The sequence below is a fragment of the Psychrobacillus sp. BL-248-WT-3 genome (assembly GCF_012843435.1).
Classification (GTDB): domain Bacteria; phylum Bacillota; class Bacilli; order Bacillales_A; family Planococcaceae; genus Psychrobacillus.
In genome coordinates this window covers 1-41,415 of sequence record NZ_JABAFC010000033.1, presented here as the reverse complement: position 1 = coordinate 41,415, position 41,415 = coordinate 1, and the positions used below count along the sequence as shown (strand labels likewise).

General features: G+C 36.7%; 50 protein-coding genes. 12 read left to right on the top strand and 38 right to left on the bottom strand.

What is annotated here, in order from left to right; translation table 11 throughout:
- Positions 1–469: 469 nt before the first annotated feature.
- The 7 genes from HF876_RS14835 to HF876_RS14805 all read right to left on the bottom strand — a co-directional run bounded on the left by HF876_RS14835 (position 470) and on the right by HF876_RS14805 (position 6,305).
- Positions 470–847 carry a VOC family protein gene (locus tag HF876_RS14835; RefSeq protein ID WP_346764087.1) on the bottom strand — a complete coding sequence of 126 codons (378 nt, stop codon included), beginning with the start codon at positions 845–847 and terminating at the stop codon, positions 470–472.
- A gap of 327 nt (positions 848–1,174) precedes the next feature.
- Positions 1,175–2,479, bottom strand: a complete 1,305-nt coding sequence (locus tag HF876_RS14830) for a pyrimidine-nucleoside phosphorylase (protein ID WP_169360829.1) — start codon at positions 2,477–2,479, stop codon at positions 1,175–1,177.
- Between the two features lie 15 nt (positions 2,480–2,494).
- Positions 2,495–3,673: a phosphopentomutase gene (gene deoB / locus HF876_RS14825; protein ID WP_169360828.1), complete on the bottom strand. Its 1,179-nt coding sequence runs from the start codon at positions 3,671–3,673 to the stop codon at positions 2,495–2,497.
- Positions 3,674–3,745: 72 nt separating this feature from the next.
- Complete coding sequence (gene xerD / locus HF876_RS14820) at positions 3,746–4,645, bottom strand: site-specific tyrosine recombinase XerD (protein ID WP_169360827.1); 900 nt, start codon at positions 4,643–4,645, stop codon at positions 3,746–3,748.
- A gap of 68 nt (positions 4,646–4,713) precedes the next feature.
- On the bottom strand, positions 4,714–5,154 hold the full coding sequence (gene fur / locus HF876_RS14815) for a ferric iron uptake transcriptional regulator (RefSeq protein ID WP_169360826.1): 441 nt from the start codon (positions 5,152–5,154) through the stop codon (positions 4,714–4,716).
- 85 nt (positions 5,155–5,239) lie between these two features.
- Positions 5,240–5,707 (bottom strand): hypothetical protein, encoded by a 468-nt coding sequence (locus HF876_RS14810; protein WP_169360825.1) that lies wholly within the window; start codon positions 5,705–5,707, stop codon positions 5,240–5,242.
- 55 nt (positions 5,708–5,762) lie between these two features.
- Positions 5,763–6,305 (bottom strand): NUDIX hydrolase, encoded by a 543-nt coding sequence (locus tag HF876_RS14805; RefSeq protein WP_169360824.1) that lies wholly within the window; start codon positions 6,303–6,305, stop codon positions 5,763–5,765.
- A gap of 68 nt (positions 6,306–6,373) precedes the next feature.
- Here HF876_RS14805 and HF876_RS14800 point away from each other — a divergent pair, with 68 nt between their 5' ends.
- Positions 6,374–7,270, top strand: coding sequence for an aldo/keto reductase (locus HF876_RS14800; protein ID WP_169360823.1), 897 nt, complete (start codon positions 6,374–6,376; stop codon positions 7,268–7,270).
- A 157-nt stretch (positions 7,271–7,427) separates the two neighbouring features.
- Here the strand turns inward: HF876_RS14800 and HF876_RS14795 are convergent, their stop codons facing one another.
- The 15 genes from HF876_RS14795 to HF876_RS14725 form a co-directional block, all read right to left on the bottom strand.
- Positions 7,428–7,958 carry an ATP-binding protein gene (locus HF876_RS14795; RefSeq protein ID WP_481900292.1) on the bottom strand — a complete coding sequence of 177 codons (531 nt, stop codon included), beginning with the start codon at positions 7,956–7,958 and terminating at the stop codon, positions 7,428–7,430.
- A 74-nt stretch (positions 7,959–8,032) separates the two neighbouring features.
- Positions 8,033–8,590: a hypothetical protein gene (locus HF876_RS14790; RefSeq protein ID WP_169360821.1), complete on the bottom strand. Its 558-nt coding sequence runs from the start codon at positions 8,588–8,590 to the stop codon at positions 8,033–8,035.
- 577 nt (positions 8,591–9,167) lie between these two features.
- The gene (locus tag HF876_RS14785) at positions 9,168–10,793 is read right to left on the bottom strand and encodes an extracellular solute-binding protein (RefSeq protein WP_251555969.1); all 1,626 of its coding nucleotides are present in this window, start codon (positions 10,791–10,793) and stop codon (positions 9,168–9,170) included.
- Between the two features lie 65 nt (positions 10,794–10,858).
- Positions 10,859–11,731: a carbohydrate ABC transporter permease gene (locus HF876_RS14780; protein WP_169360820.1), complete on the bottom strand. Its 873-nt coding sequence runs from the start codon at positions 11,729–11,731 to the stop codon at positions 10,859–10,861.
- A 72-nt stretch (positions 11,732–11,803) separates the two neighbouring features.
- A complete protein-coding gene (locus HF876_RS14775) occupies positions 11,804–12,700 on the bottom strand; it encodes an ABC transporter permease (RefSeq protein ID WP_169360831.1) in 897 nt (298 codons plus the stop codon).
- A 205-nt stretch (positions 12,701–12,905) separates the two neighbouring features.
- Positions 12,906–13,547, bottom strand: coding sequence for a YesL family protein (locus tag HF876_RS14770; protein WP_169360819.1), 642 nt, complete (start codon positions 13,545–13,547; stop codon positions 12,906–12,908).
- A 214-nt stretch (positions 13,548–13,761) separates the two neighbouring features.
- Positions 13,762–15,168 (bottom strand): extracellular solute-binding protein, encoded by a 1,407-nt coding sequence (locus HF876_RS14765; RefSeq protein ID WP_169360818.1) that lies wholly within the window; start codon positions 15,166–15,168, stop codon positions 13,762–13,764.
- A gap of 75 nt (positions 15,169–15,243) precedes the next feature.
- Positions 15,244–16,305, bottom strand: a complete 1,062-nt coding sequence (locus tag HF876_RS14760) for an alpha/beta hydrolase (protein WP_169360817.1) — start codon at positions 16,303–16,305, stop codon at positions 15,244–15,246.
- 12 nt (positions 16,306–16,317) lie between these two features.
- Entirely contained in the window at positions 16,318–18,117 is a 1,800-nt protein-coding gene (locus HF876_RS14755) for a hypothetical protein (RefSeq protein ID WP_169360816.1), read from the bottom strand.
- A 12-nt stretch (positions 18,118–18,129) separates the two neighbouring features.
- The gene (locus HF876_RS14750; protein WP_169360815.1) at positions 18,130–19,365 is read right to left on the bottom strand and encodes a DegT/DnrJ/EryC1/StrS family aminotransferase; all 1,236 of its coding nucleotides are present in this window, start codon (positions 19,363–19,365) and stop codon (positions 18,130–18,132) included.
- A gap of 18 nt (positions 19,366–19,383) precedes the next feature.
- Complete coding sequence (locus HF876_RS14745) at positions 19,384–21,054, bottom strand: polysaccharide deacetylase family protein (RefSeq protein ID WP_169360814.1); 1,671 nt, start codon at positions 21,052–21,054, stop codon at positions 19,384–19,386.
- Between the two features lie 466 nt (positions 21,055–21,520).
- The gene (locus tag HF876_RS14740; RefSeq protein ID WP_169360813.1) at positions 21,521–22,003 is read right to left on the bottom strand and encodes a hypothetical protein; all 483 of its coding nucleotides are present in this window, start codon (positions 22,001–22,003) and stop codon (positions 21,521–21,523) included.
- Complete coding sequence (locus HF876_RS14735) at positions 22,000–22,206, bottom strand: helix-turn-helix transcriptional regulator (RefSeq protein WP_169360812.1); 207 nt, start codon at positions 22,204–22,206, stop codon at positions 22,000–22,002. The genes HF876_RS14740 and HF876_RS14735 overlap by 4 nt, the downstream gene beginning before the upstream one ends.
- Positions 22,207–22,455: 249 nt before the next feature.
- A complete protein-coding gene (locus HF876_RS14730) occupies positions 22,456–22,719 on the bottom strand; it encodes a YqkE family protein (protein WP_169360811.1) in 264 nt (87 codons plus the stop codon).
- A 15-nt stretch (positions 22,720–22,734) separates the two neighbouring features.
- Positions 22,735–23,937 carry an acetyl-CoA C-acetyltransferase gene (locus HF876_RS14725; RefSeq protein ID WP_169360810.1) on the bottom strand — a complete coding sequence of 401 codons (1,203 nt, stop codon included), beginning with the start codon at positions 23,935–23,937 and terminating at the stop codon, positions 22,735–22,737.
- Between the two features lie 92 nt (positions 23,938–24,029).
- Here HF876_RS14725 and HF876_RS14720 point away from each other — a divergent pair, with 92 nt between their 5' ends.
- From HF876_RS14720 to HF876_RS19390, 3 genes are all read left to right on the top strand, one after another.
- A complete protein-coding gene (locus HF876_RS14720; protein WP_169360809.1) occupies positions 24,030–24,926 on the top strand; it encodes a hydroxymethylglutaryl-CoA lyase in 897 nt (298 codons plus the stop codon).
- A 9-nt stretch (positions 24,927–24,935) separates the two neighbouring features.
- Positions 24,936–25,895, top strand: coding sequence for an alpha/beta hydrolase (locus tag HF876_RS14715; protein WP_169360808.1), 960 nt, complete (start codon positions 24,936–24,938; stop codon positions 25,893–25,895).
- A 226-nt stretch (positions 25,896–26,121) separates the two neighbouring features.
- Positions 26,122–26,241, top strand: coding sequence for an NUDIX hydrolase N-terminal domain-containing protein (locus tag HF876_RS19390; RefSeq protein ID WP_169360807.1), 120 nt, complete (start codon positions 26,122–26,124; stop codon positions 26,239–26,241).
- Positions 26,242–26,387: 146 nt separating this feature from the next.
- Here the strand turns inward: HF876_RS19390 and HF876_RS14705 are convergent, their stop codons facing one another.
- The 6 genes from HF876_RS14705 to yneA form a co-directional block, all read right to left on the bottom strand.
- The gene (locus tag HF876_RS14705) at positions 26,388–26,921 is read right to left on the bottom strand and encodes a hypothetical protein (protein ID WP_169360806.1); all 534 of its coding nucleotides are present in this window, start codon (positions 26,919–26,921) and stop codon (positions 26,388–26,390) included.
- 204 nt (positions 26,922–27,125) lie between these two features.
- Positions 27,126–27,347, bottom strand: coding sequence for a YneF family protein (locus tag HF876_RS14700; protein WP_144537029.1), 222 nt, complete (start codon positions 27,345–27,347; stop codon positions 27,126–27,128).
- Positions 27,348–27,496: 149 nt separating this feature from the next.
- Positions 27,497–29,497: a transketolase gene (gene tkt / locus HF876_RS14695; RefSeq protein WP_169360805.1), complete on the bottom strand. Its 2,001-nt coding sequence runs from the start codon at positions 29,495–29,497 to the stop codon at positions 27,497–27,499.
- Positions 29,498–29,583: 86 nt separating this feature from the next.
- Positions 29,584–29,817 carry a DUF896 domain-containing protein gene (locus HF876_RS14690; RefSeq protein ID WP_169360804.1) on the bottom strand — a complete coding sequence of 78 codons (234 nt, stop codon included), beginning with the start codon at positions 29,815–29,817 and terminating at the stop codon, positions 29,584–29,586.
- Positions 29,818–29,882: 65 nt separating this feature from the next.
- Positions 29,883–30,530, bottom strand: coding sequence for a YneB family resolvase-like protein (locus tag HF876_RS14685; RefSeq protein WP_169360803.1), 648 nt, complete (start codon positions 30,528–30,530; stop codon positions 29,883–29,885).
- Positions 30,527–30,838: a cell division suppressor protein YneA gene (gene yneA, locus HF876_RS14680; protein ID WP_169360802.1), complete on the bottom strand. Its 312-nt coding sequence runs from the start codon at positions 30,836–30,838 to the stop codon at positions 30,527–30,529. Before yneA ends, HF876_RS14685 begins: the two co-directional genes overlap by 4 nt.
- Positions 30,839–31,011: 173 nt before the next feature.
- Here yneA and lexA point away from each other — a divergent pair, with 173 nt between their 5' ends.
- From lexA to HF876_RS14660, 4 genes are all read left to right on the top strand, one after another.
- Positions 31,012–31,632, top strand: a complete 621-nt coding sequence (lexA, locus tag HF876_RS14675; protein WP_169360801.1) for a transcriptional repressor LexA — start codon at positions 31,012–31,014, stop codon at positions 31,630–31,632.
- 251 nt (positions 31,633–31,883) lie between these two features.
- Positions 31,884–32,333, top strand: a complete 450-nt coding sequence (locus HF876_RS14670; protein WP_169360800.1) for a DinB family protein — start codon at positions 31,884–31,886, stop codon at positions 32,331–32,333.
- A 171-nt stretch (positions 32,334–32,504) separates the two neighbouring features.
- Positions 32,505–33,092: a hypothetical protein gene (locus tag HF876_RS14665; RefSeq protein WP_169360799.1), complete on the top strand. Its 588-nt coding sequence runs from the start codon at positions 32,505–32,507 to the stop codon at positions 33,090–33,092.
- Positions 33,093–33,608: 516 nt separating this feature from the next.
- The gene (locus HF876_RS14660; protein WP_169360798.1) at positions 33,609–34,205 is read left to right on the top strand and encodes a hypothetical protein; all 597 of its coding nucleotides are present in this window, start codon (positions 33,609–33,611) and stop codon (positions 34,203–34,205) included.
- A gap of 63 nt (positions 34,206–34,268) precedes the next feature.
- Here HF876_RS14660 and HF876_RS14655 read toward each other — a convergent pair whose 3' ends face one another.
- Positions 34,269–34,523: a hypothetical protein gene (locus tag HF876_RS14655; protein WP_169360797.1), complete on the bottom strand. Its 255-nt coding sequence runs from the start codon at positions 34,521–34,523 to the stop codon at positions 34,269–34,271.
- 309 nt (positions 34,524–34,832) lie between these two features.
- Here HF876_RS14655 and HF876_RS14650 point away from each other — a divergent pair, with 309 nt between their 5' ends.
- Complete coding sequence (locus HF876_RS14650; RefSeq protein WP_169360796.1) at positions 34,833–35,516, top strand: Rv1352/Rv1906c domain-containing protein; 684 nt, start codon at positions 34,833–34,835, stop codon at positions 35,514–35,516.
- A gap of 57 nt (positions 35,517–35,573) precedes the next feature.
- Here the strand turns inward: HF876_RS14650 and HF876_RS14645 are convergent, their stop codons facing one another.
- From HF876_RS14645 to HF876_RS14620, 6 genes are all read right to left on the bottom strand, one after another.
- The gene (locus tag HF876_RS14645; RefSeq protein ID WP_169360795.1) at positions 35,574–36,263 is read right to left on the bottom strand and encodes an N-acetylmuramoyl-L-alanine amidase family protein; all 690 of its coding nucleotides are present in this window, start codon (positions 36,261–36,263) and stop codon (positions 35,574–35,576) included.
- Positions 36,264–36,377: 114 nt separating this feature from the next.
- Entirely contained in the window at positions 36,378–36,647 is a 270-nt protein-coding gene (locus HF876_RS14640; protein WP_169360794.1) for a phage holin, read from the bottom strand.
- Positions 36,644–36,937 (bottom strand): hypothetical protein, encoded by a 294-nt coding sequence (locus HF876_RS14635; RefSeq protein ID WP_169360793.1) that lies wholly within the window; start codon positions 36,935–36,937, stop codon positions 36,644–36,646. Before HF876_RS14635 ends, HF876_RS14640 begins: the two co-directional genes overlap by 4 nt.
- A 566-nt stretch (positions 36,938–37,503) precedes the next feature.
- A complete protein-coding gene (locus tag HF876_RS14630; RefSeq protein ID WP_169360792.1) occupies positions 37,504–37,980 on the bottom strand; it encodes an ArpU family phage packaging/lysis transcriptional regulator in 477 nt (158 codons plus the stop codon).
- Between the two features lie 133 nt (positions 37,981–38,113).
- Positions 38,114–38,278, bottom strand: coding sequence for a DUF3954 domain-containing protein (locus HF876_RS14625; RefSeq protein WP_169360791.1), 165 nt, complete (start codon positions 38,276–38,278; stop codon positions 38,114–38,116).
- Positions 38,279–38,344: 66 nt separating this feature from the next.
- On the bottom strand, positions 38,345–38,539 hold the full coding sequence (locus HF876_RS14620; RefSeq protein WP_169360790.1) for a hypothetical protein: 195 nt from the start codon (positions 38,537–38,539) through the stop codon (positions 38,345–38,347).
- 219 nt (positions 38,540–38,758) lie between these two features.
- Between HF876_RS14620 and HF876_RS14615 the strand changes: the two genes are divergently transcribed.
- From HF876_RS14615 to HF876_RS14605, 3 genes are read left to right on the top strand one after another with little or no spacing between them, the layout of a single operon-like run.
- Positions 38,759–39,085, top strand: coding sequence for a helix-turn-helix domain-containing protein (locus HF876_RS14615; RefSeq protein ID WP_169360789.1), 327 nt, complete (start codon positions 38,759–38,761; stop codon positions 39,083–39,085).
- Positions 39,086–39,112: 27 nt separating this feature from the next.
- On the top strand, positions 39,113–39,559 hold the full coding sequence (locus HF876_RS14610; RefSeq protein WP_169360788.1) for an ImmA/IrrE family metallo-endopeptidase: 447 nt from the start codon (positions 39,113–39,115) through the stop codon (positions 39,557–39,559).
- A gap of 46 nt (positions 39,560–39,605) precedes the next feature.
- Positions 39,606–39,995 carry a hypothetical protein gene (locus HF876_RS14605; protein ID WP_169360787.1) on the top strand — a complete coding sequence of 130 codons (390 nt, stop codon included), beginning with the start codon at positions 39,606–39,608 and terminating at the stop codon, positions 39,993–39,995.
- A gap of 38 nt (positions 39,996–40,033) precedes the next feature.
- Here HF876_RS14605 and HF876_RS14600 read toward each other — a convergent pair whose 3' ends face one another.
- The 3 genes from HF876_RS14600 to HF876_RS14590 all read right to left on the bottom strand — a co-directional run bounded on the left by HF876_RS14600 (position 40,034) and on the right by HF876_RS14590 (position 41,334).
- Positions 40,034–40,438: a nucleoside 2-deoxyribosyltransferase gene (locus HF876_RS14600; protein ID WP_169360786.1), complete on the bottom strand. Its 405-nt coding sequence runs from the start codon at positions 40,436–40,438 to the stop codon at positions 40,034–40,036.
- A gap of 20 nt (positions 40,439–40,458) precedes the next feature.
- On the bottom strand, positions 40,459–40,959 hold the full coding sequence (locus tag HF876_RS14595) for a nucleotidyltransferase family protein (RefSeq protein ID WP_169360785.1): 501 nt from the start codon (positions 40,957–40,959) through the stop codon (positions 40,459–40,461).
- Between the two features lie 90 nt (positions 40,960–41,049).
- The gene (locus HF876_RS14590) at positions 41,050–41,334 is read right to left on the bottom strand and encodes a hypothetical protein (protein ID WP_169360784.1); all 285 of its coding nucleotides are present in this window, start codon (positions 41,332–41,334) and stop codon (positions 41,050–41,052) included.
- Between the last annotated feature and the right edge of the window lie 81 nt (positions 41,335–41,415).

The following is a 41,415-nucleotide window of genomic DNA, read 5'->3' as shown; positions in this document are numbered from 1 at the left end:
GGGAGGGTACGTCATCATAAGTTCTGCAGAGAAACAGAGTGCATCCAAGAATAGTATATTTATGGAATTTTTAACCAAGATTTTTAGCGGAGCACAGCCTTCGTTTCCAATATTTTTAATAAGTGGTTTAATAAGGGCGCAAAAGATCAGTTAGACGAGTTAAAAAAATTTTTTTCACTTTAAAATACGTAATGAAACCATTGGTACGACTACATTTTAAGAGGGAGTCGCCGCCTGCCGCTTCAATCAACAGGAGAATATGTTGTATGGGAATGGTAAATCACTAATTTATGAAAGTGATTCTAAAAAATATAAATGAATGAATAAATTTCTCTTCTTCCTAAAATAAGCTCAGGGTTAAATGAGCTCAAGGTGAGTGACTTACAATTAACTTTTGACCATTCAAGGTAAACACATAAATTATCCTCTAGAAGAAAATGGCTATGTTAAAAAATTCATGTCGTAATTTTTAGTTCATAATCTTTTCAGTACATGTAATTTCTATTGTATTATTCATAGGGTCTAAAATAGGAAAACTCCAATATCCCTTCCATATGGGCTTATTGTAATATTTTGTTATATCATTTTTTAATACAGAATTTACAATTTTTTTATAATTATCTTTATCACATTCTAACGACCAACCTATCCTTGGTTCTGTTCCACCTTTCCATCCTGGTTGAATGGAAAACTTGCTTGATGGTGGGTTAAATTCTTCATTGTAATCAATACTTAATTGGTGTTCACCAATTTTAAAACCTATGGAACCTTTATCATCCCATATGAGTATTAACTGAAGTATGTCTGAGTAAAACCACTTCATTTTCTCCAAGTCGTTACAAAATATATATGTAAATCCCCATCGCTTTGCTATAATTACCCCCCCATTCTATTTTCGTTCCTTTTCCACTAAGCTGTCCATTTAGTAAATAGGTTCAACAAAAGGGGTATTAATCCCTTCTTGGAAGACCGCCTAAATGAAATAAGAAAAGTAAAAACATCGTGATGATGTTTTTTATTGAGTGTAGAAACTGAGCACATCAAAGTTTCAATTTCCTGTAGTTCAACCGATGAATCCATCACGAAGGATTGTAATATTAGACAAATAAGACCCTGAAAACCTTATGTTAGTAAAGTTATCAGGGTCTTATCAATTTCGAGAAAGATTTTACTGTTATTCTGTGATTACTTCATAAATTAAAGGCGGTGCATCTTTTTGTGCTGCTTCAATTTGGATGTTTTTGTGCAATTTATTGACAACATCTTGGATATCTTCAGAGTTAGCATGGATGGTAGCTAGTGATTCGCCTTTTTCTACACGATCTCCTACCTTTTTGTTAAGGATAATTCCTACTGCTAAATCGATTTCTGACTCTTTCGTTGCTCTGCCAGCTCCTAGTAACATAGCTGCAGTACCAATTTCATCCGCTTCCATATAAGTTACGTAGCCTGCTTCCTTAGCAGTTAATTCTGTAACAAAAGCAGCCTTAGGTAGCAAATCAGTGTTATCGACTACATTTTCATTTCCGCCTTGCCATTTGATGAATTGCTTAAAGATTTCTAAAGCAGATCCATCGTCGATTACCTTTTTCAGCATTGCTCGAGCTTCTTCTAACGTCTCTGCTTTTTCTCCAACGACAACCATTTGACTACCTAAAGTTAAGCACAGTTCCGTTAAATCCTCTGGGCCATTTCCTTTAAGCGTATCAATCGCTTCCTGTACCTCTAGAGCGTTTCCGATTGCTCGGCCTAGTGGTTGACTCATGTCAGAAATAATTGCCATTGTTTGACGTCCAACACTATTACCGATTTGCACCATAGCTTTTGCTAGGTTACGAGCATCTTCAGCCGTTTTCATGAATGCTCCATCACCAGTTTTAACGTCAAGCACAATTGCACCAGCACCTGCTGCAATTTTTTTACTCATTATAGAGCTTGCAATAAGCGGAATGCTATTAACTGTTGACGTTACATCTCTAAGTGCATACAGTTTTTTATCTGCTGGAGTCAAGTTACCGCTTTGACCGATTACAGCCACTTTTATTTCATTTACTTGTTTTACAAATTGCTCAGAAGATAATTCTACGTGGAAGCCTTCAATTGCTTCTAGCTTGTCTATTGTTCCACCAGTGTGACCTAAACCGCGTCCACTCATTTTTGCTACTGGAACGCCACAAGCAGCTACTAGAGGTCCTAAAACTAAAGTAGTTGTGTCGCCTACCCCACCAGTAGAATGCTTATCAACTTTTACACCCTCGATCGCTGATAGGTCAATTTGTTCTCCTGAGTTAACCATAGCCATCGTTAGGTTGGCACGTTCCTCATCATTCATATCTTTGAAGTAGATTGCCATTAGTAATGCACTAGCTTGATAATCAGGAATAGAACCGTTTGTATAGCCATCAATAAAGAAACTAATTTCCTCTTTTGTTAGAGCATGGCCATCTCTTTTCTTTTCAATAATGTCATTCATTCTCATTTTCATACACGTCCTTTATTTTAATAAAGATAGGAAGCTTTCACCAAATGCAGTTGGCTTTACATCAAAATTATCTGCAATTGTTGCTCCTATATCTGCAAATGTCATACGTAAAGGCAATTCTTTAATTTCTGTAAATCTAGGTGAATAAACAGTTAATGGAACAAATTCACGCGTATGGTCTGTTCCTGGCATTGTAGGGTCGTTTCCGTGATCAGCTGTAATGATTAATAAATCATCACTTGTTAGCTTAGGAAGCGCTTCCTTCAAGCGAGCATCGAACTCTTCTAGAGCCTTACCGTAGCCAATTGGATCTCTGCGGTGACCATATAAAGCATCGAAGTCTACTAGGTTTAAGAAACTAATACCTGTAAAGTCTTTATCCAACGTTACGATAAATTTGTCCATACCATCCATGTTATCTTTTGTTCTAACTGTGGAAGTAATACCTTCCCCATTAAAAATGTCATTAATTTTACCAATCGCCATTACTTCTAAACCAGCATCTTGCAATTCATTCATTGCTGTACGAGCGAACGGTTTTAGAGCATAGTCATGACGATTTGAAGTACGAACAAAGCTTCCTGGCTCTCCAATAAATGGACGTGCAATGATACGACCAACTAAAAATTCAGGAGACAACGTCAATTCTCTTGCGATTTCACAAATTCGGTATAATTCTTCTAATGGAACCACTTCTTCGTGTGCAGCAATTTGAAGAACTGGATCAGCGGAAGTATAAACGATTATTGCTCCCGTTTTCATATGCTCTTCCCCTAGCTCGTCTAAAATCTCTGTACCACTCGCTGGCTTGTTACCAATTACCTTACGCCCTGTTTTCTCCTCTAAAGCAGTGATAAGCTCTTCAGGAAATCCGTTTGGATATACTTTAAATGGTTTGTCGATATTTAACCCCATAATCTCCCAGTGGCCAGTCATCGTATCTTTACCGACAGAAGCTTCTTGCATCTTCCCGTAATAAGCTGTTGGTTGATCTGCTGGAGCAATACCTTTAATAGCTTCAATATTTCCTAGCCCTAGCTTTTGCATTTCTGGCATTTTCAATCCATTCATTTTTTCTGCAATGTGTCCAAGTGTATGTGAGCCAACGTCACCGAAGGCTGCAGCATCTGGTGCTTCACCAATTCCGACAGAGTCCATCACAATGACATGTATACGTTTAAATTTTCCCATAATTTCTACCTCCTACTTGTTCTTTATTAGTGTACCAAAAAATCTCCGAAAATAAATGTCAGACCTCTGACATTATGCACGAGGATGGTATTGTTTGTAAACTTCTTTTAATCGCTTTTTACTTACGTGGGTGTAAATCTGTGTCGTAGAGATGTCAGCATGTCCTAACATTTCCTGAACAGCTCTTAGATCTGCCCCATTCTCAATCAAGTGAGTGGCAAAAGAATGCCGTAAAATATGTGGTGTAATTTCTTTTTTAATGCCAGCAGCAAGGACATGCTTGTTTAGTAATTTCCATATTCCCTGTCTTGTTAAACGTTTCCCTCTTTGATTGATAAAAATAGCATCTGTACGTTCTTTTTTGAGTAGTGCAGGTCGTGCATGTTCGATATAATTGCTACAGGCACGCAATGCTGCTCCACCAAGTGGAATAATACGTTCCTTCCCTCCCTTACCAAACACACGGACAAATCCCATCGACAAATGTAAATCCTCTAAATTTAAATTTAGACACTCACTTATACGCATACCACTTGCATACATAAGTTCAAACATTGCGAGGTCTCTCACTCCCTGGGGCTTGGACACATCAATGCTCGCTAAAAGGGTGTTCAACTCCTCAACTGACAAAAAGTTCGGTAGCTTCTGCTCTAGTTGAGGAAGCTCTAAATGAATAGTAGGGTCGGTTGTTGTCACTTTATCCCGCAACAAAAACTGATGAAAGGAACGGATAGACGAAATATGTCGAGAAACTGTTCGAGCTGATTTGCCTTGTTCCTTTAAATCTCTTAAATGTAAAATGATATGATGCCGTTCAACGACTGATAAACTACTTAATTGCTGTATGGTAAATATAGACTTTAAATATTCCGTTAAATCATTTTTATAGGAAACTAATGTATTCTCTGCTAGCTGTCGTTCTATGCGGAGGAAATGCAAATAATCTTCTAAATGAAGCAGACCCTCTTTCATCAAAAAACCTCCTATTAAATAATTATGCAATTAAAAAAAGGATAGCATATTTTAGCTATCCTTTTTGGTTATTTATCTTGGCAACGATGGCAGATCCCATGGAACGTTAAACGATGATCTTTTATAATAAAATTCCATCTTTTTTCCACGATTGCCTCTACATCCTCTAGCAAGTCCTCTTGAATTTCATCCACAGCTCCGCATTCGATACATACAAGATGATGATGAAAATGTGCAGCGCCTTCTTGTCTTAAGTCATAGCGTGATACGCCATCTCCAAATTGAATTTTATCTACTACATTCAATTCATTTAATAACTCTAATGTTCGATAAACAGTCGCTAGTCCTATATCAGGTGATTTTTCTCTAACTAGTAGAAAAACATCCTCCGCACTCAAATGATCTTCTTCATTTTCAAGCAATACTCGAACTGTCGCTTCACGCTGTGGCGTCAGTTTATAGCCCGCACCAGATAATTGTTTTTTAATACGATCAATACGGCTCTCCATATGACGCCTCCTTAACTACCACTATTATAACAAGAAGTGTTTTCTCATTACAAGAGATTCACATAATAATAATTATTAATAAATACTAATTATTAAATACGATAAATGGTAAAAGAATAAACTCTATTATAATAGTAATTATATAGAAGCCAAGTGTAAAGAGATTTACTCTTCTTGCCAATGCAAGTAATAGGATACAGTAGACGAGTTGAAATGGGAACCACCAAAATACATACGGAAAAGTACTTTCTTGAGTTTGCAGCAAAAAACTGGAACAGAATCCATAAAAGGTAATTTTGAATGCGCAAATGACTAAGATGAATCTTTGTAAGTAGCGATGCTGATAAAACAAGAAAAAAACGACCGCAATCATCAAGTGAGGAAAAATCGTCTCTAGGAAACTAGGTGGCCCTTCCAATAAGACTCGTGCATCCAAAAGGTTGATAATCCACTGCTGCTGTTCTGGTGAGCTACGTTCAAAAAGTATTAATCCTCCTATAAAACTAACTACTAGTACACAAAAAGATACGAAAATAGTATAAGACTGGTTCAACTTGGAATCCCCCCTATCTATTTTCATCTTATGCTTGTACTAGGTTCAAACATGCTTATTTTAAATAATCTTTTAACCAAATATACGCGAAAGCTGTTTTTGCATCAAAGATCTGTTGAGAGATTACCATTTGTTCCATATCTTCAAGACTGACATGCAATAATTCAACGAACTCATCCTCGTCTAAATCAGCTGGATTCTCCATTTTCACAATATTTTCAGCCAAGTAAAGGTGTATAATCTCATCAGCAAATCCAGGTGAGGTTGCAAAAGATTGTATATACTTCAGATTACTACAAGTATAGCCTGTCTCCTCTTCAAGCTCTCGCATTGCTGTAAGCTCTGGGGCCTCATTTGGCTCAATTTTACCAGCCGGTATTTCAATAATAGAGCGTTCCAGTGCTTTTCTATACTGTTCTACTAAAATTATTTTTTTATCGTCAGTTACAGCTATTACTGCAACTGCTCCCGGGTGCTTCACAATCTCTCTTTTACCTTGCTTCCCATTCGGTAAAAGAACATCATCTACCTGTAATGTAATAATTCGACCAGTATATTTTAAATCAGTTGTAACTGTTTTTTCTTCAAATTTTTTCATTAATTTTCTTCCTCTCATTTGAATCTATCTAATTCTCATTGTACCATGTAGGAAAGGAAGTGATAATCTTGGAAAAAAGACAATTAGGAAAAAGTGAAATCTCTATTTCAGAAATCGGACTTGGTTGTATGTCACTACCCACAAACATTACAGAAGCCGAAAAGATTATTCAAACGGCTATGGAACATGGTATTACGTATTATGACACGGCAGATTTGTATGACCGTGGAGAAAACGAAAAGATTCTAGGTACTCTTCTTAAACCTCATCGTCAGGACATAGTTATTGCCTCTAAGGTCGGTAATCGACTAAACGAAAATGGTGATGGCTGGCATTGGGATGCCTCAAAAGAATGGATTCAAACGGCGATACATGAATCCCTAAAACGCCTTCAAACAGATTATATTGATGTGTACCAGCTACACGGCGGGACAATGGATGACAATGTGGATGAAGTGATCGATACGATGGAATCTTTAAAAAAGGAAGGCCTAATTAGAGAATACGGCATCTCTTCTATCAGACCGAATGTTATTAACCGCTTCCTACAAAAAAGCAATGCAGTATCGGTTATGATGCAATATAGCTTGCTAGATAGAAGACCAGAGGAGTGGTTACACTTACTGGAACAAAACAGGACTACCCTGCTTAGTAGAGGCTCGCTTGCAAAAGGTATGCTGACCGAAGATGAAGGGCTTATTCGTGCTAAAAAAGCGGGCGACTACCTCTCTTATACAAACAAGGAGCTACTAGACACGATAGGGGAACTAAAGTCTTTAGATGCATCACTAACTAGCATAGCTCTTCACTATGTCCTGCAAAGTGGTGCTGCAATCGTTGGAGCAAGCTCATCTGAACAATTAATGGAGACAATTGAAGCGTATCAAGCTAAGATACCTGATGAATTACTAGCAAAAGCTTCTGAAATAACTAAAATATCTACTTATACAGAGCATCGAATATAAAAATAGCAATAGACTCCTTGAATTTGTTCAAATCAAGGAGCTTTTCTTATGAAAAGGAGGATTATCGTAAATAGTTAGTTGATTGTCGTAAAATAGCTTCTGATTGTAGTAAACTACTTGGTCATTGTCGTAATCTAGTAGGTTATTTTAGTAATCCTTATTTTTTCTGCAAAAAGCTCTTTGTCATATCTACACGTTCTTGGACTGTATAATCTCCTTCTATCCGCAAAACCGGACAAGTCAATGTCGTCAACCATTCTTCATGTAAAGCTTTACTTCTCACTTCCATTCCTGCATGATCATATAGCCCAGCCCACTCCATAAACTCCTTGTATTGTTCGTGCTTGGGTCCACCTGCTAAAATATCATTTCCGTATCTTTGAAACTCTCTTTTTTCAAGTCTTTCTAATCTAATATTCGGTGGTATCCATAAAAAAATGACCACATCAAAATAAGTTTTTAAATCTTCTCCCCAACCACATACTGCTCCAGATAAGATTGAATTTCCATGTGAGTTTAAATCTCTTTCCAGGAGGTCTTTTCTTTCTTCCAGTTCTCTTATCTCTGTATATTTTGTTAACCAAAAATAATCATCTGTGTCCAAATGGGTCCAGCAAATTTCATCGGATAATGCTTTCGCTAAGGTAGTTGTTCCAGATCCAGAAGCACCAAATATATGTATTTTCACTAGTTTTGTCCCCCATAACATAGTATAACGGCTCTTTAATTAGTTCTATAAGTAATTGGATGAGAAAGTAGAATTTAATTAGTTATTTTCCCACTAAAATGCCCACCTTCATAAACACCCTCTTTCCATAAAACATTTCCATTACTATCAAATGCTTCGATTTTCAATGGGTCGGGTTCCCCAGCATCTGCTTCTTCTAAAGCATCAAAGGTAACAAACCAACATCTTAATCCTTCAGAAATCTCAACAATTGTAGCTCCCTTCTCTATTGTTTTTTGCTTCACAAGCACGGTTGTAATTTGATCATTTGTGATAATTCCTCCAAACAATGTTAAAGGTACTTTTGGATTATTAAACATTACCCAGTCCATACCGTCACCAGGATCTATCTCACCGTTTCCAGTATGTGTCCAATATTCATCAACCGACTTTTTATATCCAGTACGGAATCCTGTTTCATCTTCATAAAACACAACTTCATAATCTTCCTTTTGCAGTTTATCCAATATCTCAGTTGAATTTGGATGTGGAACGCTTTCTATAAAGTCCTCCGTACTATTTATGCTAAAAGTATATGAGCAGCCTGTCTGTAGCAGTAACACTATAAAAACCAAAAGTAATTTTTTCTTCATTAATCATTCCCCCTTTGCTATATGAAAGTATAATAACTTTCTCGTCATAAATTTACGTATATCTAAAATTTTAGTTTCAAAATATTCAATAAATAAATGAGAGTTCTGCATTAGAAAGTTAAATTTCTTAAACGAAGTCAATATTTGTTTATTTCTAAAGCTTTTTAAAGTTATTGGTTAATTTTGATTAAAACTTCTTTTTTTAAAGTGATTGTAAACATTACAGAAGTGACATTCAAATGACTATTAAGAACATAAATTTTGTTTATGCAAGTAAATTTATAAGCACTTTATCGATGAATTAAAGCCGTTCCCATTTATTGATTGGAGCACCAGACGGCGACATAAGCAGGGATGAGTGAGACACATAAGCCATCACAGCCACACACGTAAGCGATGGGTGATGGATTATCGCTCACTCCGCGAAAAAGCGTCCGGCTGGTGTGAAAAATCAATTCTACTTTCTGACTTAAAGATTCCTTGCAACATTAATCAACCATACCCTTTTACATAGCTATTTCAAAAAAAAGCAGCACCAAAGTCTTTAAATGACTTTTGGAGCTGCTCTCTTTTTATATTATTTCCATTCTCTTTCTGTGTAACCCTTTGCCTTAATTCCTTCGTTCGTTTCCTTAATAATTTGTTCTCCTCCACGTTTCATGTATTCCTCAACCAAGCTATCCCATTCAGAGATTGGTCTTTGGCCAGCAATCATTTTTGCTTGCTCGTTCATGATGAATTGTGTTAAATCAGTGCCTTTCTCCTGATTTGTTGGAGACATTACTCCGTATGAAGGATCTACATAAAGCTTGTTAGATTCAAACATTTCCTGAAGAGATTGAACCATTTCCTTCATTTCTGGCATTTTGTAATCATCTGCATATGTGATATTTGCATCTTCTGGTACTTGCTCACGATTGTCTAAGAAGTAAGTCGAAGGTGAAAGTCCATCAGATGAGAAGTTTGGCAATTGAACTGCCTGCCCATTTTCCATGTTATACCCTTTTCCTTCTCCACCTAAATAGAAATCAAAATCAGCGTTATCCGGATTTTTTGTATCCCTTGGGTAATATGTTTTACCAAAGTCAACCATTTCTAAAGCACGGAAAATCTTACCTTCGTCTCCAGCCATGTTAGCATTTAAAGCTAAAATACCTGAATAACCAGATCCAATAGTGAAGCCCTTGGATTTATCTGGAGCCTCAAAAGGAGGTATTGCTATTAAATGTGCATCTGGATTTGCTGCTAAAAGACCTTCGAAATAGGCTTCAGACATACCTGAAACTCCCCCAACAAAGATTCCAGCTTTTCCAGAGTAAAACTCCGTGTTCGTGCTAGCCCAATCAAGAACTGCAAAATCCTTCGTCATCGCTCCTTCTTTATAAAGGTTAGCAAAAAATTGGATCAAGTCTTTTCTACCGTCAGAAATAATTCCTGGGATGTAATTTCCTTCTTTATCTTGGTGATACCAAGCGTTAAAGTCCCAGTAAGTTCCCATATTAAAGTTCGGGTTAATATTTTCACCAATTGCAACGCCGTAAGTATCATCTTTTCCATTACCATCTGGATCTTCCTTCGTAAAAGCTATCGCTACCTTCTCCAGTTCCTCATAAGAAGTAGGAACTTCTAAACCAAGCTTATCTAACCAATCCTTACGAATAACTGGTGTTACAGGGTACGGTTGAGAGTAACGTGGAATACCATAGATCTTCCCGTTCACTTTAAAAGAGTTGTAAACGTATTCTGGGATTTTCCCTAGTGTGTCATAATGCTTAAGATAATCATCTAAAGGCAGGAATGCTCCCTGTTCTGCCCATTGATAAAAACGAGTGTCTGTTCCTGGAAATCCGATTAGGTCTGGCATAGATCCAGAAGCAACTATAGCAGACGACTTTTCAATATAGTCTCCCTGAGGAATAATTTCCGGCTTATAGTCCACGTTAAAGCGTTCATTTATCATATCAAGACCCGGGCTTTTCAGTGGTGGTGGATCACCGAAACGAAATGTCATTCCCGTAATCGTGTACTTTTCTGTATGATCAAACGGATCTACTGCCGGTTCCTCTTTGTTTGGTTCTGCACTATTTGTCTCTTTTTCCGGCTCTTTCGCTGGTTCAGTTTGGGCATTTTCATCGGTACAAGCTACTAAAATTAGACCAATGATAAGAATTAGAAAACCATAAAACCACTGCTTACTTCTCACATTAACCCCTCCATTACTATTTTGTCTGGTGTAAATAAATTCTCGATGTCCATTGCGATAGAAAGTCACCCCTTAACAGATCCAAGCATCACTCCTTTAGCAAAGTGTTTTTGTAAGAATGGATAGACGATTAAAATCGGTAAAGTAGCTAACAATATAGCAGCCATCTGAACGGTTTCAGGAGGTGGAAGATTTTCCAGCATTGCTGCATGCCCCCCTAGTGCCGCATTAGGCTCATTGACTATTACAATTTGCCTTAAAATTACTTGAATCGGCCATTTTGCAGGATCATTTAAATATAGAACCCCTGAGAAATAACTGTTCCAATGACCTACTGCGTAAAATAAACCGAATGCTGCCAAGGCTGGCTTCGACAAAGGTAAAATAATGCGAGTAAATATTTGGATATCGTTTGCACCGTCTATTAATGCCGCCTCTGTCAGTTCCTCTGGAATTCCTTTAAAAAACTGTGTAATAATGATCAGATTAAATGGACTAATCGCCACAGGAATTATAAGAGCCCATAAGGAATTTAATAATCCCGTTTCCTTTACAATAATATAGGTAGGGATCATCCCTGCTGAAAATAGCATCGTAAACAATACTAGAAAAAGAATTGTTCGTTGCCCTAAAATATTTCTAGTTAGCGAGTAAGCCATCGTCGTAGTAAAAAATAGATTTACTAATGTTCCAACGACAGTAATATAGACCGTTACGAACAACGAACGAATAAATTGATCAGAGCCTAATATATACGTATAAGCATCAGTCACCCATTCCTTTGGCCATAACAAGAAATCACTATTTAATACATCACTAACACTAGAAAACGAAACCGAGAAAATATATAGAAAAGGAAAAAGCATGGCTGCTGCTATAATCAAGAGAACTGTACCATTGAAAAAATCCATTACTTTTTCCCCTGAAGACCTAAACATGAACATACCCCCTTCCAGACGAGAGTCTCCCATAAAGACATGTCATCTTGAATCTTTCAATCTTTCATATGGTCAATATAGACCTTCCTCACCAAATCGTTTAGCAAGCCTATTTGCAAGAACCACTAAAATCAAGCCAATTATTCCTTTAAATAGACCAACAGCGGTTGCAAAACTAAAATTCGCCTGCTGTATTCCTTTAAAATAAACATACGTATCGAGAACATTACCCGATTCCATATTAAAAGGATTTAGCATTAGAAAGATTTGTTCAAAACCACTATCCATCACGTTTCCTAAACGAAGGATTAATAAAATAACAATCGTACTTTTTAATGCAGGCAATGTTATATGCCAAATTTGTCTCATGCGACTCGCACCATCCATGACAGCTGCCTCATATAGATGAGGGCTGATGCCGGATAAGGCAGCTAGAAACAATATAGTACCCCATCCAGACTCCTTCCAGATGACCTGCAATACAACAATCGGTTTAAACAGTGCCGGATCCGTTAGAAAAGGTATAGGATTCATATCTAGAAAAGATCCAAGAAAGTTATTTATTAAACCTTCACTTCGTAGAAAGATAACAGTTATTCCAACTACCACAACCCAAGAAAGAAAGTGAGGCATATATACAACAGACTGCAGAAATCGTTTATACATTTGGTTTCTTAACTCATTCAGCATAAGTGCTAAAATAATGGAAATAGGAAATGCAAAAATAATTTGTAACATGGAAATCTGAAGTGTATTCCAAATTACTTGTATAACCTCCGAGTCTTCAAAAATGGATTGAAAATGTTTTAATCCAACCCAAGGGCTCTTAAGAAATCCTTGGAATGGACTATAATCTTTAAATGCTAACAATAATCCAATCATCGGAATATATCGATAGATTAAAAAGTAAAGGGCACCTGGCAAAAGAAGTAGCAATAGATACCGATCCCGCCACAGTTTTTGCTTAATAGAATTTTTATTTGGGGGCTTTGGTTTTTCCTTGACGTGAGCTAATGTCGGAACAACTGTCTCAGCGTCTTTATTTTGAGTAACAATAACTTATTTCCCCTTTCCTTGAAGCTTTTTGCCAATTTATTTACCTGTATAATACCTGTATTTATATTACCAATTTTAGTTTAATTTTTACATTTATTCAATATTTTTCTAAAATTATTTATTTCTTATATTCAATGGGCTCTTGCTGTTTTGATTCAATAATTTTAAACAGTTTATTGGATAGAAATATTAAAGTAACGCCTATTAAACTTCCGCTATAAAAAGGTATGAGTCCAGGAATTTTCATGACTAAATAATAGGGGAAATAAAAACCTAAAACCATGAACACCGCAAACAAAGGATGGGCCAAAACGATATAAATACAATCCTTAAAATACTGGGAAAGCTTCATCTGATAACCGACATAAAGTGGAAAAGCATACAATAAAGCGATCAAATAAATTACACCTAATATAAAGAAGAAAAATGATGCTATTAAGGCTGCTATATTTGGCAGGCTACGAAAAAACTGCAAATCTACGAAAAGAATAACGCCTATAATCAGCCAAATATAACCATAGATATTAGATTTTAATAATTCTTTTCTATATATATCATTGAAGTAACGAAAGGTTTTTATATCCTCTTCACCATAGCTCCATTTGCGTATAACCGATAGCATAGCAACTGTAGCTGGGAAAAAACCTACAACGCCTAGACCTAAGATGATTCCGCCTAACCAAAGGATATTTATATAGGCAAGCCGCATTCCCCAGTCCATATATCGATATAGCGTTCCTCTCCAGCCTGTCAGCTCCATACCATTCACCTCTTGTTTATCTAACCTTTTAAAGATTCAATCTTCTCCATCTAAAATCTTCAACAATCTCTTATTTATTTCTTATTACTTTATGAATTCAATTAGAGAATCATACTTTTATACAATAGAATTCATATTCTCAGGCTAGTCGCTTAGAATTTCAATTCATCTCTTATACCAATAAATGATTATTTACCTTTAAAACTACTTAATCTTATTCTAAAAGCTGTTGTATTCTTTGGCATGTTTCCTCTGGTTTCTCCATATTTGCCCATAAAAAATGCATTTCTCGTTCAATTAACTCAAATTCTTCAATCGTTAGGTGTAAATCCTTGATCGTTTTAGCGACTGGCATCGTTTCAATAAAGGCATTGTAATGCTCTGGATGAATATCAGGCTGGAGGAGTCTATTGTCTTCTGCAACCTTTCGCAGCATTGGAATCGTACATCCATTTTTCTTTATCAATATTTGCGCCTCTTCACTAACCATAAAATCGATCAGTGCATGTGCGGCTGGCTTATTTGGACTATCTACATGGACACCAAGTGCCCCTCCAAGTAAAAGTGTGCCTGCATCTTTATTTTTAGGCGGTGGAATTACATCCCATTGTATCTTATGGTCTCTGAATTCATTCATAAAATAATAGGTAGTTAAGATCATCGCTGCCCCTTCTCGCATAAACAGGTTCTCAGCGAGGTCGTTGCTACCATGTGAAAAAATAGGGGATACCTGATGTTTGTACATTAAATCAACACAAAACTCTAACGCTTCTATATTTTCCTTACTGTTCATCACCGGCTTAGTTCCTGTGGAATCCTTAAAGCTTCCTTTATTTTGTAATAGAAAAACTGGCCATCTGTTAGTCGAGGACGAAAAACAAAAACCATACTCATTCACTAAATTATCCTCATTTAGATCATTTGTTGTTTTTCGGGACACCTCTAACAGATCATTCCAATCTTTTATATGAAAATCGTTTAGAACGCCTGCTTTTTCAAATATCCGTTTGTTGTAGCAAATCATTACTGGCGAGAAAACAAACGGGGTTACATGCATTTTGTTTTCCGTTGAAAACATTTGAAAAACTTGGTGATAACTATCCTTCATCGGATCTATATGCGCTGGTAAATAGGGTTCTATAAGATCTAAGTGATCCTTCTCCATCAGCTGTCTATAATGATAGTCTGAAACTATAAAAACGTCCGGGCCAGAACCGTGTTTAAATGACTGCATAAGGTTATAAACGTACTGATCATTTGGTAAAATTTCAAGATTTATCTTAATATAAGGATTCAATTGTTCAAATCTCTGAATGATTAGATTAATAATCTCAATCTCATAGGAGTTAGAAAACCAACCGAGCGTTAAAGTTTGCTTTTGTGTGTCGTCAGGCAAGGTTACCCGGTTTCCCTTTCCTGCTATTTTTTCTATAAGCCCTTCTTCCACTAGCTCTGCTAACGCTTTTCTTATGGAAACTCGACTAAGCGCATATTCTTTACTTAATGTATTTTCTGGCAATATAAATTCCCCAGGTTTAATCTTCCCTGTAATAATCTCTTGTTTTACCTCATGGATAAACTTGTTATAACGACTTTCAAAGTCACTTTGTCGTTTTATCATGCATACAACTCCCCTGCCAAAATTGGCGCTATATAAAGATATGAATCTATCATAACATGTGCAAGGTTGGTAGTTTTATTTCATTAACCATTTATCTAAAAATAAATAAGCTGCTTGCCTAATTTCATAGGGAAAGTCATGACCCGAGTTCCCTATTAATGTTTGGATTTTTTCTGTACAATCCATCCAATTATACAATGAATTTAGTTCAAAAAGTCCTTCAGCAGCTGGTTTCCAATGGGGGAATATAGAATCATTTTGCCCCATCCATAGAAAAAAAGGAGTAGGTGCTACTAATGCAGCTATTTCAGTAAATTCAAAAGGAACCTTATCATCATTTATGTAGTTACTTAACTGAGGGATATGACTAAACCAATCTCGTTTTCCCCAACGATGTAACTCCGGATCTCCTGCAAATGTTGAAAATCCACAACTACATACTACTGCCTTTATTCTACGGTCTACGCCAGCTAAAAAGTAACCGTTGTAGCCTCCAAGTGAGTGTCCGATTAACCCTATTTTATCGCTGTCTACACAATTTAAGCTCTCTAATAAACTTATTCCTTGCTGATGATCCACAATCATTTTGGCTACTGCAGACCAGTTCGGATGTGCGGCGTCAAAGCTTGCTGTCTGAAAAGGCTTTTCGTCCTGTCGCACCCGTTCTCCAGCTGTTATCGTATCCGGGGCAAGTACTACATAGCCTCTCTTAGCAAGCTCAAGTCCATATTGTCTGTTTTGCCGTCCCTCTGTTGTACTTACATCATCCTTCCCGTTGTCGCTCGTTGGATGAAGCGCAATAACGGAGGGATAATGTTTGTGACTAGAGTTCAAAACCTCTATGGCGTCGTCTTTAGTAGAACCTTTTTTGCTGTTACTTGCTTTCGGTATTAGCAGGTTTGCTGGAACCGTATCGTTGAAAACAGTGTCGTACTTTATCTTAAATAAATAGTAGTCCTCATACGACTCCCAAGAGATTATATCAAAATTTATTTGTACTAAAGGTGGGAGCCCACCAATACATTGTAGCCAAGTTTTTTCGATTGCATCTCTTTTGTTCTCCCAATCTCTTTTACGTTCCATTAATCGCAAAAGAGAAGGCGCACCCTGTTGATGTAAAGTGGACAATGCATACATTTCTTCACCCCATCATTCTATAATTACACTATATAAATGACTGTCACTACCATAGTAAACTCTTCCATTAAATAGAACAGTACCACTGCTCGCTTTAGCTACTAACCCTTTTTTAAGTATTGGTTCGGGGCATGGTTTCTTAACATCAATCGCAATAAGTGCGTCTGACATAAGACAGTAAAGCGTGTGATTAGGCTCGTCATAAACAAAGCCTGAACGAATCGGTTCCCCATAACTGGATAGATCTTTTCCGGAAAGAATAGTATTCATTTCAGTATCCCATATAAAGTACATTCCTAGCCCAGTAACACCATGCACCCGATTATACATATCTGTATAAATAGCAATAATTTCTCGTGTCCCTTTAAAGGGTACGAAACTGCATTTTAGTTGCATGGTTGTTCGATCAAGCACATATAAGCGTGCATCCTGTTCTTTTGATACTGCTCCCCCAGGTGCCTCTACACTTGTGCCCCCTATAATATCTCCGTTACTGAGCTCACTAAGACAAATAGTACTGTGAAAGGGTAATATATCTTCATTGCGTATTACGACCTGCTTTTCTGTATCCATATTATAAATTGCCAAGGCACCACCAACTAGTCCATAGCCCGGAAACCCACCCCATATGACTTCTTTCGTTCCACTCAAGGCAAGGGCACAGCGAGGTCGATGAATCTGATCCTCTTCTAAAACTAAACGAGGAATAGAAGATTGCTGATCTAAATCGTGAACATATAGCTTTCCACCTGCGTATGCCACTCCCACTAACAGATTTTCATGGGAAGCATAGGCACAAATATTTCCTCCCCCTCCCTTTTCTAGTGCTCCAAAATTTTGAAGAGAGTTTTTGGTTGGAACATACCGAAAAAATTGTAGAGGGTGCATGGACGTACCATAGATATATCCGTCTGGAGCGAGAAAAAGACTTGAAAGCTCCGCTCCCTCCGAATGGTATACTAAATGAATCGTTTTCTGTATCCCACTATCCTTATGACTAATTTGAACAAGCCCTTCAGATAAGCTGTAGTGCTCAATCTGATAATTTGATTCATCTGGAATGTGGACTTTTTGAAATCCTGTTCCTACAAAACTAGAAGGTGCAACGTCCGCTGCTGGATTACATTCTCCCTGAGAAAACTTTAGCCACTGAGAGGCCGTTAACACATTCTTTAAGTCGGATGCCTCTATGTGTCCATAGACAGTACCATCGGTTCCAAGATATAAATAGCCTGCTCCCTTCTGCCTTTGATGAGAGGAAAGCAAACTCTTTTTCTGGCCAGTTATTAAATGGTAGGCTATTATATCTCTTTTCTCAGTTCCAATTCCCATATAAGCCCATCCGTGCGTATCAAGAGCTACTGTTCCTGGATATTTTTCCTCGGCATGCATAGAGCCGTAATCTGCAACATGCTGCGATTTGCTATCATAGGAAAGCAAGTGACAGTGAGGGTATGTAGTGAAATAAATCATTCCCTCACTGTCCTCTGCAAAGCTAAAACCGACTATTTCCTCACCGTTCTCTATTACTTGATAATCCACAAAGCACTCTTTGAAAGGGTCTAACACGAGCAGCATCTTACCTGCCCCCGTATAAAATAAGCCTCCACTACTAAAAGAGGCAAAAGGGTATTCCTTATTTGCTAGTGGAAAGGAAACTTGCTTGCTTGTTCCCTTTTCTAAATCGACTATTAATACAAATCCTTTGGCTGCAATTACAAATCTACTCTCTTCTTCCTTCGTACATATAGCAGCTGTTCGCTCCTCCTCCGCGACAACCGGAGTTCCATGATCTATAAGTTCGTTATACATATAGGCTCTCCTTTAGACGCAATAATGGGCAGCTACCTTGTTTAAGGCAGTAATCATATCCTCTATATCATGATCACTAAAAAACTCATTTATATCTAACCGTATCGCTGTCTTCAAAATTTCTTCTGCATTTGGACAGCTACCAGCTTCATAACTATATTCGCCTAGACTAAATGGATATTCGCTATTTAAGTATGCCTGTTTTTGTTGGAATAGGCTTTGTGCATATAACACTTGTGAAATGTACCCTGGTGAATTAGGAATACCCTCTGCTGTAAGTGCATCTGAGAACTCTTCACGGGTGCAGCTTAACACATCTAAATCGAGCGTTAGCATATAAAACCAGTAGCTGCACCATCCGCCAGCTGTTATTTTCATTGGCCGTATACCCTTAGCGTTCTGTAATCCACTACTCAATCGTTCTCCAAGCTCATTTCTTCGCGTGCATATCCATTCCAGTTTTTTTAACTGAGCAATACCAACAGCACCTTGAAGTTCTGTCATGCGATAGTTAGGTGCCAGATAGAGAATATCTTTTACAACTTCCTTGTCATGTCTTTTATAGTTTTTATCTGCAAATGCATGAGTGGTAAAGTAATCTTCCTCATCTCCAGAATTTACAGTAACAATCCCGCCATCGCCTGTTGATATATGCTTAAAGTCGTTTGTACTAAAGCATCCATAATCACCAATTGTGCCAGTTAAGTGCCCTTTGTAAGTAGTGAGATAGCTTTGGGCACAATCCTCTATCACTTTTACATTGTATTTTCTAGCCAGTTCCATTATGGAATCCATGTCGCATGGGTTTCCAGCAAGATGAACAACAATAATCGCCTTTGTTTTAGGTGAGATTACCTTTTCAATGGCTTCAGCAGTCATGTTATAGCTATTTGGCTCTAAATCGGCAAATATAGGAATGGCGTTCTGATATAAGATACCTATTACAGTACCCTGGTCTGTAATTGGGCTAGTTATGACCTCGTCACCGACTGTAACACCCGCTGCTCCTAGAGCAACATGCAGCGCAGCAGTTCCTGATGAGGTAGCCACACTATACTTCACATGATATAAATCATTAAAATCTGCTAAAAACTTCTTAACCTTGCTACCGAAATGATAAAAGAGTGTATTTTGCTCTAGTGCCCCTAGTAGCTCCGTTGCTTCCTCTGCACCAAAGCGTTTCCCAGTTCCGAATGGAGTCGTTTTAACCTTTTGCCCACCTAAAATCGCTAAAGTATTGTTTATCATTTTTTAGACCCTCCAACTTTACGCTTCCTTTAAAAGGTGATTCGTAACAGAAACCATCTTACAGTTCAGCCCAAAACGTTTGACCGTTTGTGCACCTTCTTCTGAAACAGGCATTAGAATAACGAGCTTATCGTCAATCGAATTTTCATTAAGTACCACACCATTCTCTTCAGATACATCTATAATTTTAACCTGGCGTCTCGCTCTCTCCCAATCATTAATTTGCTTACTAGTCCAAAACGAGAAGCCTTGCTGCCTTGCCATACGGATTAGTTGAATAATCGCTTCGCGTACTGGCGGTTGCTGATAGATGTGTATTTGATGAAATAGGAAATGAGCAACTCCATTCACTCGTTTGACTCCTTCCAAAAATGGTTCGATAACCGTCGCATCCGCTAACGTATTATGGTTCAAGTCTTGGGTCAGAAAACCAATCTCTAGCACATCATACATTCGATTTTTTTCATCGGCCCAAGCGATAGGGAAATAAGGCTGACACGTGCCAAATAAGAAGCCTATGTTTCCTCTTTTGCTAGGACCTCTCGATTGATCAGCCTGTATTCCATATTTCTCACACCAAGTAAAAAATTCTCCCCAGCCTTCAAACCTCGTATAGTGATTTTTATTGGACGTCACTTGTTCTATACCCACTGTCTGCTGCAACCAAGTAAGCTGTGCATGAAAGGCACTTTCTGACCAAATTCCATTATCTGATTCTAATGCATTATAGTGTAGAGCTAGCTCATGCCCATCTGCCTTGATTTGATTGTAAATAGAAGGATTATATCCAGGCACAATCATACACCAAGTCGATTGCACGCCTTCTTCCTTTAGGGTATCTAACGTTATTTGTGCTGATTCGTCCACGTTCAAGTCACTATCATGAGAGATTAAAGCAACATGTTCTACTCCTGCTGGCCAATAATCAATGAAAGGAAGCGTAAGATTTTTATCGAGAGCACACTTTACCAAATGCTCTATTAACGCTTCTCTCCATAAATCAGCATACGGATGGGGAAAATAAGGCATACCTGTTTCAGTAACCGTTCGGTCTAGGTCCCAATCGAGCATAAAGCCGTCGTCCGCCTTTAATATCTCCTCATCCAAGTTTGCACTTCCGTCGGGAGCAGGAACTCCGTCTTCTGTTATAGGAGCAGTACCTTGCTGTAAGCCTACAATTGTTTGGGGAATAGAGACGGCCCAGCGTTCAATAGTCCCTTTTCCATATTTAATTTGAAGCAGGGCATCTCCATTGCCCTCTAGTAACGCTCCAAATTGTTGGATCTCTAACTGATCTCCAAAATAGACCCATGGATCCGCGTGTAAATAACGAAGAGACGTTGACTGGTTAAGAAAAGAAGAAAGCTCTGCATAGCCTATAGCAGGAATAGAATGAGAACTGAAGCCTAACCTTTCTTTTAGACAATGAAGATTGCCATATGAAATTACTGTACCTCCATTTTCTACATAATCTAAAATTTTAGTTTTAGCAGCTTCTGTATTAGGGCAACAAGCCACAATCATTAAATCAAAGGAGTCAAGCTCCTCGATTGAATCTATTTTTTTATAAGGCAGTCTTACATGATCAAGAATCTCTTCCAAATAGCGGTCAAATACATTTTCCCCTTTCTTCCACTGTTTTTCGGTTTCCTCTCTATCTAAAAGAACCCCCACTTTTGCCATCCTCATTTAACGGTCACTCCTCTATAAAAAAGACATGTATATTACCTGTCTATAATATTGTTATGATAATCATAGTATAACTGGGTATTTTTATCAATTAGTTATTTGAAAATTTTACATTTTATAAACTTTTAGAGGAGCACGGGTTTTACAGGTTGTTTTACATGCACATAAAAAAGCTTGGAAATATATCTCCAAGCTTAATAAGTTTTAATGCTTTATTTTTTGCTTAACTGAAAGTTCATAATCGATAAGAAATTCGAACTCAGTAGTTCTCCGCTACGGTGGCCGCTTTCTTGGGGTACGCCTCGAGCCTGTAGTCCCTCTCACGCACTTGGCGGCGAGGAGTCGCTGCTTTTTCTACGAACAATGAGATTGTCTTACAAGAATCAGCTGGCTTCTTAAACAAATAAAACGTGAAATCAAACTACAGATTTCACATTTCTTTCATTTACCTTTCTCTCATCCTCATTCACTTATAATATTCAACGCACCATGCTATAGCATAAGCAATGCTTGAAGTTGCTATTGTTCCTGCAAATAAATAGATAGGAAATGCAGGATGTAAATAAATGTAATTTGTAGAAAGAACCATAATCAACATTGCAGTAATTGCACTCAATGTAAAAGCAACATGAGAAGCTCTGGATGCTTTATTGGTGATGCTCAGCTCCCGTTCATCTCCATCTTGAAATTCTCCAAACTTCAAAAGTATGTCTGCCCGTTTTTTTGACTTCAATCTTAGAGACAGAATTGATTGAAGTATCATTAATAAAATACTGAGGATAAATGGCCACCAACTAAATTTTACATCCACGTTTATAACTTCACCGTTTGATAACCCTCTATCAAATTCATCCATCAACCAGATGTTTTCATAAGCAAATCCCATTGCAAATGCAAGCACCCCTATAATAATGATTTTGCTGATACTTTCAAATAGAACAATCTTCATTTGTCATCCCCCTTGAAAAAGATTTTTTCAATTGGCTCCTGAAACACTTCCGCTATATTCATCGCGAGTAACAGCGATGGCACATAGGTTCCTTTCTCAAGCGAGACAATAGTCTGACGCGTTACACCTACTTTTTCTGATAAGTCCTTTTGTGTAAGGTTAGACCTTGCTCTCAGTTCTTTTAAACGATTCTTTATCCCCATTTATTACCTCCACTGTTTGTTAATTACCTTCAATGTAAAGTAAACCAGACATAAAGTAAAGTATTTCTTACATTAAAGTGAAGATAAATATAAGTTCATATAATCAATTTCTAGTTCATCAGTGAAAAAACTTTAGTCCTCTGAAGTAAATTACCTGGTCAGTATCGTTGTAAATTTTCACTCATTATGATTCAAAAATGGCCCCTAAAATTTTGCTGTCTGCAAAATTCTAGGGGCCATTCATTTTTTTTAGAACTTAGAACCACCAAAGCCATACTCATCGAGCAATTCTTCGAAGGATTTGTTTTTTTCTTTTTGTTTCTTTTCAAAAGCAAGCTGTGCCTGTCTTTCTTCTTCCTTCTCTTGCTCAGCTGTTACTAATTGCTTCTTAGTTTCTTTTAACTTAGCAAGCACATCCATAGAAAGCTGATCTGAAAGAGAATTCCCATCTTCTTTTACAGCTGAAGATTTAAAGTTAGGCTGTTGCTGTCTTTTTTGTTTCTTCTTAGCCAATATTATTCACCTACTTTATGAGCGTTTCACAATAGTGGCTACTCCTTGTCCTCCACCTATGCAAAGTGTCGCAAGCCCCGTTTTAGCATCTCTTTTCTCCATTTCATGAAGTAAAGTAACGAAAATTCGAGCACCACTTGCACCGATTGGATGACCTAAAGCAATTGCTCCACCATTTACATTTAGTATATCATGATTGAAGGCAAGCTCTCTATCTACTGCTATAGATTGAGCAGCGAAAGCTTCATTTGCTTCAATTAGCTCGATTTCACTTAAGGATAGTTTTGATTTATTCAACACTTTTTTCACTGCTTCCACAGGTCCAATTCCCATCACGCTTGGATCTACTCCAGCAGATGCATTAGCAAGAATTGTAGCTAATGGTTTTAAGCCTAGTTCCTCAGCCTTTTGTTTGGACATTACGACAACAGCTGCTGCGCCGTCGTTAATACCCGAAGCATTTCCAGCCGTAACTGAACCGTCCTTTTTAAAAGCAGGACGCAAACCAGCTAGCTTTTCCTCTGTTGACCCTTTTTTCGGATATTCATCCTTATCAAAGATAACAGGCTCGCCTTTTCTTTGAGGAATCTCAACAGGAACTATTTCATCCTTAAACTTGCCAGTCTCTACAGCTTCTGCTGCTCTTGCTTGAGACCGAGCAGAAAATTTGTCCTGCTCCTCACGTGAAATGTCATAGCGGTCACAAAGATTTTCTGCCGTTATTCCCATATGGTAATCGTTAAAAGCACACCATAAACCATCAGAAACCATACTGTCTACTACTTTTTGATCGCCCATTCGGAACCCTTCTCTAGCATTTTTTAATAGATATGGAGCTTGACTCATATTCTCCATACCACCAGCAACAACTATATCTGCATCTCCAGCAATAATCGCTTGTGTTGCCAAATGTATTGCTTTAAGACCTGAACCACATACTTTATTTATAGTTAAAGCCGAAACGGATTGTGGTAAACCTGCTTGTATAGAAGCCTGTCTAGCAGGGTTTTGTCCAAGACCAGCCTGAAGCACATTCCCCATGATTACTTCATCCACTGATTCCTTAGAAACTCCAGCTTTTTCTAAAGCCTTATCAATTACAATTGCTCCAAGCTTTGTTGCCGGAACATCCTTTAGTGCACCTTGAAAAGAACCAATAGCAGTTCTAACTGCACTTACGATTACAACTTCATTTGTCACGTGAATTTCCTCCTTCATATCCCCTATTTTCAATAAAACTATGAAACAAAAATTTTAAAATTTGCTTGTTCAACCAACCTTTCTTTACAATAAAAGAGGGAGGGATGAATATGTATAGTTTACCAAAAAAAGTGACAATTATCGAGGTAGGTCCACGGGATGGTCTACAAAATGAAAAAAATGTAGTACCAACTGACGTAAAGCTGTTATTTATCGAGCAACTTCAAAAAGCCGGTGTAGAGGAAATGGAACTAAGCTCCTTTGTGTCACCTAAATGGGTACCACAAATGAGTGATGCAAAAGAAATTGTTACAAATGTGAAAAAAGTGGGTAGACAATTTGTACTAACACCAAACAAAAAAGGAATAGACCTAGCATTGGAAAATGGAGCTAAAAGTGTCGCTGTTTTTGTAGGCGTTTCAGATAGCTTTAATAAAAAAAATATTAACAAAACTACTAGAGAAAGTATGAATGAATTAAAGCCTCTTGTAGAAAAATTAATAGAAGACGGATATTTTGTCCGTGCATGTATTTCCACTGCTTTTTATTGTCCTTTTGAGGGTGCAGTCGATCCGGAAAAAGTAACTGAACTATGTAAGGAATTTGTGTCATGGGGTGTACAAGAGCTTAGCGTGGCGGACACTATTGGAATGGCGAATCCAAAAGAAAGCTACGCACTTTTCCATACGTTAATAAATGAGTTTCCTCATACATTAATTACTGCCCATTTTCATGATACTCGCAAAATGGGTATTGCCAATATATTTGCAGCGTTACAAGCAGGTGTATCTCGATTTGATACTTCGGCTGGTGGTTTAGGAGGTTGTCCTTTTGCGCCGGGTGCAACAGGCAATGTAGCAACTGAGGATGTCGTGAATATGCTACATAAAATGGATATTACCACCAATATCGACATAGATGAATTATTAAACGCTGTCGACATAATTTCTCCTTATGTGTCCAGACCAATTGAAACAGGTATGTATAAACTATTTAAAAGCAAGTAGGTGTTGACCTTGAGAAAAAGAGTAATTGTTTGGACGAGTATTTTTACAAGTATTATTTCTGCTGTTGCTACTATATTCGGCTTTTTTCTTACAAACAAACTTATGTATATGAAGAAAAAAGAAGATGATTTTATTTATAACCGGGAGCTTACATCCAAACGATTTGATGAAGCTTGGTATACAGCAGTAAATAAATTAGAGCGATGGATCCCCTCGAAAAACGGATACTCACTTAAAGCGATTTTCATCGAGCCATTAGAAACGAGTAACTACGTTATTATTTGTCATGGCGTTACAGAGAACAAGATCAATTCACTTAGATTTGTTAGGATGTTTGAACGACTGGGATTTAATAGTGTTGTATATGACCACCGTAGACATGGGGATTCTGGTGGAAAAACGACAAGCTTCGGTTACTATGAAAAAATGGATTTACAGGCTATTGTGGAAGCCGTTAGAGAAAGGGCAGGTGAAAATGCAGTTATTGGTATACATGGAGAATCCATGGGCGCAGCCACCACCCTTCTCTATGCTGGTTCCATTGTGGATGATGCAGATTTCTATATCTCCGATTGTGCATTTTCCAACTTTGAAGAGCAAGTGTATCACATTATGACTCAAACAACCCCTCTTCGTTCAAGCTTAGCAATCCGATTTGCAAATTTTTTCTTAAAGTTTCGAGATGGGTACACCCTGAATTTGGTATCCCCCATTGATGTAGTAGACAAAATTGAAAAGCCTGTCCTATTTATTCATAGCCTGGAGGACGATTTTATACTACCGAAAATGACTGAGGACTTATATGAAAAGAAAAGAGGTCCAAAGATGTTAAAGCTATTTGATATTGGGGCTCATGCTAAATCGTTTAATGAGAACAGCAAGGAATATGAGGAAATCGTCTCAGATTTCTTAAAGCAATATGACCTGCTAGGAGAAGAGAATCCGATACAAACTTTTACGAATAACTGATTCTAAATATTTCTAACAGATAAAGAAGATGACCTTTAATACTTGGGTCATCTTCTTTTAATGTAGCTGGATCTTAACGCTCATTTCATGGAAAACGTCCGCTAGAAGCTTTGAAATCATTTCCATTTGGTTTTTAGATAGTATAAGAAAAATATTCTATTTTAACAATGTAATAAAAGGAGTTATATCAATTGGGGATTTTGCATTAATAAGACGAGGATTATATATGGAAAATAAATTAAAGTTATTAGAACATGTTCGCTCGACAGCTCAGTTCGGGATAGAATATACACATAATCCGTATGATATTGAAAGGTATGAAATGATGCAGAGTACTTTGAATTAGCGAAATTAAGAAAAGCATTATTGGATTTGTAAATAACGTTCGACATTACTCGATACGCAGAGTAACACCTTTACTACAATGAACCCAATTGAATGCTTCTATATTAAGAGTTTAAGATTATACTTGAGTACCTAGATGTACCCGTATTAATCAAAAAATATATTTTCAAAGGATTCGGATTCATTCATATAAATTTTATACATAAAGTACATCAAAATAATAACAGCAAAAAGTAAAGATGATTCGCAAATGTGGTCCTCAGTGAGTATAGTTGTTTTAAGCGTGAATTCATTTGGTTTAATAGTAGCGATATGAATTTGATTTATTTTCACTTCTATCTCGTTGCTCCAATTTTCCTCAATTCGTATGTCTTGTTCATCAATATTTCCTATAACACAAAAGTAGAGTAGGCTATTCCCTTGCTTATCTTTCAAAAAATAGGTCTTCTCTTCTGTTTCAATGATGTATGTAGCAACTAGAAAGTTTTTGATATTTCGTTTTTTAATCCCGATCTTAACTTCGGATCCCTTGTGAGCAGTAAATGACACTACACTTCCCTTTTCACATCTTAAAATATCTGCTTCTTCAATGGTTCCAACACTTTCTTTCTCCCTGTTTTCCACTTGAATAACATTCTTTTTTTTCATGTATAACACATCAGTGAATTGATATTGTTTCATTTGTATCTCACCTTTCTCAGTGGCTTATTCATAGTTATACATTTTTTATATCCCTCACTCTAATACTTATTACGATTTAAGCAATATTAAGTTTCAACTACAATATTCTATAATTTGGCCCGATTGTTCATAAAAAAAGACTATAGACAACTCAAATATAAATGAGTTGTCTATAGTCAGAAAGCACTTTGCTAAGTGTCTTTATTATTTATTTTGCATTTTATTCATTTGGTTCATCATTTGTTTCACTTGTTTTTCGGATGGTTTACGACCCATCTGTGCCATCATCATACGTAGCATTTGTTCGTTGATTGGTGGATTTTCTTTCAAATATTTCATCATATATTGACGTGCTGCAAAAAATCCAATTACAACACCACCGATTAAAGCAACAATTACTATAACAACCCATATCCAAGTATCCAATGTTTTTCCTCCTTTACCAACTTCTCTACGTGTACAAGACACCAATTGAAATTATACTATAAATTGGCTAGGCATTCTATATAATTTCTTTTAAAAAATAGCAATTCGAATACTTTTAAGACCAAGTATTCGAATTGCACATAAGAATATTATTTTTGTAGTAAGTTTTTCATTTTAGAAACAACATTTTCTACATTAAATCCGTATTCTTTCATAACGATTTCACCAGGAGCACTTGCACCGAATGTATCGATTGCAATTACGTCCCCTTCGAATCCAACATAACGATGCCAACCAAGAGAAGATCCCATCTCAATCGCAAGACGTTTTGTTAAATTAGAAGGTAGTACTGCATTTTTATATGCCGCATCTTGTTTTTCAAATCTATCCCATGAAGGCATAGAAACTACAGAAACTTGAATTCCTTCTGCCGCTAAAGCTTTTTGAGCTTCTACTGCTAGTCCAACCTCTGAACCTGTTGCAAGTAAGATACCTTCTGCATTTTCTGCTGGAGAAACGACATAAGCACCTTTTGCAACTCCCTCACTTGCTTGTTCCACAGAACCTTTTAGTGTTGGTAGATTTTGACGTGATAGAACTAATACAGTCGGTTGATCTTTAGAAGAAACAGCTAGCTTCCATGCTTCAGCAGTTTCGTTCGAATCAGCTGGTCGTATAACTGATAGACCTGGCATCGCTCTTAGTGATGCTAAGTGCTCAACTGGCTCATGAGTTGGACCATCTTCTCCTACTGCAATACTGTCATGTGTAAATACATAAGTAACTGGTAATCCCATTAAGGCAGATAGACGAATTGCTGGTCGAACATAATCACTAAATACGAAGAATGTACCGCCAAATACATGAAGACCACCATGTAATGCCATACCGTTAAGTGCAGCTCCCATTGCAAATTCACGTACTCCAAACCAGATGTTTTTGCCTGCATAGTTTTCAGCAGAGAAATCGCCAGCATTTTTAATAGTAGTTTTGTTAGAACCAGCTAAGTCAGCACTTCCTCCAAAGAAAGAAGGTAGATTCTGAGCAATTGCGTTAATTGCTTCTCCTGAAGCAGCACGACTTGCCTGTGAAGAACCTTCTTCATATGATTTAAGAGCATCTGCAAAGTTTGCAGGCATTTCTCCTTTAATCGCTTGATTTAAAGTTGCTGCTAATTCTGGGAATTCTTTTTCATATGCTGCAAATTTATCATTCCAAGATGCTTCTTCTTGAACGCCTTGACGTTCTGCAGCTTCCTTGAAAGTCTCGTATACTTCCTCTGGAACATAGAAATCTTCCTCGAATAACCATTTATACTCTGCTTTAGCTAAAAGAGATTCTTCTTTTCCAAGTGGCATACCATGCGCATCTGCTTTACCTGATCGGTTTGGAGAACCAAAACCAATTACTGTTTTAACTTCGATGATTGTTGGTTTATCATTTTGTGATTTAGCTTTATCGATAGCAGCAGAAATAGCTTCGATGTCATTTCCATCTTCTACGTATATATGATTCCATCCATAAGATTCAAAACGCTTAGCTATATTTTCAGAGAAAGATTTATGTAAATCTCCATCTAATGAAATATCATTACTATCATACAATACGATTAATTTATCTAACTTCAAGTGGCCTGCTAGTGAAATAGCTTCAGCAGCTACACCTTCCATTAAATCCCCATCGCCACATAACGCGTACGTATAGTGATCAACAACAGAGTGTCCTTCTTTATTATAAGTGGCAGCTAAATGAGCCTCGGCCATTGCCATACCTACAGCCATACCAATTCCTTGTCCTAATGGACCAGTAGTTGCTTCTACCCCAGCAGTGTGGCGGAATTCTGGATGTCCGGGAGTTTTAGAGTTCCACTGTCTGAAGTTTTTAATCTCTTCCATTGGAAGATCATATCCGCCAAGATGTAGCAAGCTGTATAACAGCATAGAGCCATGACCAGCAGATAAAACAAAGCGGTCGCGGTTAAACCAATTAGGGTTGCTCGGGTTGTGGCGTAAATGTTTTGTCCATAACGTATAAGCCATTGGTGCAGCCCCCATTGGAAGACCAGGGTGACCAGAGTTTGCTTTATCGATTGCATCGATAGAAAGAGTACGTATAGTCGTAATTGCTAATAAATCTGATTGTAATGACATGAATGACATCCTCTCGAACAAATTTTTTTCTATATTATTAGTGTAGACAACAATCTCTGTATTATCAAGGTTTCTAAAATGATTAGTTAATTCAGAAATTTACCCTTTTTTGCTTGCTGAACCTTTTCTGGCGTTACATCATTTCCAGAAGGGTCAATAACTTTCACATGTTCAATTGTATCTCTCATCGTCGCTCTAAACGTTTCCAAATATTCTTTGCGTAGTGCACTTTGTTCTTTTGCCTCTTCAATAGATAATCCACTAGACTTAGATTTCTTTGACAGCTCGTTTATACGTGCTAATTTTTCTTTACTTAACATTTAATTTCATCCTTTCAGCTATCTCTTATATAAAGGTATGAAAAAAACACACGAAGTGCAAGTCTTTACTCTTCGTGTGCTTCTTTATATTCAATATATCTTCTATGTACGGTAGCTTTACTTATATGAAATCCTAACCCTTTGAGAGTGGATGTAATTTCCTCATAAGTTAGTCCTGCATTTCTTAACCGGACTATTTCATCAACCGGTATATCTATACGATCTCTTCCTTCAGGATTCCCTCGAGTTTTTAAATTTTTTTCTGGCTTATAACCTTGCGAGATTGCTCGTTTCATCCCACGTTTAATTTTGGCGTTGTGAATTTTGCGTTGATACTCCTCAACTAGGGCAAGAATTTCTAAAAGCATAGAATCCATTTCATTAAGGTTTAATATCCCTTTATCTTGCAATGTAAATACTGTAGTATTCGTTTTCTGCAGCATATGAAGGACTGCCATTCTCCCATTTCCTCTGCCGATTCTAGTTTCATCTTGGACAAATACAGCTTTAATATCATTTTCCTTCACATAATTAAGCATTTCTAGTAGGCCATCTCTCTCCACATCGTACCCACTATGCTGGTCTAAGAATACTTGAGAAACCTCATAACCTTGTTTTGTTGCAAAATCTACTAACTCTTCTTCTTGTCTCTCTAGTGAAGTTTCTTGAGTAGACTTGTCTGTACTTACCCGACAATAAATAACTGATTTCATTCTCCTGCTACCTCTGTTCCATAATTTAAGTGATAGTTCTCACTTACCTTTGGAATTACTATAACATCTCCTGGTTTAATAGAGGTATCATATAAATTATTCATTTCGATAACTTTACTTATCCAGTCTTCTTTTGAATCTTTTATTCCATATTTACTAGCAAGTCCCCAAAGGGAATCTCCTTGTTCTATATGAATTTCGTAATCTTTTTCTGCCGAGATTGTATGTGTAATAGCCATAGTTGTTATGAAAATTAGATTAAGTCCTAAAAATAACGCTAAAAAATAATTGTTTTTTACCCAATTCATGTTAAAACCTCCAAATAAGAATGTTTGTTCGTATCTATAATTTAATACTAATGCGAACATTTGTTTTTGTCAACATATTTTAGAACCTATGTTTGCATATTGTATAGGACACTGTTATACTATTAACAAGTATTAATATAGTAGGTAATTTATTACTAAAAGAGGTGAACTCATTGAAGAAAGCGTCGAAAAGACAGGAAGATATTTTAGCTTTTATAAAAGAAGAGGTTCGTAAAAAAGGCTATCCACCTTCCGTACGTGAAATTGGCGAGGCTGTTGGACTTGCCTCAAGCTCTACAGTGCATGGTCACTTAGCAAGATTAGAGAGTAAAGGGTTAATTCGGAGAGATCCTACAAAACCACGCGCTATTGAAATATTGGACGGTTTGGAAGTTTCTGTGGAAAGACAGGGTGTTGTGCATGTACCTTTGGTTGGTAAAGTTACTGCCGGTATGCCTATAACAGCTATTGAAAATGTTGAAGAATTCTTTCCTTTACCTGAAACGTTTGGTACATCGGACGACCATCTATTCATGTTAGAAATTATGGGTGACAGTATGATTGAAGCTGGAATCTTGAATGGAGATTATGTTGTGGTTAAACAACAACAATCTGCTAATAATGGGGATATTGTAGTTGCAATGACTGAGGACGACGAAGCTACTGTGAAACGGTTCTTTAAAGAAAAAACATATTTTAGATTACAACCAGAAAACTCGACTATGGACCCTATTATTGTGAACCAAGTTTCGATTTTAGGAAAAGTAGTTGGAGTTTACCGACATATCCACTAATAATCTCTTGACTTATTTCCGTATCATAGTATGATTACGTAGAGCCGATATCATATCTAAACTAGAAAGTGGACATTTCTGTTTAGATCATCGAAAAACCCCTTCACATTTATATGTGAGGGGGTTTTGTTTTTACTAATAATTTCTTATCTTGCTTTTACACCTTAAGTCTACACTTTCCCCTCGTCTTTTTATGAAAGAACTTAACAAAGAGAATCATAATCTACTAACCGTGGAAAGGAAGATCCAAATTGCAATTTCCTTATCGTAACGATTTTCGAAAAACCTTAATACCTTACCTTAAAAATTTGTCTGAAGAAAATTGGGTGAAAGTTCACCCTAATTACTCTAATAATGTAGCCTGGGTAGTATCTCATATAGCCACCAGTGAGGATTTCTGGATCAATGAAATAGCTTTTAAAAAGAAACCTAAAGTTACTGTTGATGCTTATTCACCACCTCGAGAAATCTTAACAGCTTACGAGGAAATCAGAATGGAAACTGATTTTATTCTTAACTCTTTGGATGTTTTACAATTTGACCAGCTTATAGACGTGCCATCATTTTCAGATGGGTGGATCCCTCCATCAGTTCCGACAATTCGTTGGGTATTTCAGCATGTGTATGGTCATGAGGCCTACCATATTGGTCAACTAGCTGTGATTGCCCATCTGAACCAATTTGAAAAACCATTATTCTAACAACTATTACATACATTTCTACTGAAAAATATTAAATACTCTATTTTTCATTTATTTTATACAATTTTCTCCTTTTTTGGTTTTTCTTCTTAAGGTGAAGGGTAAAGTTTTATAGTTCAAGAAAAACCTTCCATCCATGTGTGTTATAACCCAAAGAAAAGGAGAGAAAATATGAGGAAAGGACTAAAATTATTATTTTTACTTTCGTGCACTATTTACTTAGTTGCCTGTAATTCAAATGAAGAGGTTACTCCCCCAATAGCTGACAAGGAAAAACGACCAATAGAACTTAAAGCTAGTAAGACAGAGGCAGAAATGGTATCTACTAAAGTACCTGAAAATTTTAAAGATCGAGAAGCTGTTGAAACGTATGTCACGGAAGTTAGGGAAATTTATATGGAGACTACTAATTTAGGAGCTCAGTGGGATGCTCTAAGAATAGGCTCCTCCACAGGAGAGGTAACTCCTCCTGAATTCGCTGAAGTAATCAGAACAGATTTGTTACCCCAAAACATGGCTATTATTGAAGTAATTGAAGCAATAGTCCCTCCGAATGATGAAATTGCTCGTACCCATGAACTTTTCATAGACGCAATCAATAAACAGCATATAGCATTTAGTGAGGTTGCTACTGCTATGGACACATACGATTCCAATAAAATGACTAAGGCGAACGAAATTTTGAGTGAGGTAAGAAAACTTGATCGCGAATTTGGAAGAGAGATGGAGAATTTACTACTTGAATATAATATAGATTGATTTGTAAAAAAATCACATACACCAAAAGACATTAAGATGGCATGATATATTCATGTCCATCTTTTTTTATTTCCAAAGAACCTCCTTCCCTTTTTCATAACATCTGAGTGAATATATTTCTGACAGACGCTTTCAGTTGTTCAGGTTAAGCCATCATCCTGATGTCGTGACCTGCCGCTACAATCACTTATTTGTAAATGTTAGCGTTTAATCAGGATTTTGCTATTTAAGAAAATACTCATCTTTATATTTTTATATCCCCTTAAAACACCCTATTACCAACACACAAAAGCTATTTTACAAGCGATCATTAACCAAATAGCAGTGACTTCATTTTTTCATCTGAATATATTAAGTAAGTGATTTTTTATTCATCGAAAATAAAAAGAAATCAGCTTAGGAAGGTCTTAGTATGTCCTTCACTGGTATCGCATTTGTTAGCCCGTTTAAAAGATGTATGAAAGATCCGTGTACTAAAAATATAGTACTTTCCAATTACAGGAAGGGGTTAATAAAATGAAGAAATGGTTCATGATAGGGTTAATTTCCCTTATTCTAGGAGTGACTGCCTGTTCTCCATCTTCAAAGGAAGCAAAGCCCGAGAAGGAAACGGTGGAAGTCGTCAAAAAGGAAGAAGAGTCTGAAACTAAAGTAGAAAAAGAAGTTACGAAGGAAGAAGAAAAAACAGAAGTTGTGACAGCCGACAAGGAATTGATACAGTATTATGTTGATGATGTACGAGACGCTTATATGCAGGTATCTGACTTAGCGGTACAGTGGGATGAACTTAGAATGGGTGCATCAAATGGTGAAATCGATAGCTATACATTTGCTACTGCCATTTATGAAGAAATACTGCCCCAAAATATGTTTGTACTAGAAAACATAGAAGCAATCATTCCCCCTAATGATGATATTGCAGCTACCCATGAGTTACTAATAGATGCCATTAGCAAGCAACACATTGCATTTAGTGAGGTTGCTGCAGGCATGGATGCCAACGATCCCGATAAAATCACAAAAGCAAATGAAATTTTAAATGAAGTACGAAAATTGGATCGTGAGTTCGGCAGAAAAATGGAGACACTCATCAAGGAATATGGAATAGATTAATATAGCTATAACAAAGAAAGAACATAAAAAATGGGCTGGTAAACATTTTGCCAAGCTCATTTTTTAATAATAAGGTTTAAATAAACTGATTATAGCCATTAAAACTAGTATCAAAGAGATCATCATAAATGTATAACCCATAAATGCTTTGTTCTCTTTTTTTAAATCGTTTAACCCTAATAGAAAACAATTTGCACCTATGAACAACGCCATAAAAGGTAATAAATTCAGTTCGGTTAGTAAATCTAAAACTCCAAATACAATTGCACATACCAACAAGGTTACTCTTATTTTTTCTAAATCAATGCACCTCTTCATTTGTCGCATTCCTGATGAACCTTTTACACCACCTGCTGCAATATCTATTACGCATAATATTTATAGTGGAATGTATCTTTCTCCCCCTAATCTATAGAAGTAGACACTTCATATATCCCCTGTAAAAAAATCACCAAAATAATTTTATTCTCGGCACGTCTTCATACACTATTCTCCTTTCTAACAATGAACTCCTTTATCTTTCCTTTTTTAGTAATTAAATCTCTATCATAACTCATAAAAAATAACATTATTGGGCAACCTCTTAATGTTTAAACAAATCTTTTCTTATGATTGGTGGAGAAATATATGGGAAAGTCAAAAAAGCCGTTTTATAAAAAGTGGTGGTTCTGGGTAATCGTCATTATTATAATCATTGTATTAACTACAGGTGGCGGAGATGAAGACGCTACAAATGATACCGCAACCGATCAAACTACAAACAAAACGGATGATACCACTACCTCTGACAAACCTACAGAGGAAAAGGAGGAAACCAAAAAGAAGGATGACGGGAAGATTAAATCGGGGACTTACAAGGTTGGGACCGATATTCCAGCTGGAGAATATATAGTGTTTGCAAAAGGCTACACGTATATCGAGAGCTCTAAAGATAGCTCCGGAGCATTGGAAAGTATTATTTTCAACGATAACTTAAGTAAGGGTGCAAATTCCTATGTGACTCTTAAAGATGGGGAATATTTTAAATTCCAGGATGGAGAAATGTATGCGGTAGACCAGGCACCTTCAGTTATTCCAGAAGACAATGTCTACACGGATGGTATGTATAAGATTGGAAAAGATCTCCCTGCAGGAGAATATAAGATCACTTTAGGTACAGATTCTGAATTAGGTTATTACGAAGTATCTAAGAGCAGCTCTCATCAGCTGGAAGATATCGTAACGAATGAAAATGTACAAGCTGATACTTATTTAACTGTTTCAGATGGTCAGTATTTGAAGCTGCAAGGTGTAACCATTAATACAAAGTAGAGGAAGAAAAGCGTGGAGTAAATATACCCCGCGCTTTTTCTTTTTGATGCATCCTTCTTATTTTACTCTTAATACTTGACCAACATAAATCGTATAATTGGAGTCTAGACCATTCCAATCTTTTATCTGCAGAACTGTACTACCGTATCTTTGGCTAAGTCCATAGACAGTGTCTCCGCTTACAACCGTGTGATAAACAGCTGTAGCCTTTTTAGGAAGCCCAAAGGACTTTACGATACCATTTACATGACCTCTAGCTAAAGATTCAATGAAAGAGGAAGTCTTGAGCTTAGCTGCATCGTTGGCATTATCAATAAACCCGTTTTCTGTAAGAATCGAAGGCATATTCGATTCACGTAGGACATGGAAATTAGCTGTTTTCTTTCCTCTATCCGAAAAATTGACAAGCTTCAATATTTCAGAGTGAATATTCGTTTGATACGTAGTAGTAGGAGAGCCGCTACCTGGATATATATAATCCTCATAGCCTGTCCCACCTCCAGCATTAATATGAATTGAAACAAAATAATCGGCTCCCCAAGCATTTGCTTGGTTCGTGCGCTCCTGTAAAGACAAAAATGAATCTCCCGTCCGACTCATCAAAATACTTACGTTGTTGTATTCTGCCAAAAGGATATTTTTTACACGTGTCGCAATTTGCAGCGTTAAATTTTTCTCCTGTAAGCCATTCCCCACTGCTCCTGGATCTGTTCCTCCATGACCTGGATCAATAAAAATTTTTACCATAATCAATCACCTCTTCTAATTTTTTTGTTTTTTATCAAAGACATTTTTTCTTACTTTTTACTACACCAATGGAATCACCCCTTTCAATAAAAAGAGCCACCCATAGAGGGCAGCTCAATTTGGTTTTCTATATGTTAATGCTCTTTTACTATCAGATAAATGCTGTGTCGTAGGATCTTGTACCAACCCAATCATAGAAAACAGACCAAACACTACATTTACAACCGCTAGCATCCACGTCTCTAGTTCATGAGATAAAGTATATTCTGTAATCTTTAGGTGTTTGAAAGCAATAAGCAAGAGCTCTGTTAAAATAAACAATTGGGATAGGAAGCCCATGACCCAAATCTTATTTTGCAAACGAACCTTCCAGTTAATGTTCATACATTTGCCACCTCCTGTATAAGCGACAATTCTTCGATTCGTCTGTTCGCTAGTTTATTACCTTCCTCTATTCGAGTTAATCTTTCCGATAAACTCTCCCGTTGCGTTTCCAACGCCTTTATTTCTCTTTGAATTACCTCCACTCCCCTGCTGATCGTATCGAGCTTTGTTTCAATCACCGCAGTTCTAGCAGCCTCCGCCTTCACATCCTTGTCTCTGTTGCGGCTATAAGTGAGTAATCCTACAAGAAAACCTAATACTGTACATCCCATCCCGATAAATAATTCCATTCCCTCACTCCTTTTGGGGAAAGAAAAAGAACGTTCTCAAAATAGGAACGTCCTTTTTGTTTCTCCGTTATTTTTTTATCTCTTCCTAATTTATATTAAAACATATTAATATCGAAAATTTGTGCCATCAATGTGCCATCTTTTGTGGAAGGATTTCAAAAAAATTTCTATATCAGAAAGCAGAATTGATTTCCGCGCCAGCCGGACGCTTTTTCGTGGGGTGAGCGTTAAGCCATCACCCGTCGCTTACGCGCGCGGATGTGATGTCTTAACTGTCTCACTCATCCCACAGGAGTCGCCGTCTTTCGCTCCAATCAATAAATGGGGAACGCAAGCTTCATTCATAGAATCCATTTATAAAATTATCTTACATAAAAAGAAAAGAATAGCTTACTCTGATCACATTTGAATTGTACCTTTGTACTGGTTACGGTCATGATAAAAGCAAAATTTTTAGTCAAAATTCAACAGGATAATTATTTCTAAAAATCTATCATCCCCCAAAGGATTTTTGTCAAATATTCTATAGGTTATATTAAATCATACTTTAAACAAAATAGTGTGCCTTAAAAGTGCCATTCTAATTCTCCTTTTAATACACTCAACTCATTATTTAAACTCTCCCTTTTTTCTTTCCATACAACTATGTCCATAGCTATTGCAAGCTTCTGAAAGGCAGATGCTTTAATACGGTAATACTGACGATGAGACAGATGTAGTTCGGTGTAAACTTCATAATCATATACCTCTTCCTTACCAAAATATTTCATCGTGATGATCGATCTTTCTTTATAGGATAATTTATTAACCGCACTTATTGTTTTCTCCATCACTTTTTCTCTTTTTCTTGCATAATCAACATTTTTCAAAGCAGATTTTTCTGTGGATGAACCATTAAAACCACCTGAGGGAGGGACTAGAGAATACTGAGTTGTGATAGTAGGCATTTTATCGAGAGAAGATTGAAGCATATACATCCTGAATTCTGCAATAGAACATTCTACTGCCTTTTTGGTCTTTTTAGAATCTATTTGTGAGTTCATATTAAATACCCTCCTTTAAAATAGTAAAAGCATTTTTCCCATTTGACCCCGAGGGGCAAGGCGATGAAGCTAGACAATAAAAAAAGACACAAAACTTGGATTCAAGTTTGTGTCCTGGTTATTCCAGTAACGATTATATTCTTTTAGTTGATTGAATCTCAATATGGGTAGGCTTTCCATTTTGCCATGTGATAATTTGTTTACCGAACCCATATTGTGGGGTTTCCACTAACTTCATCTTTCCGTCCTTAATCAGACATACGGCTTGTTCCACTTGACTCTTCTCTTCATTTTTCATACATATCTCCTCCCTTCCTCTAACTATGGCAGGCTTATAAACAATGATTTTATTCAAAGATTCTTATTACCATCGACTAAACATACTTGCTAGCAGGCTTTTATGGTAGTGATTAAATTTGGCCTCCCCCGACTGTTCCTTTACTTTAAGATATTCCTCATACCCCCTACTTTTTGAAACGACAAACCACATTTCATAAGGATCCTTCAGCTTCCCATCATTGAAATACCATACATCTAACAAATAGGCGTCTTGCTTCATATTATTTCTCCCTTCATTAAAGTAACCATTTTGGTGACTTTAACTTAAAATTTTTTATTTTGCTACTTACCAAATTGCTTAATCGAACTTGTGGAAATAATATATCACCATATTGGTTACTTGTAAATGGTAGAATAGCATTACTTATAAATTTAATTCCCATTTTGGTGACTTTATTATATAATTGAATAATCACTAATGCAGGAGGAAAAACAGAATATGGAACTGACTAATTACGTAGGAGAACAGATTAAAAAATGGCGCATCATGAGAAATATGAACCAAGAAGAATTGGCTGAAAAGTTGCATACGACAAAACAAACTATTTCCCGTTACGAAAAAGGAGAAAGGAAGGCCAATCAAGAAATACTATATGAGCTAGCTAAAATCTTAAATGTGTCCATTAATGAGTTTTTCCCACCATTGGAATCTAAAAAAGAAAAAAACATCGTAACCATAGCTGCGCATATAGATGAGGATGTCACTGAGGAAGAGATGGAAGATATTAAAAAATATATTGAGTTTATCAAGTCCCAAAGAAAATAAATTCTCTTATTATAGGGGTGTATTTGCATGAGTTATGAAAAGCTTTTGATGGAATATCCACAAATCTGCATTATAGAAAAGGATTTGCCAAAAGGACTTTCAGGGCTATACTATGACAATAATATTGAAATTAATAAGTCACAGTCCTCCTATGAAAAACATTGCATATTGGCTGAAGAGCTTGGTCATTATGAAACAACTGTTGGGAACATTACGGATTTAAATAATACTAACAATCAAAAGCATGAGCTAATTGCAAGAAGATGGGGGTACGAAAAAATAGTCTCTCTCGATCATCTAGTCGAATGTTATCTTCACGGGTATACGACTGCAGAAGAAATTTGCTTACATCTTGAGATTACTCCAAGCTTTTTAAATGATGCATTAAAGGTTTATAAGCAGCGTTATGGGATTTCCATACACTATAAAAATTATGAATTGTTTTTTGACCCTTTAAATATCATAAAGAAATGATTGTATAACACTACTAACGTGAACCCATGTAAGGAGGAGGCTTCCTATGAACTTGAAAAGTATTATCGGAATGTGTGTAAGCTTCATTTTATTGGTCAATTTGTTCATTTATATATTTATCAGAAAGGCGATCATGCTAGCTGATTTTCCTATTAACTACAAAATGCATGAATTGGACTCCTTTTTCTTTTTAATTTTACTTACTTCCTTCGTTCTAGTCGTCTTCTTATTATTTTCGGATAAATTCCTAAAAATAAACTTAGGCATTGTAGCTTTGATAACAGCCTATAGAACTTTTATATATTTTAAACATAAGACCTCATTTAATAGTCCTATGACTAATGATTTAAATGAATATCTAATTTGGATGTTTTTATTTCCGCTAATCATTGGCCTTGTTCTTTTAATTACTAACAATCGACCTAAGGTAACATAATTTTATCTATTTACTGACAGCCATATTTCTGTAACGAGTTATATTGAACTGCTCTTCACATTTTCCATCCAAATAGATTGAGCAAAGGAGTTTAAATCTCCCACGTAGCGGTTTACTCCATCTACGTGATAAAAGGTACTTGTTTGATCGAAGTTATATGAGGATTTGCATGTAGAAAATAAATATATACTTTTTCCCAAGGCTAAGGCTATCCCCATCTCTATGTGGCTACCCTTTCCAGCTGGAAGTATCACAATCAGTACCTCAGATTCACTTACAGCCTTCATCTCTTTTTTACCGATATCAGCGAGACACGCATATAACTCCGCTTTTTGATTTTCAGTCCAATCGTATGTATGGTTCCATCCTTTTTGTCTAAGTAATTTTGCCAGCTCCCTTACTTGCCGGACATTCTGAAAGCTTGAAGCAATATAAAAGTTCATGTATGCCCCTCCCCTATGTATTACCAAGGTATAATTTCTAGTAATGGCCATTTTTCTTTCCATTTCGTCGATTTGCTCTCATAAATCTCTTGAGCAACTAATAGTTTGTTAGGTCTAACAACCATCGAGAACAAATCATTAAAACCATACGGAGAATATATGGTGTACAATCCATTATGCTCTAACCTAACCCCTATAGCAGTCGCTGTCGTCGGCCAGCTGTCAATTGCTGTCTCAATCGACATATATGGTTTAATAGGAAATCCAAATTTACTTTCATACCAAAAATGTACTCTTGCTTGATTTTTTACGTCTAACTTAAAAGAAAAATCACCAAGAATTCTCTCTAATTCTTTCTTTAGCTTTGTTTCATGATGTACATCTAAATTATATTTATCGTAATATACAATGTCGATGTCTGAAATTCCATACTCCAGTGGATATCCTGATATTTCGTTCCATATAGTATTTGTAACACTACCTGCTCCCACATAATATTCAAATGGCGGATCTAATTGCATGAGAGCTCTCAATACACTACACTACTCATAGATTTGCTTTTTTTTAGTGTTTCTAACAATCTATCCTCATACAAAAGGTTTCCTCCCATTTTAATCATTCATAGTCCAAACTCTATATAAAATTTTATCGTTTACATTTATTTTATCTCTGTGCACAGCAACCTTCACATTTAGGTAATCAGCCCATTTTGGTAGAAGTTCACTGAGACTAGCGGTCACCTTTTCATCGGGAGTGGCATATCCAACATTCTTTTTATTTACTAAGCAATCCAAGAAATCTACATACAATGAATCGGACCACTCGTATACTTCCATTTCCATATCGAAAATCCTATTATCCTCCGCGTATTGACCATTTATCCATTGTATTTCCATTCCCATCCCCCTCGTATATTAGTAATAAGAGCTCTTTCCGATAGAATTTCCAGTTGATCCGGACAGCTGGAGGATCTGTTG

Bases quoted from the DNA above. Each gene is read 5' to 3' on its own strand.
- HF876_RS14750 (WP_169360815.1), bottom strand. From the start codon at position 19,365: ATGATAAACAATACTTTAGCGATTTTAGGTGGGCAAAAGGTTAAAACG.
- HF876_RS14765 (WP_169360818.1), bottom strand. From the start codon at position 15,168: ATGATAAAACGACAAAGTGACTTTGAAAGTCGTTATAACAAGTTTATC.
- HF876_RS14625 (WP_169360791.1), bottom strand. From the start codon at position 38,278: ATGAAAAATGAAGAGAAGAGTCAAGTGGAACAAGCCGTATGTCTGATT.
- deoB (WP_169360828.1), bottom strand. From the start codon at position 3,673: ATGGGAAAATTTAAACGTATACATGTCATTGTGATGGACTCTGTCGGA.
- HF876_RS14630 (WP_169360792.1), bottom strand. From the start codon at position 37,980: ATGAACTCACAAATAGATTCTAAAAAGACCAAAAAGGCAGTAGAATGT.
- tkt (WP_169360805.1), bottom strand. From the start codon at position 29,497: ATGTCATTACAATCAGATTTATTAGCAATTACGACTATACGTACTCTT.
- HF876_RS14830 (WP_169360829.1), bottom strand. From the start codon at position 2,479: ATGAGAATGAATGACATTATTGAAAAGAAAAGAGATGGCCATGCTCTA.
- HF876_RS14740 (WP_169360813.1), bottom strand. From the start codon at position 22,003: ATGAAGATTGTTCTATTTGAAAGTATCAGCAAAATCATTATTATAGGG.
- HF876_RS14760 (WP_169360817.1), bottom strand. From the start codon at position 16,305: ATGTATGCATTGTCCACTTTACATCAACAGGGTGCGCCTTCTCTTTTG.
- HF876_RS19390 (WP_169360807.1), top strand. From the start codon at position 26,122: ATGGAAAATAAATTAAAGTTATTAGAACATGTTCGCTCGACAGCTCAG.
- HF876_RS14705 (WP_169360806.1), bottom strand. From the start codon at position 26,921: ATGAAACAATATCAATTCACTGATGTGTTATACATGAAAAAAAAGAAT.
- HF876_RS14685 (WP_169360803.1), bottom strand. From the start codon at position 30,530: ATGAAATCAGTTATTTATTGTCGGGTAAGTACAGACAAGTCTACTCAA.
- HF876_RS14600 (WP_169360786.1), bottom strand. From the start codon at position 40,438: ATGAACTTTTATATTGCTTCAAGCTTTCAGAATGTCCGGCAAGTAAGG.
- HF876_RS14660 (WP_169360798.1), top strand. From the start codon at position 33,609: ATGAAGAAATGGTTCATGATAGGGTTAATTTCCCTTATTCTAGGAGTG.
- HF876_RS14650 (WP_169360796.1), top strand. From the start codon at position 34,833: ATGGGAAAGTCAAAAAAGCCGTTTTATAAAAAGTGGTGGTTCTGGGTA.
- xerD (WP_169360827.1), bottom strand. From the start codon at position 4,645: ATGAAAGAGGGTCTGCTTCATTTAGAAGATTATTTGCATTTCCTCCGC.
- HF876_RS14745 (WP_169360814.1), bottom strand. From the start codon at position 21,054: ATGAGGATGGCAAAAGTGGGGGTTCTTTTAGATAGAGAGGAAACCGAA.
- HF876_RS14725 (WP_169360810.1), bottom strand. From the start codon at position 23,937: ATGAAGGAGGAAATTCACGTGACAAATGAAGTTGTAATCGTAAGTGCA.
- HF876_RS14790 (WP_169360821.1), bottom strand. From the start codon at position 8,590: ATGAAGAAAAAATTACTTTTGGTTTTTATAGTGTTACTGCTACAGACA.
- HF876_RS14590 (WP_169360784.1), bottom strand. From the start codon at position 41,334: ATGGAAATACAATGGATAAATGGTCAATACGCGGAGGATAATAGGATT.
- HF876_RS14720 (WP_169360809.1), top strand. From the start codon at position 24,030: ATGTATAGTTTACCAAAAAAAGTGACAATTATCGAGGTAGGTCCACGG.
- HF876_RS14770 (WP_169360819.1), bottom strand. From the start codon at position 13,547: ATGGAGCTGACAGGCTGGAGAGGAACGCTATATCGATATATGGACTGG.
- HF876_RS14690 (WP_169360804.1), bottom strand. From the start codon at position 29,817: ATGTTAAGTAAAGAAAAATTAGCACGTATAAACGAGCTGTCAAAGAAA.
- HF876_RS14655 (WP_169360797.1), bottom strand. From the start codon at position 34,523: ATGAAGAGGTGCATTGATTTAGAAAAAATAAGAGTAACCTTGTTGGTA.
- HF876_RS14595 (WP_169360785.1), bottom strand. From the start codon at position 40,959: ATGCAATTAGATCCGCCATTTGAATATTATGTGGGAGCAGGTAGTGTT.
- HF876_RS14755 (WP_169360816.1), bottom strand. From the start codon at position 18,117: ATGTATAACGAACTTATAGATCATGGAACTCCGGTTGTCGCGGAGGAG.
- HF876_RS14615 (WP_169360789.1), top strand. From the start codon at position 38,759: ATGGAACTGACTAATTACGTAGGAGAACAGATTAAAAAATGGCGCATC.
- HF876_RS14640 (WP_169360794.1), bottom strand. From the start codon at position 36,647: ATGAACATTAACTGGAAGGTTCGTTTGCAAAATAAGATTTGGGTCATG.
- yneA (WP_169360802.1), bottom strand. From the start codon at position 30,838: ATGAATTGGGTAAAAAACAATTATTTTTTAGCGTTATTTTTAGGACTT.
- fur (WP_169360826.1), bottom strand. From the start codon at position 5,154: ATGGAGAGCCGTATTGATCGTATTAAAAAACAATTATCTGGTGCGGGC.
- HF876_RS14605 (WP_169360787.1), top strand. From the start codon at position 39,606: ATGAACTTGAAAAGTATTATCGGAATGTGTGTAAGCTTCATTTTATTG.
- HF876_RS14735 (WP_169360812.1), bottom strand. From the start codon at position 22,206: ATGGGGATAAAGAATCGTTTAAAAGAACTGAGAGCAAGGTCTAACCTT.
- HF876_RS14645 (WP_169360795.1), bottom strand. From the start codon at position 36,263: ATGGTAAAAATTTTTATTGATCCAGGTCATGGAGGAACAGATCCAGGA.
- HF876_RS14635 (WP_169360793.1), bottom strand. From the start codon at position 36,937: ATGGAATTATTTATCGGGATGGGATGTACAGTATTAGGTTTTCTTGTA.
- HF876_RS14665 (WP_169360799.1), top strand. From the start codon at position 32,505: ATGAGGAAAGGACTAAAATTATTATTTTTACTTTCGTGCACTATTTAC.
- HF876_RS14805 (WP_169360824.1), bottom strand. From the start codon at position 6,305: ATGAAAAAATTTGAAGAAAAAACAGTTACAACTGATTTAAAATATACT.
- HF876_RS14610 (WP_169360788.1), top strand. From the start codon at position 39,113: ATGAGTTATGAAAAGCTTTTGATGGAATATCCACAAATCTGCATTATA.
- HF876_RS14620 (WP_169360790.1), bottom strand. From the start codon at position 38,539: ATGAAGCAAGACGCCTATTTGTTAGATGTATGGTATTTCAATGATGGG.
- HF876_RS14780 (WP_169360820.1), bottom strand. From the start codon at position 11,731: ATGTTTAGGTCTTCAGGGGAAAAAGTAATGGATTTTTTCAATGGTACA.